The organism is Proteus alimentorum (assembly GCF_002607735.1).
Lineage (GTDB): Bacteria > Pseudomonadota > Gammaproteobacteria > Enterobacterales > Enterobacteriaceae > Proteus > Proteus alimentorum.
This window is the reverse complement of record NZ_NBVR01000026.1, coordinates 230,687-281,654: the sequence shown is the minus strand read 5'-3', so window position 1 is coordinate 281,654 and position 50,968 is coordinate 230,687. Positions and strand designations below refer to the sequence as shown.

Genomic DNA, 50,968 nt, shown 5'->3' with positions numbered 1-50,968 from the left:
TACATTGGTCTATCAAATAAACGACTGACACGATTACATCTTAACGCCAAAACATTTGACTATTATGATGGTAATACAGATTAATATATTAGTGTAAAGACATTAAATACCCAAACAGCCTCAAGGATTGAAAATCCAAGATCAATAGAAAATACATTAAATACATATATTTCAAAAATAGATAGTTATAATGGTGAAAGAAAAGGAAGTATGAGAATTATGCCTGAACAAATAAAACAGAAAACAATAGAATTGGGTATACCAGAAAATACAAATAAAGAATAATGGGATATAATAAATAATTCTATTAAAAATGCATCATCAAAGAATATTAGGATTAATATTACTATAATTGAGGATTGATTAGTGATTAAATCTAAATATTATAATTTATATGCAGATATTTACTTTAATAATGATTATTATATTATAGTAACTATTTCTGGATGTTATATCCATTTTATGGATTTTAAAAATGGATATAATATTTTATCTAATGATATCACTAATACTAAGTTAGGTTATTATGCAAAAATTTCTTTAATTAATAGCAGAAAAATAGAAAGTAACTCACAAGAATTTCATGAGATGTATAATGATAAAAAATCCTATCCAGAATGGATAAAAAAAATTATTAAAGAGTATGGCTATAAAAATAAAACAGCTCTATTTGAAAATATGAATTTATGTGGTTTAAGTATTGTAGATAATGAAATTATTATTAGACCCCAAAATCATTTACGTATGGATCATTGGGTAGGTGAGGGAATACCTGATAGTGCAATTATTACATTAAAAACCAATTGTAGTGACGAGGATTTAGGTGCTTCAATAAAAGAAGCATTTACGCGTTGNCATTTACGTATGGATCATTGGGTAGGTGAGGGAATACCTGATAGTGCAATTATTACATTAAAAACCAATTGTAGTGACGAGGATTTAGGTGCTTCAATAAAAGAAGCATTTACGCGTTGTATTAGTCGTAAAATTTAAATGGATACTAAATAAAAATAATCATGCTAATAATTAACAAAGAATAGCAATAATTACCTGAACTTTATATTAGCGGAAAGCTTACCATTGATACCCCAAAAGGCATATCTGCGGATATTAAAGCCCAAAAAGAACAATCACTAGAACAGGCATTAACGGTTTTGCCTCTTTAGTATCGCAAGCTGCGGTGTCTTTACCCTCAACAGGTAAGTTATTGCTTACTGATAACGCAACATGGAATCAAGTTGCCCAGCGTGTTGCCTCGCATTCAATCGTCAGTTCAACCCTCGGTACTGCCATTCAAGGCGGCAGTTTTATTGATAATTTTAAAATCGCGCTATTAAGCAATATTGGCAGTCAATTCTATGCAGAAGGTGCCAACCTAATTGGTGATAACGGTACGGTATTAGGACATGCAGGAAAGGTTTTAAGTCATGCAATATTATCCGGTTTATCTGCACAAATTAGTGGAGGAAATGTTAAAGGTGCAATTATAGGTGGTTTGGCTGCTGAAATTGCGGCTATTTCGTTGGGCGATAATACTATTAAGGCTGAGGAGTGGCATAAAAAATCAGAATCACAAGCTCAATTTGTTAGATTATTTGGTGGCATTGCAGGCGGTATTTTTACTGGTGAGCCAGGTGGTGTATATAGTGGCGCTAGAGGGGCTGAAAATAGTTTCCGTTACAATTATCTCTCTCATCATCAGCAAAAATTAATGGAGAAAGAATTATCTGCTGAAACTAATTATTTTAAAAAGACAGCAATTTATCTTAAATGGCTATCAGCAGATATAGGACAAGATACAGGGTTTAATGCAGGTCTTTTAGCAGGTATACCAACAGGATTGTATGAAACGATAGAAGGGCTCGCTTCTCTTGCTATAAATCCGTTAGAAACATACCAAGCTATCAAAGCGGTGATTCAAAGTGATAATGCTTTCGATACATTAACCCAAGCTGTTAAACAATCGTATATCGATCGTATTGAAAAGCTAGAGGAAGAATATCAAAAAGCAGGTGTATCTGGTTCATTTAATGCTGGTGTTGAAAGTGGAAAACTCATTTTTGATCTTGTAGGTTTATTTGCTGGTGGCGTTGGAGTTGCGAAAGGAAGTTCTCAGCTTATAGCTAAGACATCAGCTAAAATTACTACAAGAAATAAATTGATTTCTTCTATAAAAAGTGGACAAGTAGGATTAAGTGATCCTGATGCAGTTGATTTAATAAAAGCTGATATGCTTAAAAACTTTTATAGCTATAAAACTCCATCAGGTATTATTGCTGGTTATATAGACAAAAAGGGTGTTTATTATGTAACGGAAGGCAACCATAGGATGGTTGCTGCAGTGGAAATATATAATGAAATAGGAGAAATAAAATATATTAATCAATTGTTAGATAATGGAAGCTGGACTAAAATAGACAATCCTATAGTTGATTCAAAACCATTACCTGTAAGAAAAATAAAGTGAGAATATATGACTAAAAATGAAATATACATAGATATGATGTATTGGATTTTGCCTCAATTAAGAAATATTCAGTCTAGAGGAATGATAGCAAAAGCAAAGGATAAATCTTGTTATTATGAATTACAGTTAATTCATAATTTACCAAAAAAAATACTTAATCAAGATTTTGATGAAAGTGATATTTCATTTTTAAATTTTCAAGCTAAAACATATACTGAAAAATGTAGTTCAAAAATAAGTATATTATATGATGGTAATATCAAGTATATTAAAATGTTATTTAACTTGGTCCCTAATGAATTACGTCATCAATTACGATGGGATGGGCCTATCAATTAAAATGAGGATATATGGTTTTACCTCTAAGCCCAGAATGGGTACCAGGTTCATCTTATACGTATGCATGGGTTGCCATGGATAATCAAGGGTATCTAGCAAAAATGTATAATAACAATAGTGGGTGGTTACCTAAAGTACTATTATCGATACCTGATATTAAATTATATTTGGATGACTTATCTGAATATATTGATGGTGAATCAGAAAAATACAACAATAAAATAAATAAGAAGTCTAACTATATTATTGATTTATATTCAAGTTATACTTATAGAAAATATGATAAATCAAAAATAATAAAATAATAAAATAATAAAATAATAAAATAATAAAATAATAAAAGAATTTGATTTTGAATTAAAAAAATGGGATGGGAATCATTCTGATGCGGGAATAGGGGCTAAAATGGGGATGTTTCTTTTTGAAGCCCTTAATGAATTATATGAAGATCACCCCGTAGGGTATGAAGGAAAAACCAAAATGGGTGACTATTTTCGTTTTATTGTTCCAACTATTTATGCAACGATAGAAGATATTCCAGAAGAGTTAAGAAAATATATCGTAGTCTCTGATAGTCTTGATTTTACCAAAGATAGATTGCTCGATAACAATAAAATTAGCGATTATTTTACTCGCATGTATTCAGAATAAATAATTTTAATTGTTTATTCTTTAATAAAAATATTCTTCTAAAATAAAAACCATCACTTAATATTATTTATTTAAATAATTAGCAAGTGATGGTTTTATTTTTTATTTAAAAGCAACCATACTAATAATTAACACAGTGTGGCGACAATCACCTGATCGGCATTAAATAAAGCCCTTACGCTGTCATTAATATGCAATTTTTGCTCTTTAACATGCTGATTAGAACAGGTGGCACACACTTCTTGCCCACCTTCTAATGTCACCACTAATTCGCTGTTTTCACTACCCGTCTCAATTTGAGTGAGTGTGCCTGAAAGGGCATTGTCATATTGTTGTGCTAAAGAAGTCCCTTTTTCAATATTAACCCATGGCGCTTTAATTAAGATCAGTACTTCTTTGCCTTTTTTCAGGCCTAAGCGATCTGCACTTTTTTCTGTTAACGCAGCACGAATAGTCGTTTTTCTATCTGCAAGTTGCACATTAACATGCTGTTGAACTTGAAGATTATCACGCTCAATAATCGTACCAAAAAACTGGTTTCTGGCACTCGTTTGTAATGAAAAGCGAGAAATCGCCGCTAAAAGGCTATCAAGAGGGAGTGAATCATCTTTTAATACATCAAAGGCTTTTTGCTGAATTTGACCTAGCAGATCGTAAAGTTGAAGTAAGCGCTCGCAATAATGAGTAAGGGTTGCACCACCGCCACCTTTACCGCCAGTCGCTCTATCAACAAGAAGTTCGTCTGCGAGTTGATTCATTTCATTAATGGCATCCCAAGCACTTTTATAGCTAATGCCTGCCATTTTTGCCCCTTGACTAATTGAACCCGTCGCTTTGATCTGTTTTAACAGCGCAACACGACGAGGATCGGCAAAGAGCTTATCTTGAAGTTTTAGTGTTAATAATATTTCTGCTTGCATAATGATAGGCTTCTTCTTTTTTGTGTGTTTATCGCATTTTTTGTACCGACACAAAGCGATAATTCTCTAGAATATATACAACTATAGCGTTATTATTCGTCATTCGTGAAGAAATGCCAACTCTGGCTTTCCGAATATACCATGATAAAGAGGTTATCATGCTTGAATTATTGAAAAGTTTAGGGTTTGCTCTCTTGATGGTACCCGTTGTAATGGTACTCATTATGGGCATCATTTATGGTTTAGGTGAAGTGTTTAACCTGATTTCACCAAGTCAGCCAAAAGCAGATAAAAAATCATAAAATCTCCCTCCCTGATTTAGAACAGCCCTTTAGCTTAGAGGGCTGTTTTTTTATTCGCCATATTCGTCATACTTCAAGCCGTAGCGTTGTTGACTGCGTTCATTCGCACTAGTCACATACTTATGTATGTGACTAGTGACTCATTCATTTGTCGCCTAGCTGTACCTTGAATTATTTAGAATATATATACTCGTCATACTTCAAGCCACAGCGTTGTTGACTGCGTTCATTCACACTAGTCACATACTTATGTATGCTCCTAGTGACTCATTCACTTGTCGCCTAGCTGCAACTTGAATTATTTAGAGTATGTAAATTTTTCTATCTCTATTTCTATCTCCATTTTCTGTTTCTTTTTAATGGTTATATTTATTGATATATAACCAGTTTCTAACATCTAATCCTTTCATTTTACGCTGTATCTTGGTATATACAGCGTGGTCATCCTTTAATTTAAGTGGAATTAGAACATGAAAAAATTATCAGGCAAGTTACTTGCTGGCGCAGTTATCTCTTTTGCTTTAGTAAGCCAAAGTTTTGCATCGGAAAAAGTAACGGTATTTGCTGCTGCTTCTCTTACCAATGCTCTTAATGAAATTTCGGCACAATATAAGCAAGATAAACAAGGTGAAGTGGTTGCATCTTATGCATCTTCTTCAACGCTGGCTCGTCAAATTGAACAAGGCGCACCTGCAAATCTGTTTATTTCGGCAGACCAGCAGTGGATGGACTATGCAATCGATAAAAATTTAATGGTTGCAGATTCACGTCATACACTATTAGGTAATGATTTAGTACTCATTGCCCCTAAAGATAGTCAATTAAATGACGTTGTTATTAATAAGGAAACCAAATGGAAATCCTTACTTAATGGCGGAAAACTAGCTGTTGGCGATCCGGATCATGTGCCTGTTGGTATCTATGCAAAAGAATCATTAGAATATTTAGGTGCATGGGATACAGTAAGCCCAGAAATGGCTCGTACTAATAACGTACGTAGCGGTATGGCATTGGTTGAGCGTGATGAAGCACCATTAGGTATCGTATACGGTTCTGATGCGGTTGCGAGTGATAAAGTGAAAGTGGTCGGCGTATTCCCAGCTGATAGCCACAAACCTGTTGAGTATCCAATGGCAGTTGTAAAAGGTCAGGACAATAAAGCAGTTCGTGATTTTTATGACTATCTGAAAACACCTCAAGCCGCAGAAATCTTTAAGAAATACGGCTTTAGCCCACTGTAGGAATTATACTTTTGGAGATGTTAAGTGAATACGAATGGCAAGCCATCATATTAAGCCTTAAGGTATCGACTGTCGCAGTTATTATCAGTCTACCTTTTGGTATTTTTATGGCTTGGCTTTTAGTTAGGGTACGTTTTCCCGGTAAATCATTGCTTGATAGTATTATCCATTTACCTTTAGTTCTACCTCCTGTTGTGGTCGGTTATCTTTTACTGATCAGTATGGGGAGACGTGGATTTATTGGTGAATGGTTGTATGACTGGTTTGGTTTTAGCTTTACCTTTAGTTGGCGAGGCGCAGCACTTGCATCTGCAGTAGTTGCATTTCCATTGATGGTAAGAGCTATCCGATTAGCATTAGAAGCTGTCGATCAACGGATGGAACAAGCGGCGAGAACCTTAGGGGCATCACCGATAAGAGTCTTTTTTACCATAACGTTACCTTTGTCTATGCCAGGGATCATCGCAGGGATTGTGTTGGCATTTGCGCGCTCATTGGGAGAATTTGGCGCAACAATCACTTTCGTCTCCAATATTCCGGGGGAAACAAGAACCATTCCTCTGGCAATGTATACCTTGATTGAAACACCCGGTGCGGAAATGGATGCCGCCCGTTTATGTGTGATTGCAATTATTTTGGCGCTCGTCTCTTTAATGGCTTCAGAGTGGCTAACTCGTTGGGGTCGTAAAAGATTGGGGGGCGTATGCTAGAGATGAATTTTAAACAGACGCTAGGATCACTGCGTCTGGAAGTCAATACTGAACTGCCAACAGAAAGTATTACCGCAGTCTTTGGTTTATCTGGGGCGGGTAAAACTTCACTGATTAATGTGATTGGCGGTTTAACCAAACCCGATTCAGGTCGGATTGTATTAAATAATCACACACTGGTTGATACTGAAAAGAAAATTTATCTGCCACCTGAAAAACGTAAAGTGGGTTATGTATTTCAAGATGCCCGACTGTTTCCTCATTACACAGTAAGAGGAAATCTGCTTTACGGTATGTCACCGACAATGAAAGTGCAGTTTGATCGCATTATTCATTTATTAGGTATTGAACATTTACTCTCACGTTTCCCTATCACCTTATCAGGGGGGGAAAAACAGCGTGTTGCCATAGGGCGAGCCTTGTTGACAGCGCCTGATATTATGCTAATGGATGAGCCTTTAGCATCGCTTGATTTACCGCGTAAACGTGAATTACTGCCGTATTTAGAAAAGCTCTCACAAGATGTACAAATTCCTATTTTATATGTGAGTCATAGCCTTGATGAAATTATTCGACTTGCAGATAACGTCATCGTGATGGATGCAGGAAAAATTAAGGCGACAGGTAAATTGGAAGATGTATGGGCAAGTAGTGCATTACGTCCTTGGTTACAAAAAGAGACATTAAGCAGTATCGCCAATGTGATGGTAGTAGAGCATCATAACCATTACGATATGACGGCAACGGCTTTTGGTAATCAAGTGCTGTGGTTGCCTCAAATAGAGGCGAAAATCGGTCGTGACGTGCGTGTGCGTATTGATGCTTCTGATGTATCACTAACTACCACTCGTCCTTCAAATAGCAGTATTCGTAATATTTTGCATATGAAAGTGGTTGAAACCATAACGAATGATGGCCAAGTCGATGTAAAACTTGTCAATGATGGTAATTATTTATGGGCAAGGATCACGCCTTGGGCAAAAGATGAATTGAATATCCAAGAAGGGCAATGGCTTTATGCGCAAATTAAGAGTATTTCGCTAAGTCGTCATCTTTGATACGTTTGTTTTATCATTAAGTTAAAACATCAGTATTTTTAAATAGATAACCTTATTAAGGCCTGATTTAAAATTTAATTTAAATTAGGCCTGTTAAAGGAATATGTTAATCAGTAGTAGTTTTTGTTGTCCAAGGCTTTACTTCACCAAATATTTGTTTAATTCCATTTTCTATTTCAGATATATCATCTAAATATAATATTCTAAGATTTTTTATTGCGCGAGAGCAAGCTACATACAGTAGATTTTTTGTATTTATATGTTTCGTTTTAAAATCAGGACAATCGAGTAACTTTTTTCTTTCATCATCATTTTTTTGTATGAAAGAGAAATATTTTTTAAATTTATCTTTATTCCTTTTCCCAAAGCTATGTTCAAGAATGATTGCGACATTAGTATATTCTTCACCCTTAGTACCATGATAGGTATGATAGATTATATCTTCAGTTTCTACACCATCAATAAAATTAACCCATTTTATTAAAGATGAAATAGGCAAGGAGAGAAAGCTTTCAATTTTTTCTTTAGTTTTGTCTTCATTTTCATTGTTTTTATTTATCAGTATGTTTATATCATCTAATAATGTTGATTCAAATATATCGGAAGAGTTTACTTTATCTACTTGATAATGAATGTAATTTATTAATACTAGCTTTAATATATCTTTAATATGATGATTATTAAGTTCTTTAATTATAAAGTCTAACCACTCTTTTAAAGAGATAATTTTTATATTCCTTAATTTACGAATAAGCAAACTTGCTTTAGCGAAGGTTACATTCTCACTTGACACACCAAAAATATCATAATACGAAGCTATGCCATTTTGTATATCTTGATAAAGTTTAACAAAATAATAAATATGTAATACTGTGGGATGTAACTTTTCTAGTTGTTGAGATAATACCTGAGTATTTAAGTTTTCAAAATAGATAGCTGACTCTTTATATTCTTTATAAACATCACCAAATCCATTGAATTTTGCCATAAGTTCATTTGTTAATACTAAGCAGTGTAATTTAGGTACTTCTTCGCTATTTGTATTTATTAAATCATTTTTATACTCAGCTAAGAATTCTTTAGCTATAAGAAGCTTATCTTCAAAATCGCCATGAAAAAAAATAACACTACCTTTATCTCTTGTTTCAAGAAAAGGCTTTTGAATTATTTCATCATCACGAATATTATTTGCTATATTTATTATCTGAGTGTGTGAACGTCTGTTTAAATCTTTATTAATATTTTCAAGCTTATTATGAATTTCAATGATATTCTCTCCCACGCCGTCATCATAAATACATTGTGCGACATCTCCAAAATATCCTACCATCCAATTTCTTTTATTTTCAATAGCATAATTATTAATGACATTAATAAACTTAATTACATTAGGGTTTGTGTCTTGATATTCATCTATAAAGAAATAAGGATAGCTATCAATAATTATACGACAAAGGGTAGGATAGGTTTCTATAAGCTTTAGTCCGTATTCAAGTAAGGTATCATGGCTAAATTTCATTCTATGTAATATGTCAGAGTTTATTTCACTATCATAATTAACGTATTTTTCTTCACCTTTTTCTATTTTTTCCAAACAAATTTCTAACTTTTGATTGTTTAATATTAAATTAGAAACATATTTAAAATCTCGAATGTTACTTAATGCTTCATCTAAAAAAATGGGCCTATTTTCACCTATATAAGTTTGATAAGATTCTCTGAATTTTTTTGCATCATAATCTTTATTTTTATAATAAAGTTCCTTTTCTTCTTCAATGAAATTAATAAATTCTTGTTGTTTTTCTTTTAATCTAACAAAAAAATTGTCTTTATTTGGTTTGAATAAATTAATCTTATTTTTTTCTATGGTCTCTTTTATTTTCTCTTGATGACAAATCAAAAGCTGAGGTTGAGCTCTTTTAATAATTTCCCATAGGCGTTCATGAATAGTAGAAATATATATAGTGTCTGAATTTCCTAATCTATTTTTTATTTCATTTACTGCAACATTAGTATAAGTGATACAAACGACTTTTTGTGAGTTTTCTTTATTAGCCATTTTATTAATAGCAACATATCTTAATGCTTCTATTAATGAATAAGTTTTTCCAGCGCCAGCCCCCGCATTGAAACGAAAGCTTTTAAAATTATCTATATGTTTAATGATATTCTTCTGAATATCTAGTTCTAGAATTTCATTCTCGGTCATCAGATTTGACCTCTACACTTTTAATGGTTGAATCGTTAACTTCTTCTCTATAAACGGGTACTACGGTATCATTTAATGAAGAAGATTCATTACTCTGTAATTTAGTAACAAGCCAATTTAAACCATCGTTTATATAGTTAGGTAGGTTAGGTATACCATCATTTATTTCAGCTGATATAAGGCTAAAAAGTAATGTATTGGAAAATTCACTCTTACTATCAGAAAGTTTTTTCTGTAATTTATATGAATTATCAATTAAGCCTTTTCTAGAGGAATTACTATTATTTAAAATATCATTATATATTTTAGGCTTACATTCTTTAATTGTATTATTAATTATATCATTTTGATAGTTTGTTAAAATTAGAGCTTCTTCTAGACTTGTAGCGTATTGTCCTTCTATAGGATCTTTTTGAAAAATAATAAAAAAATCATCATCCTCAAAAAATTCTATATCATCAAGTTTATCTGCATCATCCTCTTTTATATTTCGAAGTTGTAGATTGAATTCTTTGAGTGTTGAATTAGTTGTTCTTCGCCCTTCGAGTTTACGGATCTGAGCGAATGTTGGATCTGAACCAGATATAAATTCTGTATGCTCTTTTTTTGCTTGTTGCCCACAGATGTTACAACTTTCATTTTTTGTATGTATTTCATTTTTTTCGCACTTTTCGCGCTTGATATCTAAATCAGTGATAATTAAGCAAGGAATACTAAGTTTTTTAGCTAATGGTAAATATAATTTTCCGTGAGCCCCATTGATGTTAAATATGGAAATATAATAGTTACAGAGAGTTGGATGATTTTCTAGATAGTAAGCTAATAAAGTTTCTTCTGTTATACCTTCAACAAAAATAATTGCATCAGAGAAAAACAATTCTGATACTTTGTACTTTATATGTTTTTTTAAAAAATTAAGTTTTTCTTTTGCATCTTCTTCGTTCTTAGAAACGAGTATATCATCGGTTAGATTTATTGCTTTAGTGCATTTATTTTTTATTGTTAAATAGTTAAAATTATTGAAAGTATGACTGCTATGGATTTTACTGTTGACGATATGAGAAGAGTGAGTGGTAATTACAATTTGGCATTGTAATATTTTGGTGTGTTCTGAGGTTTTATTTGCTAATTCTAATGCTTTTTTTACCGCATTATCAATGCGTTTAATAAAGAGTTCTTGCATCTGAGGATGCATAAAAACTTCAGGTTCTTCAATAAATAATAGATTGATACAACTAAATTGGCTTTTTTCTTCATAGCTATCTACAAAATGGATTATCTCGCCAATAATATTAATTAAATTTATATAACCTAATCCAAACTGATCTTCAGGAATATAATCTTCATTATCCATAAAACTATATTTTATGAGTCCTTTTAAGATTGCATCATAAGTAACATTACCTGATAATTCAAGATTAACTTTATTTCTATTTTCTATTTGCTCCAATATTTCTGAGATATTATTATTTTTAGTAACTACATTACTAGATATGTTCTTATTTATTTTTTTTATACTTTCTTCTAAGCTTGAATATGCTTGACGATCATTTGTGAACTGAAAACCAATTATCTTATTAAAAATTTCGCTCAGTACACCATCCTTAAGATGTCTGTTAGCTTTAATTTCTTTAATATTAATTAAATTGTTAAGAGAAAATGTATCGATTATATTCCCTAAAAAATCTTGAAATAGAAACTTATAAAGATTATTTTTTGTTTTTTCAAAGCCATTATTTTTTGAAAGTAATGAATAAAATTTTTCAAATTGTTCTTTTTCTTTTTCTTTTTCTTTTTCTTCTTCATTTGTTATATTTTTAAATATTTTTTTTACATTCTCTTTGAATATTGGGGTTTCAGATAAAATCACTTTTATTACAATTGGGATCTTAATGGGATCTTTATTTTCACTAATAGGAATAAAAGGTGATAAATTGGATATTAAATCTTCATCTTTAAAGCTTATGTTAATATTTAAGGTAAATTTTAAATATGGTGTCTCTAATTTATCAAATGTTGTCGATGGATTCTTTTTAAATTCTTTCTTGTACTCTTCAAATAATTTATTTAAGTAATATAAATTAAAGTCTGATGCTATAGGTTGTTCTTTAAATCTTAACATTCTTAGTGCATTAACAATTGTTGTTTTTCCTGTATTATTTTTACCTATGATTAGTGTTGTTGAAGGAGCAATTCCTATAGTTGATTTTTTTTCATTATTTACAATAATTGGTTCTGGTTTAACGAAGCAAATTTTGTTTTCTTCATTATAAAATTTACGGTAGTTTTCTATTGTTAGACTTTCTAAATACATAGGATTACCTCTTTTTTAATCCATATTACTTAGTTAATATCTAATCAAATATCATTGATGCCTGATTTTTTTTCAAGGTTTTCATATCTAATATATGATCGAAATCTAAAAAAATTAAATTAAATTAAAATAGTTTTCCTTTGTGATTATATTTAATTAGAATATTATTTATAAAATAAACATATGTAAAAGACCTCCTATTGGTAAGGCCTTTGAAAAATTTATTATTATTTTCTATTCTTATAGAATAGGAAAAATAGAACTAGGTTATAAAGAGAAAATATCATTTAGCCAGTTGTCTTTTTCTATGCTTGATCCAATTTTATATGGCCCGTGAATACTAGCAAAACATCCTTTACTTTCAATGGTTTTATTTTTGTTGACTACTAGCCAATTAACTACACAGATTACTAAATTGCCATAATCAACAACTCCTTCAACAATACCTATATGTAGTATCTTTATTTCAGGAGAACCTTTTCCCATCATTCGTTTTATTGCTATTCGGTCATTCTTTTTAATTTTCTGAGCTTTTTGATATTGTTGTTTACTTTCATTTTCTTGATAGCCTAAAACCCAAATTTTATTTTCTATAAATTCTTTATCTTGATGGTCTGAACCATCCCAACTTGCTCCGACTAACCAGTAATTTATCTCATTGTTCATTTATTTTTTCCATTTCTAGTCAAGTATTAGATAAAATCTACAATTTATCTTATACTTTAGTTCACTACATTAATATATGGAGTTTGATATGGCTGGAAGTATTGAATTAGAACATAGATGTCCACAATGTGGTGCTACTGCTAAAAATTCTCAAGAATTATTAGCTATTTTTGGTCTTAGAACTATGCCATCAGGTGCGACAAATCAAAGCTGGTGTAAAAAGTGTAGAAGTAAAAAATAGCTTATTTTTAGTGAATTAGTTATAAACTGAGCCAAATAATTCGAAATATGACTATATATTGTAATAATCATAAAGCTTGGCTCAGTTTATGTTTACTAACGTTTAAAGTATCAAGACAGAATATATTTATAAATAGTCTCAGCAATACCTGGCTGTGAATTCACTTTAGTAACCATTTTTGCACGCGCTTTTACTTCATCTGAAGCATTACCCATTGCAACACCTAAACCAACATGTTCTAACATACTAAGATCATTAAAGTTATCACCAAAAGCAATAACATCACTCATATTCATACCATTCGCTTCAACCCAACGTTGTAAACGGCGGCCTTTGCTGTTGCCTTTTTTAGCGATATCAACTTGATCAACCCAAGACCATTCACACTCTAAACCGACTTGTTGCTCAATTTTCTCAACTAAAGCACGTAATTCATCGTGATCAGGCGTTGTTGTCGCAATTTTCCAAATGGCATTAACATCATGCATCGCTTTATAGAAATCATCAACTTTGACAAGATTCGGGCGTTGCGTTACTGGTAATGTATCAGACCAATTGAGTGTACGTTGTACTGCTGCGGTGAGTTGGTCATACATCATTGCATCGTCAGCATAAACTAAATGGTGTACATCTGTTTGTTTAACGAGATCTAATACTGCTCTGGTTTCTTGTGTGGTTAATGGATCAGATTCCAGTACTTTTTTACCAATATAGTCATAAAGGTAAGTCCCATTACAGCAGATCGCAGGGGTATCGAGATCGAGAGCTTGATAGAATGGATGAATAGCAACATGATGACGACCTGTTACAATTAAAACTTTAACACCTGCTTTTTTTGCAAGATTGAGTGCTTCTAAAGATTCTGGCAGGATACGTTTTTGGTCATCAAGCAGTGTGCCATCAAGATCCAATGCAATAACGCGATATGACATAAATAAGCCCCTTGATAGTATTAAGATGCAATGCTGTTGATGTTACACGTTAACCAATAAAAGATAAACTAGCTTAATCGTGACAGTTTATCGTTGGTTGTTCTGTTATTCTTTATAAATCAATGGGTAATCGGTTTTAAGGAGAAGGGATGAAACAAGTAGTCTACGTAGCAAGTCCAGAGAGTCAACAAATCCATGTTTATGCATTAAACACCGAAGGTGAAATGGATTTATTGCAGGTTGTTGAGGTTGCAGGGCAAGTACAGCCGATGATTGCAAGTGCAGATGGAAAATACCTTTATGTCGGTATTCGACCTCATTTTAGTGTGGTGACATTTGCGATTGCTGTCGATGGTCAGTTAGAACAAAAGGCTATCACTTCCATTCCAAGTACTCCGGTTCATTTATGCTTAGATAAAACAGGGCGTTTCTTATTTGTACCTTCTTACCACCAAGGCAATTTAGCCGTTTTTCCTATTAATGCGAAGGGGATCCCTCAATCGCCAATTCAAATTATTGAAGGGTTAAATAAGCCTCATTCATCTAATATCGATTGGAATAATAAACAACTGATTGTGCCTTGCTTAGGTGAAGATCATATACGTTTATTTGATTTATCAGAAAAGGGGCATTTAACAGAAGCGGGTACCGAAGAGCTGACAACCGCACAAAACGCAGGGCCTCGTCATATGGCATTCCATCCTAATGGTGATGTATTTTATTGCCTAAATGAATTAGATGCGACAATCAATATATATCGTCGTATGGGGGATTTATATCGTTTAATGCAAACGGTCGATATCGTCCCTGAAACATTTAACAGTACCCGTTGGGCGTCAGATATTCATATTACACCTGATGGACGTTTTCTTTATGCGAGTGAACGCTCTGAAAGTTTTATTTGTGCGATGGCAATTTCAGAGACGGGCGACTATTTGCAACCTGTGGGTTATTACCCAACAGAAACACAGCCTCGTGGTTTTAATATTGATAACACTGGAAATTACCTGATTTCTTGTGGTCAAAAATCAGATTTTGCTTCTGTTTCTCGTATTGATAAACATACTGGCGAATTAACTGAATTAGCATGTTACCCAGTAGGTAAAGGTGCTATGTGGGTTACGATTGTAACGAAATAAAGGGGATCCTTTAACCTCTAGCGAAAATAGTCTGTCGCTAGAGGTTATCGCATTATTTCACTTTAAAGACTAACCACTTTTTCAATAGCTTGAGTGAGTTTAGTGAGGTTTTCTGGTGGCATAATAAAGGGTGGCATAATATAAATCAGCTTGCCAAAAGGTCTGATCCAAACCCCTTCATCAACAAAGATTTTTTGTAATCTTGCCATATTGACGGGCTCGTTCATTTCAACCACACCAATCGCGCCTAACACGCGCACATCTTTGACACTTTTTGCTTGTTTTAATGGCAGTAGCTCTTTTTTAAGTTGAGCTTCAAGTTGTGCAACTTGATTTATCCAATCGCCTTTTTCTAATAGAGATAAACTGGCGTCAGCAACAGCGCAAGCTAATGGATTCCCCATATAAGTAGGGCCGTGCATAAAACAACCGGCATCACCTTGGCTGATGGTTTCGGCAATATGGCGAGTGGTTAAGGTTGCTGATAAGGTCATGTAACCCCCCGTTAATGCTTTGCCTACACACATTATATCTGGCGATATTTCTGCATGTTCACAGGCAAAAAGTTTGCCTGTTCTGCCAAATCCTGTGGCAATTTCATCAGCAATTAATAAGACATCAAACTCATCACATAACGCTCTAGCCTGTTTTAAATATTCAGGATGATAAATTCGCATTCCCCCCGCACCTTGAACAATGGGTTCAAGCATCACGGCAGCAATTTCTTGATGATGTTGCTCTAGTGTTGAGCGTAATGAGTGGATATCAGTCGGATCCCACTCTTCATAAAAACCTGTTTTGGGTGCATCCACAAAGAGGTGATTAGGCAGATAACCTTTGTAAAGACTGTGCATGGAGTTATCTGGATCACACACTGACATGGCACCAAATGTATCACCATGATAGCCTTGTTTTAACGCCACAATACGTTGGCGTCTTTCACCTTTAGCCTGCCAATATTGCAATGCCATTTTCAGCGCAACTTCAACAGCAACCGAGCCAGAATCGGCTAGAAATATGCATTCAAGTGGCTCTGGTGTTATCGCTAATAATTTTCGACAAAGTGATACTGCGGGTGGATGAGTAATGCCCCCAAACATCACATGAGACATATTGCTTAGCTGTGTTGTAACGGCATTATTGAGTTCTGGGTGATTATAGCCATGAATTGCAGCCCACCATGAAGACATTCCATCAATCAGTTTTCTACCATCAGCCAAGACTAATTCAACGCCTTTTGCACTGACGATAGGGTAAGCAGGTAACGGATTACTCATCGAAGTGTATGGATGCCAAATGTGACGTAAATCGAAAGCGATATCTTCAGGTGTCATTCTATTTCCACTTAATCATGTAAACCAATGGTGATCAATTTTAGTTGACATGATAACCCTATTATTTAAACTGGCAATCACTTTTAAACAGGAGATTGTATTGTGAGCGCACTAAAACGTTGGACACTAAAAGAAGCCAGAGCACTGTTTGATATGCCATTTTTAGATTTGGTTTTTCAAGCACAACAAGTTCATCGTCAACATTTTGACCCTTCACAAATCCAAGTGAGTACTTTGCTTTCGATTAAAACCGGGGCGTGTCCTGAAGATTGTAAATATTGTGCCCAAAGCGCACGGTATAAAACGGGATTAGAAAAAGAGCGCTTAATGGAAGTGCAGCAAGTGATTGAATCTGCAAAAAAAGCAAAAGCGGCAGGTTCAACCCGTTTTTGTATGGGAGCAGCGTGGAAAAATCCACATGAGCGCGATATGCCTTACCTTGAGCAAATGGTAAAAGAAGTGAAAGCGCTTGGTATGGAAACCTGCATGACACTCGGCAAATTAGATGATTCACAAGCAAATCGATTAGCCGATGCTGGGCTGGATTTTTATAACCACAACCTTGATACCTCACCTGAATTTTACGGCAGTATCGTGACAACACGTACCTATCAAGATCGCTTAGATACGCTTGATAAAGTGCGCAATGCGGGTATTAAAGTGTGTTCTGGCGGAATTTTAGGGTTAGGAGAAGAAGTGAAAGATCGCGCTGCAATGTTAGTGCAATTAGCGAATTTGCCACAGCCTCCTGAAAGTGTGCCGATTAATATGCTTGCTAAAATAAAAGGGACACCACTTGCAGATAATGAAGATGTCGATCCTTTTGATTTTATTCGTACTATCGCTGTTGCTCGTATCATGATGCCACGCTCTTATGTGCGTCTTTCTGCTGGGCGTGAACAAATGAGTGAACAAACACAAGCATTCTGCTTTATGGCTGGGGCTAACTCTATTTTCTATGGCTGCAAATTATTAACGACAACCAATCCGACTGAAGATAAAGATCACCAGTTATTCCGTAAGTTAGGTTTAAACCCTGAACGATTAGCAGTATCTATGGGTGACAATCAGCAAGAAGAAGCCTTGATACAAGCTGTTGCCAATAAAGACACTGAACAATTTTATAACGCGGCACTGTAATGAGCTGGAAAACCTATTTAGATGAACAACTTAATGCGCGTAGAAATACGCCATTATGGCGAAAACGCAAAGTGATAAAACAAGCGAATGGACGTTTTTTGATCACAATATCAGGCGAAAAGTACCTTAATTTTTCAGGCAATGATTATTTAGGTATTAGCCAACATGCAGGCGTCATTAACGCATGGCAACAAGGTGCTGATGAATATGGTGTAGGTAGCGGTGGATCAGGGCATATCACCGGATTTACACAAGCTCATGCGCAATTAGAACAACATCTTGCAGATTGGTTAGGTTACGATAACGCATTGTTATTTTCATCCGGTTATAGTGCTAATCAAGGTGTGATTACGGCATTACTTGAAAAAGACGATGCCATTATTGCTGATAAACTTTGCCATGCTTCACTCATGGAAGCCGCAGTATTATCACCCGCTACATTGTGGCGATTTTTGCATAATTCGCCAGACTCTTTATCTCAACGACTGAATAAAACGTCGGCTAATAAAACTCTTGTGGTAACAGAAGGGGTATTTAGCATGGACGGGGATAAAGCACCATTAAGCGAAATAGCAACAATAAGCCAAAAACATCATGCATGGTTAATGGTTGATGATGCGCATGGCATTGGTGTTTTAGGTAAAGAAGGCCGAGGCAGTTGTGATGACGCGGGTATTAAACCTGAAATATTGGTTGTCACTTTTGGTAAAGCTTTTGGTGTCAGTGGGGCGGCTGTGCTTTGTAACAAGCCAACGGCAGCGTTTTTTGAACAATATGCTCGCCATCTTATTTACAGTACCTCAATGCCGCCAGCACAAGCTATCGCTTTAAATTCTGCGCTAAATGTCATTAAGCAAGCAGATAATGAGCGGGACTATCTTCAACAACTCATTGATATTTTTCGCCAAGGTGTTACTTCGCTTCCTATTAAATTATTGCCTTCGCAAACGGCTATTCAGCCATTAATTATTGGCGATGAACACTTGTGCCAAACACTTTCAGATTATCTGCAATCTAAAGGGCTTTGGGTAAAGGCAATCTTTCCACCGACAGTACCTCCTCAAAGTGCGCGTTTACGAATAACGTTAACGACTCGCCATCACCTTTCAGATATTAAGCTGTTAATCGAGACGCTTCATGCTTTCTTCAGTCAAAACAGATAAACAACGTATAGCTCAAACATTTGGTAAAGCAGCTGTTCATTATGATCACCACGCCAATATTCAGCGTTATAGCGGCAATAAATTAATGGATTTAGCACGTCATGACAGTGGCAATATTGTGTTAGATGCAGGATGTGGAACCGGATATTTCAGCCAAAAATGGAAGCAACAAGGCAAATTTGTCATTGCGCTTGATCTATCACATTCCATGTTACAGGTGGCAAAGCAGCAACAGCGGGCTGATAGTTATTTACAAAGTGATATCGAACATTGTGCGATTGCACCACAAAGTGTGGATATTGTATTTAGTAATTTAGCGATGCAATGGTGTGATGATTTATCTGGCGCTATTAAAACATTAATGAATACCGTCAATGTAAAAGGCGCACTTTATTTCTCAACACTGACTACCTTGACATTACAAGAAGTCAGAGATGCTTGGCAATCGCTTGATCGACATCCCCATGTAAATCCTTTTTTATCACTTCACGATATAGAAAAAGCGTGTTGTGGCTTTCATTGCCAATTTTCTACTGAAACTGTCACAGAACAATATGATTCATTACATGCGCTCTTTGCTTCTTTGAAGGGCGTTGGTGCTAATTTTGTGCAAGGTGATCGACAAAAAGGGTTAATGACAAGGCAGAAATTTCGAGCGTTAGAAAAAGTGTGGAAAACAAAGTCAGGTAAATACTTACTCACTTATCAAATTGTTATAGGAAAAATATCACATGGCTAAAACATGGTTTTTAACAGGCACAGATACAGAAGTGGGTAAAACTGTAGTAAGTAGTGCTCTATTACAATGTGCAGCGCATCAAGGGTATCAAACTGCGGGCTATAAGCCTGTTGCATCAGGAAGTGAGTGGCTAAATGAAGGTTTACGTAATTCAGATGCACTGACACTGCAAAAATTTAGTACGGTAAAGTTAGATTATCACCGCGTTAACCCTTATTGTTTTGAAACGCCAACATCGCCACATATTGTCAGCCAAGAAATGAATCAGCCTATTGATTTTGATGTGATGTCAGAAGGCTTGTCTTACTTAAAACAGCAAGCCGATTGGGTGTTAGTCGAAGGCGCTGGTGGTTGGTTTACGCCACTGTCAGAAAACCAATTTTTCTCTGATTGGGCTATCAATGAAAAGCTACCCGTTATTTTGACTGTGGGTGTTAAATTGGGTTGCATTAATCATGCGTTATTAACGCAACAAGCAATTATTCAGTCTGGTTTAACATTGGCAGGTTGGGTTGCAAATGAAGTTGAACCTGCGGGGCGATATCAGAAAGAATATCTGGCAACATTAAAACAGCATATTAAAGCACCACTTTTAGGCAAAATACCCTATTTAAACCAAGTAAAAGAGCATAATTTTACTTCTTACCTCGATCTTTCCTGTTTAAAACCCAGTTGATAGACCATTATTAAGTAAATTATAAAAGTCTATTTTTCATACCAATAAAAAAATAAAAAAAATAAATTTTGTCAATTTTTAGGGATATTTTAAGGTGGAAAAAAAGACGTAACCTACCGAGAGATAACAACTTTGTGTAGTTATCCACTATTCCTGTGGATAACCTTGTGTATTACCATTATAAAAATACTCTGAATAGAGAGAATACAAGGCATTGCTAAAGATTGGTGTTATTCTCAACTTTTATTTTTAATTCTTATATATCAATTAATTAAATAAAATCAATAGAGCGAATGGTGTTGGAGTGTCTCTTTGAATAATTCACAAAAAGGGGGGTTGCTTTTTGAAAAAATCCCAGTTCCAAAACTGGGGATAACTTATGCTAATTATTCAGACAAATTTTATGAGATAGAGATTGAAGCTGGATTTTTATCCAGTATCATAAGGAGTGTCAGCGAGGAGAAGAAAATATGAGCAAAGATTTTAAACTGCATTCTGAATTTAAACCGGGTGGTGATCAACCTGCCGCTATTGCCTCACTCTGTGAAGGATTAGATGATGGTCTTGCTCATCAAACGCTTTTAGGGGTAACAGGCTCTGGTAAAACCTTTACGATTGCCAATGTGATTGCCAATCTAAATCGTCCGACTATGGTGTTGGCGCCAAATAAAACATTGGCAGCACAGCTTTATAGTGAAATGAAAGAGTTCTTCCCTGAAAATGCAGTGGAATACTTTGTTTCTTATTATGATTATTATCAGCCAGAAGCGTATGTTCCAAGCTCTGATACCTTTATTGAAAAAGATGCTTCTGTTAACGAACATATCGAACAAATGCGTCTATCTGCTACTAAAGCTTTGCTAGAACGTAAAGACGTTATTGTCGTGTCATCGGTTTCTGCTATCTACGGTTTAGGTGATCCTGATAGCTATTTAAAAATGATGCTTCATCTGACTAATGGCATGATAATCGACCAACGTGCCATTTTACGTCGCCTTGCTGATTTACAATATACTCGCAATGATCAAGCCTTCCAGCGGGGCACATTTCGTGTACGTGGTGAAGTGATTGATATCTTTCCTGCTGAATCTGATGATTATGCATTACGTGTTGAGCTATTTGATGAAGAAGTCGAACGCCTTTCACTGTTTGATCCTTTAACGGGGCAAATTCACTACAATGTGCCTCGTTTTACTGTTTATCCTAAAACGCACTATGTCACTCCACGTGAACGTATTCTTGAAGCGATGGAAGAAATCAAAAAAGAACTCGCAGATAGACGCAAAGTACTTCTAGCTAACGATAAACTTGTTGAAGAGCAACGAGTGACACAGCGTACTCAATTTGATCTCGAAATGATGAATGAGTTGGGATATTGCTCCGGTATCGAAAACTATTCACGTTATTTATCAGGTAGAGGTCCCGGTGAACCACCACCAACCCTATTTGATTACCTTCCCGCTAACGGTTTATTAGTGATAGATGAGTCACACGTGACTATTCCTCAAATTGGTGGCATGTATAAAGGCGACCGTTCCCGTAAAGAAACCTTAGTTGAATATGGTTTCCGTTTACCTTCTGCGCTTGATAACCGGCCATTACGTTTTGAAGAGTTTGAGGCGTTAGCACCACAAACAATTTATGTTTCAGCAACACCGGGTAAATATGAACTTGAAAAATCGGGTGATGAAATTGTTGAGCAAGTTGTAAGACCAACCGGCTTACTTGATCCGATCGTTGAAGTGCGACCTGTTGCCACACAAGTTGATGATTTACTCTCTGAAATTCGTATTCGTGCAGCAAAAAATGAACGTGTATTGGTTACAACACTGACAAAACGAATGGCTGAAGACTTAACCGAATATCTTGAAGAACATGGTGAACGGGTTCGCTATTTACACTCTGATATTGATACTGTTGAACGTGTCGAAATTATTCGTGATTTGCGCCTAGGTGAGTTTGATGTATTAGTGGGTATCAACTTACTTCGAGAAGGTTTGGATATGCCAGAGGTCTCTTTGGTGGCGATTTTAGATGCTGATAAAGAGGGCTTCTTACGTTCAGAGCGTTCATTGATCCAGACAATTGGTCGTGCAGCTCGTAATCTTGAAGGTAAAGCGATTTTATATGGCGATAAAATTACCGATTCAATGGCGAGAGCAATAAGCGAAACCGAACGCCGTCGTGAGAAACAGCAACAATTTAACTTTGAACATGGCATTGTGCCTAAAGGGTTAAATAAGAAAGTAGGCGATATCCTTAAGATTGGTCAGCCTTCTCAAGGACGTAATAAGAAAGGACACAAAGCAACAGATATTCATGAAAATTATCCGTTGTTATCAACGGCTGAATTGGAAAAAGAGATCCAGCGTTTAGAAGCCGAAATGTATCAATACGCAAAAGATCTTGAATTTGAGAAAGCGGCGAGCACTCGTGATAAGTTGCAAGCATTACGTGCTCAATTTATTGCTAACTCTTAATTAGAGAAATTAAATTCACAAACTGTCAAGGGATATCCGTATTTTTACAGAGATTATCCCTTTTTACCTTCTATCTTCCATTTTTTGCCTTGTTTGATATTCCCTTAATGGCGTTCAACTGTTTAAATACCACAACAAACAAAGCGTCAATTATTTACAAAGATAAAAAAGACATTAAGGACAGTGAATGAGTGGTTATGTTTATGCAGGGTTTCCCAGCTCTGCTGGGGTAATTCTTGGTGTTATTCTTCTTATTTTGCTTTTTAAATGGTTACGAAAATTTACTGTACAAGATAGTGAGTTGCAAAAACCATCAACAGCAGGGCAGGAGCCCATTTTATCTGAAGCAGAAAATACGTCAGGTCAGTTGTTACCCAATGAATGGGGGTTATATGTTGCAGCGCCTTATGCCGCAATGAATGAGTGGGCATATAATGAATATGATCAAGGTAAAGATGATGGTGGGTTATCAGCAGGTTGGGGAATTAACGACCGTTGGGATTTAGTCTATCAACTATTTTGGTTGATTACTCAAGGTCACACTAATGATTTTTATCAGCTACGTGACCAAATTTTGGATGGTAAAGAAGATGATGTTCAGTCATTAAAAAATGATATTTTACTTTCTGAGTTAACTGAACACGATAAAAATGAGCGTTTATGGCAAATCGATATGATGAGCACAAATCGCATGAATATCCAAAATGTGAAATACCTTATTTGGGATCTCTGCCGTTTTAACAAACTCTGTTTAGAAGGTTGCCAGCAAGGTTATATTACTCAACAAGAAGCCCAAACATGGTCATTAATGAGTGCATCAATGTTGCGTCGGATTTATGATGGTTGGGAAGATATGTGGAGAAACTTTATTGCTACTCGTTGGTTTTGGGCAAGTGGCGATCAAGATTGGGTATCTTCTCATCAAGCTTTTACAGATGTTATACAAAATATTCTGAATGCAGAAGATACGCTGGCAACAGAAGATAATTGGATCATGGAGTTACCGCCATTAGATTTAATATCATTTTCTCGTACTGTGGCGGGTCTTGGCCTGATGAAAAATGATGTACCAATGACACTTGATGAAATTGAAGAAACGATTAGCCAACGTATTACCTTAAAGCAACTTAATAGCTAATAACGCGTTGAAAACCAATAGTGATATTGTGTTTTTATCGACAAAAAACCGCACTTGTTATTTATACAGATGCGGTTTTTTTATGAAAGCAGGTAATTAAATACTATTTAACGGCTTGAGATGATGCATTACGTTGCCCTAATTGCTGCAACGTTAACTCAATAGCTTTGCCTAATAGATGACGATCGTGACGATAAGGAATATCTTTGGCTTCCAATTGAGCCTGTACAATTAATCGACCTTTCATCGATTCATATTGTGTTTCAGGGCTAATGATCACGGCATCTATGGTTTGTAAACCAATATAATTCTCCATCATGGCGATTTTATCAGACATCGTCATACTGGCAGCCGCAGGGCTTAGTTCTTTGCCTAAATTACCGATATAAATCGTTGTTGCACTGCTACGGCGCAATGCTTGTGCAAGTTCTGGCAGTAATAATAAAGGCATCAAACTGGTAAAAAAACTACCGGGACCAATTAAGATCAAATCGGCTTGTTCAATCGCTTCAATGGCTTCTCGTGTAGTCGGTACTTTCGGGTAGAGATCAAGCTTTTGGGGGATCTTAGGTAAAATATCAACATTGACTTCACCATAAATCTCATTTCCTTGGTCGTCTATCGCCATAAGGTCAACGGCTTGTTCAGACATAGGAATAAGGTGAGCATTTACTCTTAATAATCCACGGATAAGATTAATGGCTTCTAAAGGTCGAACACTTAAGTTATCAAGTGCTTTAAGCATTAGATTACCTAAATTATGTCCTGCCAGTTCGCCAGTACCCGAAAAACGGTATTCAAACATCGCAGAAGCAACGGAAGGCTCAGTAATTAACTGATTAATACAATTGCGCATATCTCCCCACGCAATGCCTCCTTCTTCTTGGCGAATACGGCCAGTAGAACCGCCATTGTCTGTTGTTGTAACAATACCAGTAAGACGAGAGCCTAAGTAGGAGAGTGCTGAAAGCACACGTCCAAGGCCATGACCACCACCAAGGGCAACAACACGATCTAAATCACTTAGCGTGCGATTTCGCATATTTGTTCTACTCATCTTTAAAAATTTGCCGCTAATTTATCACAATTAAATTTTAAGCCTATGATCACGACGTGATTTCATCACATTCCTAGTTTAATTTCACTTTTTTTAGCTTAATATTTAATCAATAAAAGTGTTTTTACTTATGTTATTGGAGTGACTAAAGTGTCGTAAGTCGTTGTATTATAAATTATATAGCGAAAACATTATTCGCTTTTTGAAAAATTAGCAGGTAGAATTCAGAATAAATATATAGGTATTAGAAACCTGTGAAAAACAGGTAAAGATTAACTCCTAGCCTTAACGTCTAAGTCATGTGTTTACAAGATATGATGTTCTGGCCGTGACGAAACAAGTCACCAGGGTGCAAGGTAGAAATGCCAGCATCTCCCGATTTGGAAAGGTGTTACTATGCAACAACTCGTTGATGCGTTTTCCCGCAAATTTTTCTATTTACGTCTTTCAATTACAGACGTGTGTAATTTCCGTTGTACTTATTGCCTGCCTAATGGTTATAAGCCTAACGGTCATAAATCATTTCTTTCGTTAGATGAAATCAGCAGGCTAACACAATCTTTTGCCGCGTTAGGGACAGAAAAAATCCGCCTAACGGGGGGAGAGCCTACAATGCGTCGAGATTTTACTGATATTATCGCAACCATTAAAGACAACGCGTCTATCAAAAAAATCGCAGTAACAACCAATGGATATCGTTTATCCAGAGATGTTGCACAATGGCGTGCTGCGGGTTTAAGTGCAATAAATGTCAGTGTTGATAGCCTCGATCCTCGACAATTCCATGCTATTACTGGACAAGATAAATTTAGCCAAGTCATGGAAGGTATTGATGCGGCATTTACTGCGGGTTTCGAAAAAGTAAAAGTTAACGTTGTGCTAATGCGCAATGTGAATGATAAAAACCTCCCTGATTTTCTTAATTGGATCAAAGACAGACCCATTCAGCTGCGCTTTATTGAATTAATGGAAACCGGTGACGGTAGTGATATTTTCAACCGCTTTCATTTGTCTGGTGATGTTATTCGCCAACGCTTACTTAATGAAGGTTGGTTACACATTCCTCGCGCTCGTAGTGACGGGCCTGCTCAAGTATTTACCCATCCTGATTATCAAGGTGAAATTGGTCTTATCATGCCTTATGAAAAAGACTTTTGTGTCACTTGTAACCGCTTACGTGTTTCAGCTATTGGTAATCTTCATCTTTGCCTATTTGGTGAAAATGGTATTCCTTTGCGCGACTTACTTGCTGATGATAGTCAACAAGAAGCATTACAACAGCGTATTCAGGGTGGTCTTCTTCATAAACGAGAAACCCATTTCCTTCATCAAGGCGATAGTGGTATTACACCGAATTTATCTGTTATTGGTGGATAGTTTTTCGCTCTGTTATTTCGTTAATTTCAGGAGTTGTGCATGTCTCAACTAACTCATATTAATGCTGCCGGTGAAGCCCACATGGTGGATGTTAGCGCTAAAGCTGAAACAGTGCGAGAAGCGCGTGCTGAAGCTTTTGTTGAAATGTCAGCAGAAACATTAAGCATGATCACCGAAGGTAAACATCATAAAGGTGATGTATTTGCGACCGCAAGAATTGCAGGTATTCAAGCAGCAAAAAGAACATGGGAATTGATCCCATTATGTCATCCGCTGTTATTAACTAAAGTTGAAGTGCGTTTAGAAGCACTCACAGGATCTAACCGTGTGCGCATTGAATCTGTTTGCCGTTTAACGGGTAAAACAGGGGTTGAGATGGAAGCATTAACGGCGGCATCGGTAGCAGCGTTGACGATTTATGATATGTGTAAAGCCGTTCAAAAAGATATGGTGATAGGGCCTGTACGTTTATTAGAAAAAACAGGTGGTAAATCAGGTCACTTTAAGGTGGAAGCATGATTAAAGTTCTCTTCTTTGCTCAAGTTCGTGAATTAGTGGGGGTTGATTCTCTTGAATTAGATTGTGAATACCACACAGTAGACGATTTACGTAAAGTATTAATCACTAAAGGTGAACGTTGGTCACTCGCATTAGAAGATGGCAAGTTACTCTCTGCGGTAAACCAATCCTTTGTTCAAGGTTCTCACGTTATTAATGATGGTGATGAAATCGCCTTTTTCCCACCTGTTACAGGAGGATAAGATGAGCACATCAACTCGTATTTCAGTACAAACCCAAAATTTTAGCGTTGGTGATGAATACCAATGGCTTTCAGAGTGCGACAGCGATGGGGCTGTTGTTACATTTACGGGTAAAGTTCGTAATCATAATCTCGGCGATGAAGTGAGTACACTCACCCTTGAGCATTATCCTGGAATGACCGAAAAAGCGCTTAATGATATCGTGAGTGAAGCGCGTTCGCGTTGGCCTTTACAGCGTGTAAGTGTTATTCACCGCGTTGGAACTTTGCAAATTGGTGAAGAGATAGTGTTTGTTGGTGTCACCAGTTCTCATCGCAATAGTGCGTTTGAATCCGCTGAATTTATTATGGATTTTTTAAAAACACGTGCACCGTTTTGGAAAAAAGAAGGACTGTCTGAAAATAAAAACAGATGGGTTGATGCGCGCCAAAGTGATTATGATTCAGCCGAGCGTTGGGAATAAATCACTACACTCAATTAAACACTACATTACTTTACCCAAATTTATTTTATGGTGACATTTCATACAGTTTATTTCATGGAAATGTAAAATCAGTGTGATAAAATTAAATTCTAATGAGTCCATAATGGACTCTTTACTGAAATAAACGTTATTATTAAATCTAACGTTATCACTATGATTAAAGGGTAATCATCATGGATCGATTTTCACGTTCAAATGATTCAATCGTACAGCGTACTGGTTCTGGCCTACAAACCTTTATGGCTCAGGTTTATGGTTGGATGACGGTAGGTCTGTTATTAACTGCGTTTGTTGCATACTACGTTGCATCAAGCTATGCATTACAAGACATGATTTTTTCTAGCAAGGTCGTCTTCTTTGGTCTGATCATTGCTCAATTAGGATTAGTTTTCGTGTTATCAGGTATGGTTCATAAAATGAGTGGTGCAATGGCAACCTCATTATTTATGCTCTATTCTGTGCTAACCGGTGTCACTCTCTCAAGCGTATTACTGGTTTATACCGCATCTTCGATTGCCAGCACTTTCTTTATCTGTGCGGCTATGTTTGGTGCATTAAGTATTTATGGTTACACGACTAAGCGTAGTTTAACGGGTATGGGTAGCTTCCTGTTTATGGGGCTTATCGGTATCATTATTGCTTCTATCGTGAATATTTTTATGCAAAGCTCGATGATGAGCATGGTTATCTCTTACGCAGGTGTGTTAATTTTTGCAGGCTTAACGGCTTACGACACCCAGAAATTAAAAGATATGGGTAATGAAATTAACCAAGAAGATAAAGAAAATATGCGTCGTTACTCAATTATGGGTGCATTAACGCTTTATTTAGATTTCATCAATCTGTTCTTAATGTTACTGCGTATTTTAGGCGACCGTCGTTAATTTTAACGGTATCTACGGATAAACGTAGTTTAAAAACAGCATAAAAAATAAATCCCATAACTTTTATAAGTTGTGGGATTTTTTTGTGCATTTATTAAGAGAATTTTTCTGTCGCACATAATTGAAATAGAATGAAGTTTAATTATCTCGTAACCAAGGCGTAATAGTTAAGCCTACTAAAGCCCCTTCAGGGCTTAATAACCGTGTGACAGTTTGTCCCCAAGGTTCAATTCGATTATCAACAAGCAGTTGATAGCCTTTTTGTTTTAAAGTTTGAGTGGCGGTATTAATATCTTCAACTTCAAATTCAACCCAATATTGTGGTATCGGTAGATCATTTGGCCAAACATCATTACCAAAGCAAGACATAGCGGCTTGCTCTAAAGGCCACAGTGCAAAATGTTTAACACCTTTTAATTCACCTTCTGATGTTGATAAATAATCACTATTACCTTCCATTGGTTTTAAAGGCAAATTAAGCGCATCTTTATAAAAAAGCTGGCTTTGTGCATTATTGCGAGTAATAGGACCAAAACCGGCAACAAAGAGAATGTTTATACCAGAAATAGCAGGAGTCATAATATTACCCTTACTGTTAAGTTAACCACTGTTTCAATATATTAATAATAATAGGTGAAAAGCTTTCTAGTTTTCCATCATCATTAGGTTTTGCTAGCTCTAGGATTAAATCATTAAGTAAATCATCATCTTCTAGTCCTTCACTAGGATCAATTCCATTAATAAATAGAATTTGTTCAATAGCGTTTTTTCTTTTACTGATTAATAAGTTATTGGGAAGAGTGCTAGAGCCTAAATTCAATATTTCAATTGCCTTTTCAGCACGGGACGTTACACCATTAACTCTACCACTAATTGAAAACTGTAATTCAGTCTCACACTCATCCATAAGTGGAGTGAGGGGAAGTGCGTGATGTTGATGACAATCGCCGCATTGTTTCTTGGCATTACAACTAGCGATAAGATTAGAGAACTCAAGTGTTTTATTTTGTGCTAATTGTTGAGGTTCGATATGTTCATTGTGGCAGTCATGAATTGATTTTATTTGCTGACAACAATGACCACATAAATAGAACTGCTCTTCTAGCAATGTTTCTCTTATTTCTGTTCGAATTTCTGGGGGTAAATCAGCGTATTTTTTATGTTTATTTTGCCTTTTCCATTGAGTTAAACCTGCGGGTTCATAATCATTTCTTTTGCTGATTCTTCTCAAGTTGAACTTCCTTTTTCTTTAGCAATAATCGTGCTTTAACTAGCTCAATATTATTTGTTGAAACATCTTGTTCTAATTTAGCTAATAAATCTTTTGCTGTTGCAATATCGGCATTTTGAATAGCATCAAGAATATCGCCGATTTGGCTTTGCACTTTTTGATTGATAAAGTCAGTATCCATAATTTCTGACAGTACGCTATTGATATCTTGTCCATAAAGCGAAGAGACTTTTTCAACCTGGCCTTTTTCAATGCTGTAAACAAGAATATTCTTGTGCTCACTGATTAATAATGGTGAGTGTGTTGTTAACACAAATTGGCAGTTAGGAAAGGTTTTATCCAATAAGGATATTAATCGCCGTTGCCATTGAGGGTGCAAGTGGACGTCAGGCTCATCAATTAAAATAATGCCTTTGCCTTCTAAAGGATTATCCAAAGTTATATTTAAAAGCGTTAAACGGCGTGCAATATCACCAATCATGGCAAGTAGTGATTTTTCACCATAAGAGAGCTGTTCAATTGAATAGTGAGTACTGTCTTTAACTACTTTCATGGAAAGATCAGGTGTGCGCTCAATATAGATATTTTCAATTGTTGAACTATCATCAGATAAGAAAATCTTAATGGCTTCACGTACAGCACTGAGTGCTTTATCTTGCAATTTCTTTTGCTCGGCTAACATACTTTGGTAAATCTCACTGTTTACATCAGTATGTTTTTCTAACAATTTCATAATGCTTGTGTGAGGAGCCGTTTCATTTTCGATATCTTCACGGTAACGAAACCAAGCAAAGAAATCGGCATAATCTGTTTTAGCTTCTAAACTCCCGTTATAACCCGCTAACATATCAAATGGATGACTATTAATAGGCTGAATTGCAGTATTAATTGTTGAGTCATAAGTGTGGCGAGTTGCACCATAGTAGGCAACAATAGGATAATTTCTATGATACTTTGTTTGTCTTGAGGAAATTCTATAACGGCTATATACGTACTGAGCTAGATCAGAATCTATTGCATATGAACCTAAAGCATATTTTTTTGAGTTTTTAAGTGCTGTAATTAATTCTAGTGAGAGATCATCATGATATTTATAAAATGAAAGATTGGTTTCTTGTTCGATATCTCTTTTGAGAAAGGAAATTAGGCAATAATCAGACGACACATTAATTTGGGATTTATTTGCAAATTTACCCTGAGCATCTTTATCTTCAAATTTCGCTACAAACCAACTTAAACCTGTTGCAATCGCATCTAAAATACTGGTTTTACCTGAACCATTATTACCAATAAATACAGTAATATTTGAGCCATTTTCGTTGTCATCTTTTGTGGCTAACGTGATGTCAGCATCAGTAAAAACACCATAATTTTCAAGTCGTAGTTTGCTGATTTGCATATTGCACGCCTATTGATTTTTTCTTTGGTATCAGTCTATTAGAGTTAGTTATCAAAGTACAGATTTTAAGCTATCTTCCTTTGGAAAAGGTAATAGGCAATGCTACCCGTTCCTACTGCAATCACCAATAAAGGCCATAAACTGTGCCATATAACAGTGATGTCGGCATTTTTAAGGTAGATCTGTTTGGTGATATCGGTGAAATGGCGAATTGGGTTTATCCATGTGGCATGTTGTAGCCAAACGGGCATGTTTTCTACGGGGGAAATATAGCCAGATAATAAAACAGCAGGCATCATAAACACGAAAACACCAATAAAAGCTTGTTGTTGTGTTGAACTCAATGCCGATATTAATAAGCCAAAACCGACTAGCGATAAGCCATAAATCAACATGGTAAAGTAGAATAGGAGTAGAGAGCCTGAAAAAGGAATTTGATAACCAAATATCCCAATAATTAATACGATGGTGCCTTGAACGGCAGCGACTACCATGGCCGGAACCGCTTTACCGATAAAAATTTGCCATGTTGATAGGGGCGAAACTAACAGTTGGTCTAATGTGCCTTGTTCACGCTCTCTGGCAACAGAAAGTGAAGTGACTATCATAACGCCAATGGTAATAATCAATGCCACTAAAGAGGGGACAATAAACCATTTATAGTTTAAATTCGGGTTATACCAATTGCGAACAACAAGTTCTGTTTTATTTAGCAAAGACGGTGTATTGCCTGCTAATTCAGTTTGATAGTTTTGTACGATTTGCTGTACATAATTAGCGGCAATTTGTGCACTATTAGAATTTCGGCCATCTAGGATTATTTGCAATTTAACAGGAACGCGACTTTCTAAATCAGCACTAAAATTCTGTGGAAAACGAACTAATAAAAGCGCTTTGCGATTATCAATCGTCTCTTTTATTTCATGTTCATTTTTAAGCAAAAGAGTTTGAGAGAACGCACTTGCTTTGGCGATACGCTGGGTTAATTCAATAGATTGTTTGCCATTATCTTCATCAAAAATAGCAATCGAGGCATTGGTAACATCTAATGTTGCGGCAAAAGGGAATAAGATCATCTGAAAGATAACCGGCATTATTAAAATAATACGCGTTTGAGGCTCTTGTAATAATGATTGTAACTCTTTCATTATCAAGGTGAGAAGGCGATAAAACATAAAGCTCTCCCTTTAATCTAATCGACGACGTGTTGCTAACGCCGTTAATCCAATAAAAAATATCGCCGATACGATTAATAGCCACATATCTAGCATTAATATCAACGGAATATCGCCAGCTAAAAATAGCGTTTGCAAACTACTTACAAAATAACGAGCTGGAATAAAGTAAGTCACGATTTGAATAAAAAACGGCATGCTGTCAATTTCAAAAACAAAGCCTGATAACATAATTGCAGGCAAAAATGCTGCATTTAATGAAATCATCGCGGCATTAAATTGATTACGTGTTAGCGTGGAAATAAGCAACCCCATACCTAAAGCAGTCGCTAAAAAGAGCGAGGTGATCCCGCCTAAAATCCACAACGATCCTCGATAAGGCACGCCAAGCACAAATACAGTGACTACCATACATAACACCATGACAAAACTACCTAACACTTGGTAAGGAATAAGCTTTGAAAGTAAGAGTTCTGTGCGTGTGATCTGAGTAGAAAGTAGGGCTTCCATCGTGCCTCTTTCCCATTCGCGAGCAATCACTAACGAGGTAAGAATAGCGCCAACTACCGTAATAATAATCGTGACAGCACCCGGAATAATATAGTGCTGACTCATTGCTGCAGGATTAAACCAATAACGAGGCTCTATTTCAATTAATGGCGTAGTATCAATCCCCTTACTGATGGCTTGTTGCTGCAACCAAATTTGCCAAACCCCCTTACTATAAGCTTGTACAAAGTTTGCGGTATTGGGCTCACTGCCATCGGTGATCACTTGAATGGGGGCTATAGTATCTTGGCGAACCAGTAATTCAGCAAAATTAACAGGAATAACCACAATGCCACGAATTTGCCCCGCCTGCATTTTATCGATTAATAATTGTCGATTATCGCTAATAGTTGCATTGATATAGGGTGAATTCGTGAAGGTGTAAACAAGCTCTTGCGCGGGTTGGCTTTGTTGATTAGTTAAAATACCAATATTCAATTTGCTTGAGTCTAAATTAATGCCATACCCAAAAATAAACAGCAAAGTAAGTGGGATAACAATAGCAATGAGGGCACTACTGGGATCACGCGTAATTTGTTTGGTTTCTTTTAAACACAGTGCGTATAAACGTCGCCAAGAAAAGCGAGCATGAGATGATTGAGCTGAATTAGGCATGTTTTTCGCTCCCTTTATCATTTTCACTTTCAAGTTTTTTATCGTAATCCAGCACTAAACCAATAAAGGCATCTTCCATTGAAGGGGTTGGATTATCGTCACTGGCAACCATTTTTTTAAGCGAATCAGGCTCTCCAGCTGCAATGATTTTTCCTCGATAAACCAAACCAATGCGATCACAATATTCAGCCTCATCCATAAAGTGAGTGGTAACCATCACGGTCACTCCTTTATCAACCATGCCATTAATATGTAGCCAAAATTCTCTTCGCGTTAAAGGATCAACCCCTGATGTGGGTTCATCTAAAAAGAGAATATCAGGCTCGTGCATTAATGAACACGCAAGGGCAAGGCGCTGTTTATAACCTAAAGGTAAGGTTTCAGTGATTTGATTAACCATTGGCTGTAAACCAAAGGCTGTGATCATATCGTTGATTTTATCGCGCTGTTGTTTGCCGTGTAAGCCATAAACACCAGAGAAGAATTTTAAGTTTTGCCCCACTTTAAGGTTGCCATAAAGTGAGAACTTTTGTGCCATATAACCCAAATGTTGGCGTGCTTTACCAGAGCTTTCTTTCAAGTCCATACCTAGCACAAGGGCTTTACCGCTGGTGGGAACTAATAAACCACACATCATTTTAAAGGTTGTTGATTTACCTGCACCATTAGGCCCCAATAACCCAAAAATTTCACCTCGTTTAACTTGAAAATTAACGTGATCAGTTGCCGCAAATTGACCAAACATTTTGGTTAGTTGCTGTGCTTCAATCACGGTTTCATTAGGTGCGGGAGGAATTTGAGGCATAATTTCAGCTAATTCAGATTTATGAGAAGGGCCGCCGCCTAATAAATCTATAAAAGCATCTTCAAAGCGAGGTGTAGCAGGAATAAGCTTTGCATCAGGTTTACCTAAAGCATTCAGTAATTCAGTTTGATTACTCTGTTTTTTCAGGATCAAACGAACGGATTGCCCTTGAATAACGCCATCAGTGACCTGAGGCTGAATAATTGCCTGTTGCAATACTTTTCTGCGCTGATGACCTTCAACATTAAGTAGAAAAGAGCGGCCTGTCATTTTTGCAGTTAAATCTTGAGGAATGCCACTATAAAGTAGCTCACCTTTGTTAAGTAACAGAATGTTTTTACATTGTTCTGCTTCATCAAGATAAGAGGTGCTCCACAGTATCAACATGCCATCGCTGGCTAAAGTATGCACCATTTGCCAAAGCTCACGGCGTGCAATGGGATCGACACCCACACCTGGCTCGTCAAGAAGCAGAACTTTAGGACGACCTAATAAAGTACAAGCCAGCCCAAGCTTTTGTTTCATGCCCCCAGACAGATTACCTGCAAGGCGAGATGTAAAGCGAGTGAGATCAGTAAATGTCAGCAGTTGTTGATAAATTCTTTTACGCTCTTCACCCACGACATTTTTTAAATCAGCATAAAGATTGAGGTTTTCTAATACCGTTAAATCTTCATAGAGCCCAAATTTTTGTGGCATATAGCCAAGAATAGCTCTGACATCGACACTCTGTTGTTGCGGATCCATGCCTAAAATACGAATATCACCGGCGTCAGGTTTTAATAAACCTGCAAGCATCCGAATTAAGGTTGTTTTGCCTGCACCATCAGGGCCAACTAACCCTGTTACAGAGCCACCGGTGATGGTGGCTGTTAATGACGAAACCGCGGGGCTTTCCAGCCCTGTAAAGCGTTTCTCAACACCTTGAAGTTCGATAGTGTAATCAGTGTGTTCCATTTTGCCCCCACACTTAATGAGAGGAGGCAAATTTTAAGGTGACAGGCATACCTTGGCGCAATGCATCATCGGCATCCGTCACAACCACTCTGAGGCGATAAACTAAATCCGTTCTTAACTCCGGTGTTTCAACACTTTTTGGGGTAAATTCAGCTGTTGGTGAAACAAAACCAATTGTACCGTGATAAGGCTTATCTTTACGTCCATCGGTGTATAGATAAACTTCTCGATTAGGAACCGCTTCGCTTAAGTGAGTTTCACTGATATAAGCTCTGACCCAAACGGGGTTAGTTAATGACACCGTAAATACAGGGCTTCCAGCAGATAACATCGTACCGGGTTCCACTGCTCGAGTTAGCACAGTACCTTGTGATGGAGAGATTAATTGCGTGTCCTGGAGGTTTAATTCAGCTTGTGCAACGGCAGCTTTAGCTTGCATAACTTGTCCTTTCGCCGCATCAATGTCTTCTTTTCGATAACCATTTTGATACTGATTTAGCTTATCTTGCGCTGCTTTTAAGGCTGCTGCCGCTTGATTGCGATTATTTCTTGCGCTATCTAAATCATTGGCTGAAATGACTTTTCGGTTAGCAAGATCTTGCTGGCGTTTATAAAAGTTATCCGCGTATTGCCAAGCGGCTTGCTTTAATGACACATCAGATTGAGCTTGCGCGATTTCTTCAGTGCGATATCCCGCTTCCATTAAAGCTAGCGAAGCAATTGCACTATCACGCTCACCATACGCTTTATTTAGCGCATTGCGATAGGGTGCATCATCAAGCTTGCCTAGTAGTTGCCCTTTTTGGACAGGAGCACCTTCATCCACTTGTAATGACTCTAATCTTCCTGCAACACGAAAACTAAGGTTGACTGTACGTATATCGACATTGCCATAGAGTACTAATTCAGACTCTTTGTTTTCTTCATAATAATAGATACCTGCAATAATACCGATAATAATCATTAAGATAATAAACAAACTGACTTTTTTAGTTTTCATAATAACTCTATCTATGCGTGATGGGTGTTAGTGTAAATCTCTCTTAATCCGTTGAGTAATAAATCAATATGCGTTTTTAAGGTGTTGGAGATAATCTGATACTCATTTTTACCAATTCTATCCCATCCAGTTTGTCTTAGGATAGTTTCCCTAACTAAACGAAATGATAACACTTCCCCTAATATAGCGTGAGTATGTAACATGGTTGTAGGCAGTGCGGCATCTAAACCAATATAGATAGCTAATAGCTTGTTTACACGCATTAAAAGAGGCGATAACGCTTGCTGGTGGATCAAAGAATATGCTTCGGTTGGGACAAGCTGTTCTCTTGCCATAATGCGACTAAGATGAATATTTTCTTTATCAAGCACAAGGCGAGCATATTGTAAAAAGCTGTCTGTAATAAGCGTTTGCAGTAATGGGAGATGTTCTGCAGGATTAGGCCGTTCAAGAAATTCGTCAATAATGACCACTGTCGGTTCAAAATCAAGGCGAATAAGATCTGCAATATGTTGTGCAACGGCGAGATATAACCCTTCTTTCGAACCAAAATAATAAGCGATAGCGGCAATATTTTGTTGAGCAGCTTGTGCAATTTGGCGTGTTGTGGCGGCATCTGGCCCATTTTTACCAAAGATCTCACATGCCGCTTTCAATAATTGTCGTTTTGCTAGTTCACCGCGCGTCGTCTTCTGTTGGATGTCGGACATAATAGAAGATACCTCACTTAAGTAAAATGTAACAAAACCAATGATATTAAAAACAGCGATAACAAGGCGTATTATATTAGATGATATTGAACAATAGGAAAAATTTGTGATAAATAATCGAATAAAGGTGATGTGTAATAAAAAAGCACAATCTATTATCGAAAATTATTTTTGTATTCTGAATATAGCAAAAACTGTTAGAATAGGGGTTATTAGGTTAACCTAACAAGGTTCATTCTCTTTCATCACTGTCTATATCGAGAAATGATAGTATCTATAGCGTAATAATACCTATAGATTGACAGTATGAAAGCCCGTCATTTTTAATTTCAATCACCGTGTTATACGTTCTGGTTGTAGGAGACTACTGTTTTGACCGATTTTACATCGCTTGGTTTAAGTGAGGCGCTTCTCCGCGCTATTGATGAACAAGGGTATAAAACCCCAACCCCTATTCAACAGCAGGCGATTGAGCCGATTTTGGCGGGTAAAGATGTATTAGCAAGTGCGCAAACAGGCACAGGCAAAACAGCTGCTTTTACATTACCAATATTGGAAAAGTTATCTCAATCAGCAGCAAAAATAAAAGGCCGTCAACCCGTTAAAGCGTTGATTTTGACGCCAACGCGCGAGCTTGCGGCTCAAATTGCTGAAAACGTAAAAGCGTATAGTCGTTATATTCCTATTCGTTCGTTAGTCGTTTTTGGTGGTGTGAGTATTAATCCACAAATGATGAAGTTACGTGGTGGTGTTGATGTACTGATTGCAACACCGGGACGTTTACTCGATCTTGAACACCAAAATGCGGTTGATCTTTCTCGTGTTGAAGTTTTAGTGCTTGATGAAGCTGACCGTATGTTAGATATGGGCTTTATCCACGATATTCGCCGAGTGATTAGTAAATTACCGAAAAAACGTCAAAACTTACTGTTTTCAGCGACGTTCTCTAAAGAGATCACCGGTCTTGCCAATTCGCTGTTAAATGATCCGGTAAGTATTTCCGTTGCACCCAAAAACTCAGCTGCTGAATCTGTTGATCAATATGTACATTTAGTGGATAAAAAGCGTAAAACTGAACTGTTATCACATTTAATTGGTTTAGAAAATTGGCCACAAGTGTTGATTTTTACGCGTACTAAACATGGTGCAAATAAACTTGCTGAACATTTAAATGCAGATGGGATTAAATCAGCCGCTATTCACGGTAATAAAAGCCAAGGTGCAAGAACGCGAGCTTTAGCTGACTTTAAAGATGGCAAATTAAAAGCGTTAGTCGCAACAGATATTGCCGCTCGTGGTCTTGATATCGACCAACTGCCTTATGTGGTCAATTTTGAATTACCACAAGTGGCAGAAGATTATGTTCACCGTATTGGTAGAACGGGTCGTGCTGCTGCAACGGGTAAGGCTATTTCGCTTGTTTGTGTTGATGAACATGGTTTATTAGCTGATATTGAACGTTTATTAAAACGCGAAATTCCACGTTTAGCATTAGAAGGTTACGATCCTGATCCTTCAATTAAAGCGGCTCCTTTACATAAAAAACCGAAGAATAATGCACCACGTAGAAGTGGTGGTCGTGCAGATATTCGCGGTAAAGATAATCGCAATAATAGTCGTAAAGACGGCGATAGCGACGGTAAAGAATCTGGACGTAATAAAAACAAAGAAAATTACCGTAATAAAGAGGGTTCTCGTACCGGAAAATTAGGGCCTCGCCGTTCACGTAAAAGTGATGAAGGTAGTGATAATCAAAGCCCTTGGTCAAAAGCTAGAAAAGAGTTTTGAGGTTAAAAAGTGCGAGTTCTATTAGCGCCAATGGAGGGGGTTTTAGACCCCCTTGTGAGAGAATTACTTACTTCGATTAACGATTACGATCTCTGTATTACAGAATTTGTACGAGTTGTAGATGCATTACTGCCAACGAAAGCATTTTATCGCTTATGTCCTGAATTGCAGACAGAAAGCCGCACTAAAAGTGGAACACTGGTACGAGTGCAATTATTAGGACAACATCCACAATGGTTGGCTGAGAATGCCTTTAGAGCGGTTTCTTTAGGCTCTTGGGGCGTTGATTTAAACTGTGGTTGCCCTTCAAAAACCGTCAATGGTAGTGGCGGTGGAGCTTCACTTCTAAAACAACCAGAAACGATTTATCAAGCAACAAAAGCAATGCGTGACGCGGTGCCTTTGGCGTTGCCTGTATCTGTTAAAGTGAGACTAGGCTGGGATTCTTCTGCGTATAGCCATGAAATTGCAGATGCTGTGGTGCAAGGTGGCGCTACAGAAATCACCATACATGGCAGAACAAAAGAAGATGGCTATAATGCCGAAAAAATTAATTGGCAGGCGATTGGTGATATTCGTCAAAGGCTTTCAATCCCTGTGATTGCTAATGGTGAAATTTGGAACCGTGAAGATGCCTTAGCCTGCTTAGCCACAACAGGTTGCGATGCGATAATGATTGGTCGTGGTGCAATGAATACCCCTAACTTAAGCCGTGTTGTAAAAGGCATAGAAACGAGAATGCCTTGGCAAGAAGTTATTGAATTATTAAAGCGCTATGTTCGTTTAGAAAAGCGCGGCGATACAACGATTTATCATGCATCACGTATTAAGCAGTGGTTTAGCTATTTACGCAAAGAGTACCCAGAGGCAGATGAATTATTTAGGCAAATCAGAACATTAAAAACGTCGCCAGAAATTGCAGTTGCAATAGAGGCGCTGTAGTCTTAAACATAATCTTATTCGATAAAAATAGCGCTAATTAATCAGTGCTATTTTTTTTGTTTATTAAGTAACAATCTCTCTATTTATCTTAAATATAATGTCAATTATCGCCAATAATTGGAAAAAATAACTATTTCGACTTACACGCAATAAGTGACATTTTTAGGTATATTGTTTATATCATGACTATTTTAGGAGGATATATGGGAATTCTGGCTTGGATCATCTTTGGTTTGATCGCCGGTATTTTGGCAAAATTCTTAATGCCAGGCTCTTATGATATTGGTCTGATATGGACTTGTATTTTGGGGATTGTGGGTGCGGTTGTTGGTGGTGCAATTAGTAGCTTTTTTGGTAAAGGCAAAGTGGATGGCTTTAACTTTGGTAGCTTTGTTGTTGCCGTCATCGGTGCCATTGTGGTGCTCTATCTTGCAAAGGTATTTGCCAGTTAATACCTACACACCGAATAAAGATTGATAATAAACCCGCATAATGCGGGTTTACTTTTCTTAGGTAAAACAGGTCAAACTAGCATTCACAAGGAAGGGCACTTTCAGCACCCCATTGCGCCCAAGAGCCGTCATAAAGTGCAATAGATTGGCAACCCAAGACGGTTAGCGCTAAAAATAAAATTGCTGCTGTCATACCCGAGCCGCAAGTGACAATAATCGGTTGTGATAAATCAATACCCGCGTGTTCAAAAATTTGCTTTAGCTCAGCGTTGCTTTTCAGTTGCCCATTAGTCACGAGTTCATTCCACGGAACGTTTTTACTGTCGGGAATATGTCCACTGCGTAAGCCTGGGCGAGGCTCAGGTGCTCTGCCATAAAAACGATCAGCGGAGCGAGCATCAATCATCTGTTTTTGTTTAGTCTCTAAATTATCAATAAGTTGCTGTTTATTGGCGTAACGTTGAGCATGACGTTCAACAATAAAAGGCGTTTGTGTTGGTACTTTTATTGCCTCACCTTGTTCCGTCTCAAACCCAGCTTCAACCCATGCGTGTAAACCACCCGCAAGAATACGCACATTACGACAACCGAGTGTTGTTAATGTCCACCAACCTCTTGGTGCCGAGAATAAATTACCTTGATCGTAAAGAATGACTGTCGTGGTATTAGAGATACCCAATTGTGTCAGTGTTTCTGAAAATAGTGCATCAGAAGGCAGCATATGGGGTAATGAGGTGGTTTTATCTGCGACTTCATCAAGATCAAAAAAGTGGGCATGTGGAATATGACGTTCAAAATAAAGCGATTGATAATCAATGTGTTGAGTTGGCATTGGTGCACTTACATCAAGGATCACAAGATCAGCGTTATTTTGATGTTCAAATAACCATTGGGGAGTAACAAAGTAATCGTATTCCACGGTGCGACCTCATTTATTTAGCAGAAGGTGAGCTGTCTGGGATAGCTGGAAATTGCTGTGTAGGTGATGTTTCAGGTTGAGTTTGCTCTGTTTCTATTGGTGTTGTGGAGCGTGTATAGATATTTAAGCCCGCAAGGAAAACACCACCGATAGAACCAAAGGCAAGTAGCGCGATAATAACAATAATTATTTTTTTCATAATGTTCATTTGCAGATGAATGTTACGCAAAAGTATATCGAGATATGAAGTTGAAACAAGTGCTAAGTCGGTTTAATCGGCAAATGATCGTGGTTAAAACGCCTGTTTTTTTAGGCAAAAAAAGAGGCGGAGAGATAAATAAACAGGCTATTTATTTTTTGTAAATAGCCTGAGTTGCATTAAGGTTGACGTTAATTATTTCAATCAAAGCTTACAGTCAATGATAAGAAAAAATCCCTTAAACTCAGGAGTAAACGAGTTTAAGGGAAAGGGGTAACGCAACTTCATTAGGAATATAAAAACCAGAACGTCATGGCTAGGTTCACAATGGCCGCGACAGCCATAGGAATAGCGGTACGTTTAACTATTTGGAAAGGTGAGACATTCGCAATACCTGCAATGGCGACAATAGCGGCAGTAATGGGTGAAACAGTACGGCCAAAGCTGGTCATTATTTGCATTGGTAAAATTAAGGTGATCACATCTACTTTTAAGAATGCTGCAATTTTGGGTGTTAAGGCTGCAAATGAGAAGAATGCTGCATTACCTGATCCCATTAAAAAGGCCGCTAATGCAAGAATGGCACTCATAACAATGATCATGGCTGCAATACCAAAACCGGCATCTTGAGCAGAGCTAATTAGCGTATCGACGGCACCACTTTTAAGTAAGCCATTCGCAAAGAACTCACCTGATACAATTAACGACACCACTAAGACAAATTGCTTACCCATCCCTTCAAAGAACAGCATAAAGCTATTCATTACCGCTTTTGCATCGCGTAAGCGAACATATTCAAAAAGAAGAGCAATCACAGTACTAATAATCATCGCTGTGGTGACTTCTAATTTAATATAAGGGTGTAATAAAGGGCTGAAGCCGATAATCAGAATTAAAGGGATCACAGGTAATAAGGCGTAAGATAATGGGATTTTATTACCTTCTTCTTTTACGGCATCAATTGTTGTTGGGTCAAAAACAAATCCTTCACGTTTATCCCACCAGCGTTGAATAAAGAAGTGAGTGATAGCAACAGCAATAATAATAGGAATAGTGATGGGTAATTGGTGCTGAACAAAATAGACGGCAGGTTCAATATCCGCTGTTTTTGCCGCCATAATCACGTTACCAGAGCCGGGACCATGGTCGATAAACTGGCAGCATCCAATAACGGCTAAAGCAGAGAGTGGGCTAATACCCGAACGGATTAATATCGGATACATGGTGACCATTAACAGCATACCTAAACCTGCATGACTAGGAATAAAAATAACCAAGATTTGGGTAACTAGAAATGAAATCACTAATAATAAGTAAGGCGATTTTATCGCTTTTAATGGTTTTTCAAAAATAGCGAATAAAGCACGGCTTGCGCCAACGTGTTCCATATAACGAGAGAAACCCGCAATGGCCATTAATGTTAAACCAAGACCCGCTAGGCGAGAACTCATAATATCCGTAAAGATTTGGAAAATATCAAAATACTTAAATTGCGTTGATTTATTTTCTGGTAATAACGGATTAAGGTCGAGAGATGCCGTTAAGAGCAATAGCAATAACCCGCCGAGTAATAATACTGGCTGAGGTTTATAACCTCGCGCCAGTAAATAAACCACCAACGCTGTGACCAGCGCGGCAATGATTAAACCTGTCATAGTGAATTCCCCGGTAATGGTGCAATATTTTTTGTTATTGGTTTAATGCTGAAAAAGCGTGTGTAATATCTGCAATAAGATCATCTGTTGCTTCAAGGCCAATATGTAAACGAACAAAAGGGCCATGGCCTTCACGCCAATCAGAAGCTGTTCTTGCACCGACAACATTGGCAGGTAAAGCTAGGCTTTCAAATCCACCCCAAGAAGCACCGATACCAAAAAGCTCCAGCGCATCAATAAATTGTTCTGATTGTTTGGCGGTATATTCTTTTTTAAATTCAATAGTTAATAGACCGTTACTGCCTTTGCAATCACGTTTCCATAAATCATGACGAGGGTGATTAGGTAATTCAGGGAACCACACTTTTTCAACTTCAGGGCGTGTTTCTAGCCATTGCGCAATAGCAAGAGCAGATTTTCCATGAGCTGCAATACGTTGCCCCAATGTTCTCATACCACGAAGTACTAATGCTGCATCATCAGGACTACTGGCTTGACCTAATGCTTCAGGTAAAGCACCCATTTTTTTCCATGCTTTTTCATTTGCAATCATAATGCCCATCATCACATCAGAGTGACCGCATAAATATTTAGTCGCTGCGATAACAGAGACATCAGCGCCTAATTCCAATGGGTTATAAAGCCATGCAGAGCCCCAAGTATTATCAACACCGACAGGAATATCTCTCTCATGAGCAATACGGCAAATCTCAGGTAAGTCGAGCATTTCATAAAGTAATGAGCCCGGTGATTCGACAAAAATAAGTTGTGTATTGTCTTTAATTTTTTGTTCAAAATCAGAACCATCGGTTTTAAAGAAACTATAAGCAATGTTATTAGGTTCAAGAAATGCCGATGCAATTTTACGCACAGGTTCATAAACAGAATCAGCAAATAAAACATGTCCACCACTGCGCGCATATCCCATAATAGTGACAGCGATAGCCGCCAATCCGGTAGGGAATAACTGAGCGCGATAGCCACCTTCTAATTCAGTCACTAAAGCTTCAAGGGCGAACGCGGTTTCGGTACCCCGCGCGCCATAGCTTAAAACACGCTCTGTTGCACGACGATCACGCACTTCACGCCAGCTTTTAATCGAATTAAAAACGATAGTGCTGGCTCTCATTACTGGTGGATTAATTGGGCCTGAAGTTTTGATTGCTTGGCGTCCACTGTGTATCAGTTTTGTTTGTTTATTTTGTTTCATTATTAATATCTCCAAATATAGAAATAGAGTTCCCCGGTAATTAAATAAAAGAATTAATTACTGTTTGTGCTTATTTTGTTTCTATTATTTATAACAAACTTATTTATTTTTAAAATAGCTATTTTATAAAAATGATGATCTTCCTCTAACTTTTTAGCATTAATTATTCTAATTAAATCTTAAATAACATTTAAGATTCAAAAGTTATAAGTAATAAATAAAGATTTATTTATAACCATTTGAATTAGTGTTATTTTTTAATTGATTAGAAATATTTTAAATTAGATTAAAATTATCAAAGTGTTTTTATTGAGATTATGTTGCATAAATAAAATAACAATCTAACAAGTCGTTTTATTAAAAAAACGATTTTTTTATTATTCTTTTAACAGGGGAAATAATTATGGGAACCAGCGTTTTTGATTCGGTTTTATTAAAGAATTTATGGTCAACAGAAGAAATGAGAACTATTTTTTCTGATAAAACCAGAATGCAAAATTGGCTTGATTACGAAGCTGCATTAGCGATTGAGCAAGCTGAATTAGGGTTAATCCCAAAAGATGCTGCAAAAGTGATTGCAGACACCGCGAAACTTGAAAAACTTGATATGGATTATGTATTAGAACAAGTGCGCCTTACTCGCCATCCATTAGTGCCAACAATTCGTGGTTTAGAACATGCTTGCCCAGAACATTATGGGGAATATGTTCACTTTGGCCCAACAACACAAGATGTTATTGATACTGGCCTTGTGCTGCAACTAAAAGATGCTCATCATACTTTCTTGCGTGATATCAAAGTATTAGGTCGAGCATTGCTTTCATTAAGTGAACAACATCGCAACACTCCAATGGTTGGGCGTACATTAGCATTACAAGCTCTGCCAATTACGTTTGGTCATAAAACTGCGATTTGGTTATCTGAGTTAGCGCGTCATTATCAACGCCTTAAAGAGATCGAACCTCGCTTATTTGTTGGCAGTGTTGTCGGAGCAGTGGGTACAAAAGCCTCTTTAAGCGATAAGGCTGATGAATTAGAAGCTCGCGTATTAAAACGCTTAGGCTTAGGTGTACCTGAAATTTCATGGCAACCTGCGCGTGATAGATTCAGCGAATATGGTATGTTGATTGGCTTAATCAGCGGTACATTAGGTAAAATAGCCAATGAAATTTTGATTTTAGCACATAACGAAATTGATGAATTATCAGAGCCTTTCAGCAAAGGGCAAGTCGGTTCTTCAACGATGCCTCATAAACGCAATCCGGCTATTGTTGAAAATGCCGCTTGTGTTAGCAATACCTTAAAAGCAAACCTTTCTGTTTTAACCGATATGATGAAACATCAACATGAGCGTGATGGTGCAATCTGGAAAATGGAATGGAAGATCATGCCTGAAATGTGCCTGATGCTGTCTGTTATCTTCGACAATATGAAAACAGTAATAGGTGGGCTGAATGTGCATGTTGAGAAAATGCGCAAAAATATGGATATTTTGGGCGGTTTTATGCTGGCAGAGCGTGTGATGTTTGCATTATCTGATAAAGCAGGTAAACAAACTGCACATGAAATTGTGTATGAAGCATCAATGTCTGGGCAAGAAGAAGGCATCACCTTCGTTGAAGCGATTAATCGCGATACTCGTATTCGTGATCATATTACGCAAGAAGAGCTTGATGCACTTTTAGATCCAACGACATATGTTGGTAATGCGCCAGCTCAAGTTGATCGTGTTGTCGCACAAACCAAAGCCTCTGGCTGGTTAAATGACTAAGTGACTTAATTACATCCAACCTTCTTATTATCTAAAAGCCGGTGATATTGCTGGCTTTTTCTTATCTATTTCGAGGTGTTTATGACATTGAGTCAGCAGTTAGCCCAATTTATTACCACGACCACATTTTCTGATTTACCTGCTCAAGTTGTTAGCCGAGCCAAAATTCATTTATTAGATACATTAGGTGTCGCCCTTGCTGGAAGTGTGCAACCAAGTGCTATCCAAAGTCGCCAAGGTGTGACTTTTTTGCCTGATAGTCAAGGTAATGTGCCCATTTGGGGAAGTTCACTAACAGCAAGCGCCACTGTGGCAGCACTTACAAATGGTATTGCATCACATGCATTAGATTTTGATGATACCCACACTGATTCTATTGCACATGGTAGTGCGGTATTAACACCGATTGCTTTTGCATTGGGTGAATCTATCGGTGCATCATCACAAGATATTTTAACGGCGTGGGTGATTGGCTGGGAAGTCGCAGCAAGAGTAGGTTTAGCAAGCCATAGTGGATTTCATCAGCGTGGTTTTCATGCCACCGCAATTGCGGGTATTTTTGGCGCAACGGCTTGTGCCGCGTCATTATTAAAATTGACGTCTGAACAAACTGTGAATGCATTAGGGTTAACAGGAAGCCAAGCAGGAGGAGTGGCGGAATATCTTACTAATAGTTCATCTTCTAAATGCTTTCATGCCGGATGGGCTGCGCAATCAGGCATTATCGCAGCATCATTAGCAAAAGGAGGCATGACAGGCCCTGAAACAATATTTGAAGGCCGTTATAGCCTTTATCAAACACATGGTATTCGAGAGCAAGCGCAACCAGAACAAGTGGCATTGGGATTAGGTGAAGTATGGGAATTTTTAAATGTTTCTATTAAGCCTTATCCGGTGTGCCATTTTGCTCATGCAACTGTTGATTGCGGGCGTCATTTACTGAAAAAAGAGATCACGGCTGATGATATCGAGAGTGTCGAGTGCGTTGTCGATCCGGTAGCTGCTGCCTTGATTTGTGAGCCACCTGAAACAAAATGGGCGCCTCAAACCGCTTATGGCGCTAAATTTAGTCTGCCATGGTTATTTGCTGCGGGCTTTTTAGATAATGCTTTAACGCTATCTTCATTATTACCAGAAAACCTACAACGGGAAGATATTCAATCGTTAGCGAAGCGTGTAAGTTATCGTTATCCCGAAAAAGGAGAAATACCATTTCCTACTTATTTTCCCGGATTAATTTTTGTGTCATTAAAAAATGGCGAGAAGATCACGGAGAGATTAGATATTCAATATGGTAATCCGAAAAATCCAATGACAGATAACGATGTGATCAGTAAGTTTTACGATAATGCATCTTTGGTGATAGATGCTGAACAATCGGCACAATTAGTTGAAAAAATACTGCATTTTGACAATGTCACTATTTCAGAAATAACACAGTTATTACGTATTAACGAAATAGATGGTTAAGCCGAAATAATACAAACAAGATGATTGTGTGAAGGATTGGTGTTATCTACCAATCCTTTAATCTATTGCCTTGCACACATAAATTCAGATGTACAAACTGTCTTTTCTCCAATTTTCACTGAACCTGAAAAGCTAACAATAGTGCGTCGTTGCCGGCGAAATTGGATCTCAATAAGTAACTGATCGCCTGCTTTTATCACATCATAAAACCGTGCATTTTTTATACTGGCAAAATAACATTGCTGGTCTTCTTCCATGGGAGAAAGATAGTAATGTGCAAGAACTCCAGCGGCTTGAGCCATGCTTTCAAGGAGCAGTAAGGGAGGGTAAAATTCGCCAAAAACAACGATGTCATTGGTTGTGATATTTTTAATGGCTGTTAATTTGCCATTGGCAAGTTCAGTTGGCTTAGAAATAACGCGATCAATTAATAAAAATGGATAACGATGAGGCAATATTTCCATTATTTCACTGACGGAAATGGGCATACATTTTCTCCTCGTTATGGTGATAGGACAGACTTGGTTTTACAACGACGGTGATTATTATTTCATTCTTATTCAATATCGTACAGTGTTGGTCTGTGTTTGGGATGCAAAATTTACGTTAAATAGATAACAAAGGCCAGAATAGGAAAAATCCAGCCTTTGTTTCTTCTCATTTTCTGATGAGTGATTGCAATGATTTTATCTATTTGGGTTATTCTTGTTGCAGCGTTATATCAGCATGGTTAATCACTTCATTTTGTTCATTTTTTAATGAATCAAACAGTATTTGGGCAGCTTTTCCTGGGCTATTGGCATTGAGATACAGATTATAACGAATGGCGGGTAAAGCAGGTAAGCCTTCTTTTTCGCCTAGAATACGCAAATCATCACCTGAAAGTTCAATTGAACGCGCCATAATACCTAAACCTGCACGTACTGCGGCTCTGGCTCCTGAAAGTGTGGTAGCAACATAAGCGATCCGCCAACGAATACCTTGTTGATCAAGGTGGTTTATCATCATATCGCGATAAGTGCTTGGCTCATCTAGTACCACGAGAGGTAACGGTTCATCAAGATCAAATCGGAAATGCTTTCCGCAATACCATAAGGAAGGGGAAACACGTAGGATAATTTTGGGATACCCCACATGTTCTTCGGTGGAAATGGCTAAATCAAGCTCGTTATTTTCTAACATCGACATTAAAAACGGACTACGTTTAACAATAATCTCCATGATCAAGCGAGGATAGGCGCCAGAAAAACGCGCGAGAAGATCAGGTAAAATTGTGTTTGCCGTATCATCTGGAGAGCCAATTTTTAAGATCCCATCAATCTCTTCATGCATTAATGAAAGACACGCTTCATCATTCAAACGCAAAATACGGCGAGCGTAATTAAGCAGTTGTGTACCCGCTTCTGTCAGTGTTTTATTGCGGCCTTGACGAGCAAAAAGCTCTTTTCCAAGTAGAGACTCAAGTCGTTGCATCTGTTGGCTAACGGCAGATTGTGTTCGACAAACGGATTCTGCTGCCGCAGCAAAAGTATTACCATCGACAACGGCGACAAAGGTTCGGAGTAAATCAAGTTCTAAGTTAAAAATAGGGCGTTTTGCGGAAGTCATTATAGATATCTCTTAACTGGTGTTGTTGTGCTGACTAAAACAAAAGAAAAATATTTTTTATAAGACTATTTTAGATATTACATAACCAATACTCATACTATGAAGAGTTGAATGAATAATCCATAACAAAGCGCAATAATTTCGAGAAGTTATCCATTCTTTGATGAAAAAGGAGAGCAAACGAAGGTAACTACTGATTTTTATACAGTGTTATGAGATAATGGCACCTTTCTTAAAATCAGTTACAGAGTGGTTATGTCCCTTTCTCAATCCGTTAAAAATCAAATAAGTCAGTGGTATAAAGCCCTACCAGAGTATATCGAAGGGTTTATTCCGCGTGCGCCACAGCGTGAAATGATCGCTGAGGTGGCTAAGACTTTTTCTGATGAAATGGGACGTCATTTGGTGATAGAAGCCCCAACAGGCGTGGGTAAAACACTCTCTTATCTTATTCCGGGTATTGCAATTAGCCGTGATGAGAAAAAACCACTGATAATCAGTACCGCCAATGTGGCACTGCAAGATCAAATTTATAGCAAAGATCTGCCATTACTTAAAAAAATCATTCCTGATCTGACATTTACTGGTGCTTTTGGTCGTGGACGTTACTTATGCCCTCGCAATTTAGATGCGATTTGTGCAACAGAAGGCGAGCAAATTGACTTAATGTTTTTGCTTGAAGATAAAGTGGACGTGGCAACCAGCGCAGAAAGAGAAATTTGCCAAAAGCTCAAAAATGATTTCACTAGCTTTGGTTGGGATGGTTTACGTGATCACCATAAACGTGCACTAACAGACAATTTATGGCGCAAAATCAGCACGGATAAAATGAATTGCTTAGGGCGTAATTGCCAATACTATCATCGCTGTCCTTTCTTTATTGCACGTCGTGAAATTGACGAAGTCGATGTGGTCATTACCAATCACGCTTTAGTGATGGCGGCAATGGAAAGTGAATCCGTGTTACCTGATGCTAAAAATCTGCTTTTGGTACTTGATGAAGGGCATCATATTCCTGATGTTGCGCGCGATGCACTTGAAGTCGAAGGGGAAATAACCTTAGTTTCCCTTAATAATCAGCTTGATAATATCACTCGTCATGTTAGTCAGTATTTAGCGCAATTTATTCCTGTAAGACCGCCTAAGTTGGCGGATCCTATTCGTTTTGATGCGCATATTGCTAAGTTACGTGAAGCTTATCAAGAGGTTGATACATTCACACGCGCACTATTACCAGAGCGCAGTGAACAAGATGAATATCTCTTCCCGTTAGGTGAATTGCCTGAACAACTTCTGTTAAGTTGCCAGACATTATTTAAGCTAACGGATGGTTTAAAAATGCTGGGAGAAGCTATTTTAAACGATTTAACGGAACGGACAGCGAAAGAAGATGTTGTGCGTTTACATCGAGCCATTTTAACGACCAGTAGAATGGTCGGTTATTTAGAGAATATGGCGAAACTTTGGCGCTTAGCCACGTTAGAGCAAACCTCAAAAGCACCTGTATCCAAATGGCTAACTCGCCGTTACGATAAAAAACAGTCTCATCTCTATTTTCATTGTGCGGGTATCCGTGTCAGCGAACAACTGACGCAACTATTATGGAAAAATATCCCGCATGTGGTTATTACCTCTGCAACCTTGCGTTCGTTAAATAGCTATTCTCGTATTCAAGAATTAACGGGGCTAAGTGAACATTTTGATGATCGCTTTATTACGTTGTCTTCACCTTTTGACCATAAAGAGCAGGGTAGATTAGTTATCCCTAAGATGCGTAATGAACCCACAATGAGCCATGAACGTGAACATTTAAAAGAGATGGCGCGATATTTTCGATACAGCATGGAAGAGAACAACCACAGAGGTCAGTTAGTTTTATTTAGTAGCCAACGGGCAATGGAAGGCTTTTTAGAAGAAGTGAAAGATTTGCGCTTATGCTTATTAGTACAAGGCGATCAGCCACGCTATCGATTAGTTGAAACACATTGTAAACGCATTGATGCGGGTGATAATAGTGTATTGATAGGCTTGCAGTCTTTTGCCGAAGGACTCGATTTAAAAGGTGATTATTTAACGCAGGTGCATATTCAT

The 50,968-nt window shown here is 37.2% G+C and carries 50 protein-coding genes and 1 riboswitch (1 of these 51 only partly in view); of the genes, 29 read left to right on the top strand and 21 right to left on the bottom strand.

Annotated elements, in window-relative coordinates; all coding sequences use genetic code 11:
* Positions 1 to 87 precede the first annotated feature (87 nt).
* The 6 genes from B6258_RS18500 to B6258_RS09805 all read left to right on the top strand — a co-directional run bounded on the left by B6258_RS18500 (position 88) and on the right by B6258_RS09805 (position 3,457).
* A complete protein-coding gene (locus B6258_RS18500; RefSeq protein ID WP_338064488.1) occupies positions 88 to 285 on the top strand; it encodes an endonuclease toxin domain-containing protein in 198 nt (65 codons plus the stop codon).
* 81 nt (positions 286 to 366) lie between these two features.
* The gene (locus tag B6258_RS09825; protein ID WP_099075109.1) at positions 367 to 993 is read left to right on the top strand and encodes a contact-dependent growth inhibition system immunity protein; all 627 of its coding nucleotides are present in this window, start codon (positions 367 to 369) and stop codon (positions 991 to 993) included.
* A gap of 187 nt (positions 994 to 1,180) precedes the next feature.
* A complete protein-coding gene (locus tag B6258_RS09820) occupies positions 1,181 to 2,467 on the top strand; it encodes a DUF637 domain-containing protein (protein WP_338064485.1) in 1,287 nt (428 codons plus the stop codon).
* 6 nt (positions 2,468 to 2,473) lie between these two features.
* The gene (locus B6258_RS09815) at positions 2,474 to 2,806 is read left to right on the top strand and encodes a zinc ABC transporter substrate-binding protein (protein WP_099075108.1); all 333 of its coding nucleotides are present in this window, start codon (positions 2,474 to 2,476) and stop codon (positions 2,804 to 2,806) included.
* A gap of 11 nt (positions 2,807 to 2,817) precedes the next feature.
* Positions 2,818 to 3,111: a hypothetical protein gene (locus tag B6258_RS09810; protein WP_099075107.1), complete on the top strand. Its 294-nt coding sequence runs from the start codon at positions 2,818 to 2,820 to the stop codon at positions 3,109 to 3,111.
* Between the two features lie 100 nt (positions 3,112 to 3,211).
* Complete coding sequence (locus B6258_RS09805) at positions 3,212 to 3,457, top strand: hypothetical protein (RefSeq protein WP_099075106.1); 246 nt, start codon at positions 3,212 to 3,214, stop codon at positions 3,455 to 3,457.
* Positions 3,458 to 3,585: 128 nt separating this feature from the next.
* On the opposite strand, the gene modE is transcribed toward B6258_RS09805, so the two are convergent.
* A complete protein-coding gene (modE, locus tag B6258_RS09800) occupies positions 3,586 to 4,377 on the bottom strand; it encodes a molybdenum-dependent transcriptional regulator (RefSeq protein WP_099075105.1) in 792 nt (263 codons plus the stop codon).
* A 158-nt stretch (positions 4,378 to 4,535) separates the two neighbouring features.
* Between modE and B6258_RS09795 the strand changes: the two genes are divergently transcribed.
* From B6258_RS09795 to modC, 4 genes are all read left to right on the top strand, one after another.
* Positions 4,536 to 4,679 carry an AcrZ family multidrug efflux pump-associated protein gene (locus B6258_RS09795; RefSeq protein ID WP_071788544.1) on the top strand — a complete coding sequence of 48 codons (144 nt, stop codon included), beginning with the start codon at positions 4,536 to 4,538 and terminating at the stop codon, positions 4,677 to 4,679.
* Between the two features lie 470 nt (positions 4,680 to 5,149).
* Positions 5,150 to 5,920 (top strand): molybdate ABC transporter substrate-binding protein, encoded by a 771-nt coding sequence (modA, locus tag B6258_RS09790; protein WP_099075104.1) that lies wholly within the window; start codon positions 5,150 to 5,152, stop codon positions 5,918 to 5,920.
* Between the two features lie 17 nt (positions 5,921 to 5,937).
* Complete coding sequence (gene modB / locus B6258_RS09785) at positions 5,938 to 6,630, top strand: molybdate ABC transporter permease subunit (protein ID WP_036938363.1); 693 nt, start codon at positions 5,938 to 5,940, stop codon at positions 6,628 to 6,630.
* Positions 6,624 to 7,688, top strand: coding sequence for a molybdenum ABC transporter ATP-binding protein ModC (gene modC, locus B6258_RS09780; protein ID WP_099075103.1), 1,065 nt, complete (start codon positions 6,624 to 6,626; stop codon positions 7,686 to 7,688). The genes modB and modC overlap by 7 nt, the downstream gene beginning before the upstream one ends.
* A gap of 106 nt (positions 7,689 to 7,794) precedes the next feature.
* Here the strand turns inward: modC and B6258_RS09775 are convergent, their stop codons facing one another.
* The 3 genes from B6258_RS09775 to B6258_RS09765 all read right to left on the bottom strand — a co-directional run bounded on the left by B6258_RS09775 (position 7,795) and on the right by B6258_RS09765 (position 12,877).
* Positions 7,795 to 9,897, bottom strand: a complete 2,103-nt coding sequence (locus B6258_RS09775; protein WP_099075102.1) for a UvrD-helicase domain-containing protein — start codon at positions 9,895 to 9,897, stop codon at positions 7,795 to 7,797.
* A complete protein-coding gene (locus B6258_RS09770) occupies positions 9,884 to 12,211 on the bottom strand; it encodes an AAA family ATPase (RefSeq protein WP_099075101.1) in 2,328 nt (775 codons plus the stop codon). Before B6258_RS09770 ends, B6258_RS09775 begins: the two co-directional genes overlap by 14 nt.
* A 267-nt stretch (positions 12,212 to 12,478) precedes the next feature.
* Positions 12,479 to 12,877 (bottom strand): hypothetical protein, encoded by a 399-nt coding sequence (locus tag B6258_RS09765; RefSeq protein WP_206073617.1) that lies wholly within the window; start codon positions 12,875 to 12,877, stop codon positions 12,479 to 12,481.
* An 88-nt stretch (positions 12,878 to 12,965) separates the two neighbouring features.
* Between B6258_RS09765 and B6258_RS18065 the strand changes: the two genes are divergently transcribed.
* The gene (locus tag B6258_RS18065; RefSeq protein ID WP_164996156.1) at positions 12,966 to 13,118 is read left to right on the top strand and encodes a hypothetical protein; all 153 of its coding nucleotides are present in this window, start codon (positions 12,966 to 12,968) and stop codon (positions 13,116 to 13,118) included.
* A gap of 110 nt (positions 13,119 to 13,228) precedes the next feature.
* On the opposite strand, the gene B6258_RS09760 is transcribed toward B6258_RS18065, so the two are convergent.
* Positions 13,229 to 14,050 carry a pyridoxal phosphatase gene (locus B6258_RS09760; RefSeq protein ID WP_099075100.1) on the bottom strand — a complete coding sequence of 274 codons (822 nt, stop codon included), beginning with the start codon at positions 14,048 to 14,050 and terminating at the stop codon, positions 13,229 to 13,231.
* A 149-nt stretch (positions 14,051 to 14,199) separates the two neighbouring features.
* Here B6258_RS09760 and pgl point away from each other — a divergent pair, with 149 nt between their 5' ends.
* A complete protein-coding gene (pgl, locus tag B6258_RS09755; RefSeq protein WP_099075099.1) occupies positions 14,200 to 15,189 on the top strand; it encodes a 6-phosphogluconolactonase in 990 nt (329 codons plus the stop codon).
* Positions 15,190 to 15,251: 62 nt separating this feature from the next.
* On the opposite strand, the gene bioA is transcribed toward pgl, so the two are convergent.
* A complete protein-coding gene (gene bioA / locus B6258_RS09750; protein WP_099075098.1) occupies positions 15,252 to 16,523 on the bottom strand; it encodes an adenosylmethionine--8-amino-7-oxononanoate transaminase in 1,272 nt (423 codons plus the stop codon).
* A gap of 102 nt (positions 16,524 to 16,625) precedes the next feature.
* On the opposite strand from bioA, the gene bioB reads away from it, so the two are divergent.
* The 6 genes from bioB (at position 16,626) to B6258_RS09720 (ending at position 23,859) form a co-directional block, all read left to right on the top strand.
* Positions 16,626 to 17,663 carry a biotin synthase BioB gene (bioB, locus tag B6258_RS09745; protein ID WP_098943836.1) on the top strand — a complete coding sequence of 346 codons (1,038 nt, stop codon included), beginning with the start codon at positions 16,626 to 16,628 and terminating at the stop codon, positions 17,661 to 17,663.
* Positions 17,663 to 18,826, top strand: a complete 1,164-nt coding sequence (gene bioF, locus B6258_RS09740) for an 8-amino-7-oxononanoate synthase (protein WP_099075097.1) — start codon at positions 17,663 to 17,665, stop codon at positions 18,824 to 18,826. The genes bioB and bioF overlap by 1 nt, the downstream gene beginning before the upstream one ends.
* Complete coding sequence (bioC, locus tag B6258_RS09735; protein WP_099075096.1) at positions 18,801 to 19,565, top strand: malonyl-ACP O-methyltransferase BioC; 765 nt, start codon at positions 18,801 to 18,803, stop codon at positions 19,563 to 19,565. Before bioF ends, bioC begins: the two co-directional genes overlap by 26 nt.
* Entirely contained in the window at positions 19,558 to 20,241 is a 684-nt protein-coding gene (gene bioD, locus B6258_RS09730) for a dethiobiotin synthase (protein ID WP_099075095.1), read from the top strand. Before bioC ends, bioD begins: the two co-directional genes overlap by 8 nt.
* Positions 20,242 to 20,711: 470 nt before the next feature.
* Positions 20,712 to 22,721, top strand: a complete 2,010-nt coding sequence (uvrB, locus tag B6258_RS09725) for an excinuclease ABC subunit UvrB (RefSeq protein WP_099075094.1) — start codon at positions 20,712 to 20,714, stop codon at positions 22,719 to 22,721.
* A gap of 187 nt (positions 22,722 to 22,908) precedes the next feature.
* The gene (locus tag B6258_RS09720; protein ID WP_099075093.1) at positions 22,909 to 23,859 is read left to right on the top strand and encodes a DUF1266 domain-containing protein; all 951 of its coding nucleotides are present in this window, start codon (positions 22,909 to 22,911) and stop codon (positions 23,857 to 23,859) included.
* Between the two features lie 103 nt (positions 23,860 to 23,962).
* Here the strand turns inward: B6258_RS09720 and yvcK are convergent, their stop codons facing one another.
* Complete coding sequence (yvcK, locus tag B6258_RS09715; protein WP_099075092.1) at positions 23,963 to 24,901, bottom strand: uridine diphosphate-N-acetylglucosamine-binding protein YvcK; 939 nt, start codon at positions 24,899 to 24,901, stop codon at positions 23,963 to 23,965.
* Between the two features lie 279 nt (positions 24,902 to 25,180).
* A riboswitch (molybdenum cofactor riboswitch) is annotated at positions 25,181 to 25,323 on the top strand.
* Between yvcK and moaA the strand changes: the two genes are divergently transcribed.
* The 5 genes from moaA (at position 25,313) to B6258_RS09690 (ending at position 28,422) form a co-directional block, all read left to right on the top strand.
* Positions 25,313 to 26,293 (top strand): GTP 3',8-cyclase MoaA, encoded by a 981-nt coding sequence (gene moaA, locus B6258_RS09710; protein ID WP_099075091.1) that lies wholly within the window; start codon positions 25,313 to 25,315, stop codon positions 26,291 to 26,293. Its footprint overlaps the riboswitch before it by 11 nt.
* A gap of 39 nt (positions 26,294 to 26,332) precedes the next feature.
* Positions 26,333 to 26,812, top strand: coding sequence for a cyclic pyranopterin monophosphate synthase MoaC (gene moaC / locus B6258_RS09705; RefSeq protein WP_023581221.1), 480 nt, complete (start codon positions 26,333 to 26,335; stop codon positions 26,810 to 26,812).
* On the top strand, positions 26,809 to 27,054 hold the full coding sequence (gene moaD, locus B6258_RS09700; protein WP_069367512.1) for a molybdopterin synthase sulfur carrier subunit: 246 nt from the start codon (positions 26,809 to 26,811) through the stop codon (positions 27,052 to 27,054). The genes moaC and moaD overlap by 4 nt, the downstream gene beginning before the upstream one ends.
* Before the next feature lies 1 nt (position 27,055).
* Complete coding sequence (moaE, locus tag B6258_RS09695; RefSeq protein WP_099075090.1) at positions 27,056 to 27,517, top strand: molybdopterin synthase catalytic subunit MoaE; 462 nt, start codon at positions 27,056 to 27,058, stop codon at positions 27,515 to 27,517.
* A 194-nt stretch (positions 27,518 to 27,711) separates the two neighbouring features.
* The gene (locus tag B6258_RS09690) at positions 27,712 to 28,422 is read left to right on the top strand and encodes a Bax inhibitor-1/YccA family protein (RefSeq protein ID WP_099075089.1); all 711 of its coding nucleotides are present in this window, start codon (positions 27,712 to 27,714) and stop codon (positions 28,420 to 28,422) included.
* 138 nt (positions 28,423 to 28,560) lie between these two features.
* On the opposite strand, the gene B6258_RS09685 is transcribed toward B6258_RS09690, so the two are convergent.
* The 8 genes from B6258_RS09685 to B6258_RS09650 all read right to left on the bottom strand — a co-directional run bounded on the left by B6258_RS09685 (position 28,561) and on the right by B6258_RS09650 (position 36,863).
* The gene (locus tag B6258_RS09685) at positions 28,561 to 29,001 is read right to left on the bottom strand and encodes a VOC family protein (protein ID WP_099075088.1); all 441 of its coding nucleotides are present in this window, start codon (positions 28,999 to 29,001) and stop codon (positions 28,561 to 28,563) included.
* A 16-nt stretch (positions 29,002 to 29,017) separates the two neighbouring features.
* Positions 29,018 to 29,653, bottom strand: coding sequence for a retron system putative HNH endonuclease (locus B6258_RS09680; RefSeq protein ID WP_099075087.1), 636 nt, complete (start codon positions 29,651 to 29,653; stop codon positions 29,018 to 29,020).
* On the bottom strand, positions 29,628 to 31,052 hold the full coding sequence (locus B6258_RS09675) for an AAA family ATPase (protein ID WP_099075086.1): 1,425 nt from the start codon (positions 31,050 to 31,052) through the stop codon (positions 29,628 to 29,630). The genes B6258_RS09680 and B6258_RS09675 overlap by 26 nt, the downstream gene beginning before the upstream one ends.
* Positions 31,053 to 31,117: 65 nt before the next feature.
* The gene (locus tag B6258_RS09670; RefSeq protein WP_099075085.1) at positions 31,118 to 32,227 is read right to left on the bottom strand and encodes an ABC transporter permease; all 1,110 of its coding nucleotides are present in this window, start codon (positions 32,225 to 32,227) and stop codon (positions 31,118 to 31,120) included.
* A gap of 12 nt (positions 32,228 to 32,239) precedes the next feature.
* Complete coding sequence (locus tag B6258_RS09665) at positions 32,240 to 33,391, bottom strand: ABC transporter permease (protein WP_099075084.1); 1,152 nt, start codon at positions 33,389 to 33,391, stop codon at positions 32,240 to 32,242.
* Positions 33,384 to 35,153: an ATP-binding cassette domain-containing protein gene (locus B6258_RS09660; RefSeq protein WP_099075083.1), complete on the bottom strand. Its 1,770-nt coding sequence runs from the start codon at positions 35,151 to 35,153 to the stop codon at positions 33,384 to 33,386. Before B6258_RS09660 ends, B6258_RS09665 begins: the two co-directional genes overlap by 8 nt.
* A gap of 13 nt (positions 35,154 to 35,166) precedes the next feature.
* Positions 35,167 to 36,153, bottom strand: coding sequence for a secretion protein HlyD (gene hlyD, locus B6258_RS09655; protein ID WP_099075082.1), 987 nt, complete (start codon positions 36,151 to 36,153; stop codon positions 35,167 to 35,169).
* Between the two features lie 11 nt (positions 36,154 to 36,164).
* Positions 36,165 to 36,863: a CerR family C-terminal domain-containing protein gene (locus tag B6258_RS09650; protein ID WP_099075081.1), complete on the bottom strand. Its 699-nt coding sequence runs from the start codon at positions 36,861 to 36,863 to the stop codon at positions 36,165 to 36,167.
* A 372-nt stretch (positions 36,864 to 37,235) separates the two neighbouring features.
* On the opposite strand from B6258_RS09650, the gene rhlE reads away from it, so the two are divergent.
* From rhlE to B6258_RS09635, 3 genes are all read left to right on the top strand, one after another.
* The gene (gene rhlE / locus B6258_RS09645) at positions 37,236 to 38,651 is read left to right on the top strand and encodes an ATP-dependent RNA helicase RhlE (RefSeq protein ID WP_099075080.1); all 1,416 of its coding nucleotides are present in this window, start codon (positions 37,236 to 37,238) and stop codon (positions 38,649 to 38,651) included.
* Positions 38,652 to 38,660: 9 nt separating this feature from the next.
* The gene (gene dusC, locus B6258_RS09640; RefSeq protein WP_099075079.1) at positions 38,661 to 39,593 is read left to right on the top strand and encodes a tRNA dihydrouridine(16) synthase DusC; all 933 of its coding nucleotides are present in this window, start codon (positions 38,661 to 38,663) and stop codon (positions 39,591 to 39,593) included.
* A 203-nt stretch (positions 39,594 to 39,796) separates the two neighbouring features.
* Positions 39,797 to 40,045: a GlsB/YeaQ/YmgE family stress response membrane protein gene (locus B6258_RS09635; RefSeq protein WP_069367521.1), complete on the top strand. Its 249-nt coding sequence runs from the start codon at positions 39,797 to 39,799 to the stop codon at positions 40,043 to 40,045.
* A gap of 76 nt (positions 40,046 to 40,121) precedes the next feature.
* Here the strand turns inward: B6258_RS09635 and sseA are convergent, their stop codons facing one another.
* The 4 genes from sseA to metC all read right to left on the bottom strand — a co-directional run bounded on the left by sseA (position 40,122) and on the right by metC (position 44,028).
* Entirely contained in the window at positions 40,122 to 40,964 is an 843-nt protein-coding gene (gene sseA / locus B6258_RS09630) for a 3-mercaptopyruvate sulfurtransferase (protein WP_099075078.1), read from the bottom strand.
* Positions 40,965 to 40,977: 13 nt separating this feature from the next.
* Entirely contained in the window at positions 40,978 to 41,163 is a 186-nt protein-coding gene (locus B6258_RS09625; protein WP_036912140.1) for a hypothetical protein, read from the bottom strand.
* 287 nt (positions 41,164 to 41,450) lie between these two features.
* Positions 41,451 to 42,818: a C4-dicarboxylate transporter DcuC gene (gene dcuC / locus B6258_RS09620; protein ID WP_099075077.1), complete on the bottom strand. Its 1,368-nt coding sequence runs from the start codon at positions 42,816 to 42,818 to the stop codon at positions 41,451 to 41,453.
* A gap of 34 nt (positions 42,819 to 42,852) precedes the next feature.
* Positions 42,853 to 44,028 carry a cystathionine beta-lyase gene (gene metC / locus B6258_RS09615; protein WP_099075076.1) on the bottom strand — a complete coding sequence of 392 codons (1,176 nt, stop codon included), beginning with the start codon at positions 44,026 to 44,028 and terminating at the stop codon, positions 42,853 to 42,855.
* A 403-nt stretch (positions 44,029 to 44,431) separates the two neighbouring features.
* Between metC and purB the strand changes: the two genes are divergently transcribed.
* Together purB and B6258_RS09605 are read left to right on the top strand one after the other, a co-directional pair.
* A complete protein-coding gene (gene purB / locus B6258_RS09610) occupies positions 44,432 to 45,799 on the top strand; it encodes an adenylosuccinate lyase (protein ID WP_099075075.1) in 1,368 nt (455 codons plus the stop codon).
* A gap of 81 nt (positions 45,800 to 45,880) precedes the next feature.
* Entirely contained in the window at positions 45,881 to 47,269 is a 1,389-nt protein-coding gene (locus B6258_RS09605; protein WP_099075074.1) for an MmgE/PrpD family protein, read from the top strand.
* A gap of 62 nt (positions 47,270 to 47,331) precedes the next feature.
* Here the strand turns inward: B6258_RS09605 and fabZ are convergent, their stop codons facing one another.
* On the bottom strand, positions 47,332 to 47,757 hold the full coding sequence (gene fabZ / locus B6258_RS09600; RefSeq protein WP_099075073.1) for a 3-hydroxyacyl-ACP dehydratase FabZ: 426 nt from the start codon (positions 47,755 to 47,757) through the stop codon (positions 47,332 to 47,334).
* A gap of 211 nt (positions 47,758 to 47,968) precedes the next feature.
* Positions 47,969 to 48,877, bottom strand: a complete 909-nt coding sequence (locus B6258_RS09595; protein WP_099075072.1) for a LysR family transcriptional regulator — start codon at positions 48,875 to 48,877, stop codon at positions 47,969 to 47,971.
* A 255-nt stretch (positions 48,878 to 49,132) separates the two neighbouring features.
* On the opposite strand from B6258_RS09595, the gene dinG reads away from it, so the two are divergent.
* Positions 49,133 to 50,968, top strand: partial view of an ATP-dependent DNA helicase DinG gene (gene dinG, locus B6258_RS09590; RefSeq protein WP_099075071.1) — the 5' portion only. The gene runs 273 nt beyond the window's last position; the window shows 1,836 of its 2,109 coding nt (coding positions 1-1,836); it begins with the start codon at positions 49,133 to 49,135; its stop codon lies off the right edge, out of view.

Coding starts and splice junctions, on each gene's coding strand:
- B6258_RS09815 (WP_099075108.1), top strand. CDS start 2,474: ATGACTAAAAATGAAATATACATAGATATGATGTATTGGATTTTGCCT.
- B6258_RS09810 (WP_099075107.1), top strand. CDS start 2,818: ATGGTTTTACCTCTAAGCCCAGAATGGGTACCAGGTTCATCTTATACG.
- B6258_RS09805 (WP_099075106.1), top strand. CDS start 3,212: ATGGGGATGTTTCTTTTTGAAGCCCTTAATGAATTATATGAAGATCAC.
- modE (WP_099075105.1), bottom strand. CDS start 4,377: ATGCAAGCAGAAATATTATTAACACTAAAACTTCAAGATAAGCTCTTT.
- B6258_RS09795 (WP_071788544.1), top strand. CDS start 4,536: ATGCTTGAATTATTGAAAAGTTTAGGGTTTGCTCTCTTGATGGTACCC.
- modA (WP_099075104.1), top strand. CDS start 5,150: ATGAAAAAATTATCAGGCAAGTTACTTGCTGGCGCAGTTATCTCTTTT.
- modB (WP_036938363.1), top strand. CDS start 5,938: ATGTTAAGTGAATACGAATGGCAAGCCATCATATTAAGCCTTAAGGTA.
- modC (WP_099075103.1), top strand. CDS start 6,624: ATGCTAGAGATGAATTTTAAACAGACGCTAGGATCACTGCGTCTGGAA.
- B6258_RS09775 (WP_099075102.1), bottom strand. CDS start 9,897: ATGACCGAGAATGAAATTCTAGAACTAGATATTCAGAAGAATATCATT.
- B6258_RS09770 (WP_099075101.1), bottom strand. CDS start 12,211: ATGTATTTAGAAAGTCTAACAATAGAAAACTACCGTAAATTTTATAAT.
- B6258_RS09765 (WP_206073617.1), bottom strand. CDS start 12,877: ATGAACAATGAGATAAATTACTGGTTAGTCGGAGCAAGTTGGGATGGT.
- B6258_RS18065 (WP_164996156.1), top strand. CDS start 12,966: ATGGCTGGAAGTATTGAATTAGAACATAGATGTCCACAATGTGGTGCT.
- B6258_RS09760 (WP_099075100.1), bottom strand. CDS start 14,050: ATGTCATATCGCGTTATTGCATTGGATCTTGATGGCACACTGCTTGAT.
- pgl (WP_099075099.1), top strand. CDS start 14,200: ATGAAACAAGTAGTCTACGTAGCAAGTCCAGAGAGTCAACAAATCCAT.
- bioA (WP_099075098.1), bottom strand. CDS start 16,523: ATGACACCTGAAGATATCGCTTTCGATTTACGTCACATTTGGCATCCA.
- bioF (WP_099075097.1), top strand. CDS start 17,663: ATGAGCTGGAAAACCTATTTAGATGAACAACTTAATGCGCGTAGAAAT.
- bioC (WP_099075096.1), top strand. CDS start 18,801: ATGCTTTCTTCAGTCAAAACAGATAAACAACGTATAGCTCAAACATTT.
- bioD (WP_099075095.1), top strand. CDS start 19,558: ATGGCTAAAACATGGTTTTTAACAGGCACAGATACAGAAGTGGGTAAA.
- uvrB (WP_099075094.1), top strand. CDS start 20,712: ATGAGCAAAGATTTTAAACTGCATTCTGAATTTAAACCGGGTGGTGAT.
- B6258_RS09720 (WP_099075093.1), top strand. CDS start 22,909: ATGAGTGGTTATGTTTATGCAGGGTTTCCCAGCTCTGCTGGGGTAATT.
- yvcK (WP_099075092.1), bottom strand. CDS start 24,901: ATGCGAAATCGCACGCTAAGTGATTTAGATCGTGTTGTTGCCCTTGGT.
- moaA (WP_099075091.1), top strand. CDS start 25,313: ATGCAACAACTCGTTGATGCGTTTTCCCGCAAATTTTTCTATTTACGT.
- moaC (WP_023581221.1), top strand. CDS start 26,333: ATGTCTCAACTAACTCATATTAATGCTGCCGGTGAAGCCCACATGGTG.
- moaD (WP_069367512.1), top strand. CDS start 26,809: ATGATTAAAGTTCTCTTCTTTGCTCAAGTTCGTGAATTAGTGGGGGTT.
- moaE (WP_099075090.1), top strand. CDS start 27,056: ATGAGCACATCAACTCGTATTTCAGTACAAACCCAAAATTTTAGCGTT.
- B6258_RS09690 (WP_099075089.1), top strand. CDS start 27,712: ATGGATCGATTTTCACGTTCAAATGATTCAATCGTACAGCGTACTGGT.
- B6258_RS09685 (WP_099075088.1), bottom strand. CDS start 29,001: ATGACTCCTGCTATTTCTGGTATAAACATTCTCTTTGTTGCCGGTTTT.
- B6258_RS09675 (WP_099075086.1), bottom strand. CDS start 31,052: ATGCAAATCAGCAAACTACGACTTGAAAATTATGGTGTTTTTACTGAT.
- B6258_RS09670 (WP_099075085.1), bottom strand. CDS start 32,227: ATGTTTTATCGCCTTCTCACCTTGATAATGAAAGAGTTACAATCATTA.
- B6258_RS09665 (WP_099075084.1), bottom strand. CDS start 33,391: ATGCCTAATTCAGCTCAATCATCTCATGCTCGCTTTTCTTGGCGACGT.
- B6258_RS09660 (WP_099075083.1), bottom strand. CDS start 35,153: ATGGAACACACTGATTACACTATCGAACTTCAAGGTGTTGAGAAACGC.
- hlyD (WP_099075082.1), bottom strand. CDS start 36,153: ATGAAAACTAAAAAAGTCAGTTTGTTTATTATCTTAATGATTATTATC.
- B6258_RS09650 (WP_099075081.1), bottom strand. CDS start 36,863: ATGTCCGACATCCAACAGAAGACGACGCGCGGTGAACTAGCAAAACGA.
- B6258_RS09635 (WP_069367521.1), top strand. CDS start 39,797: ATGGGAATTCTGGCTTGGATCATCTTTGGTTTGATCGCCGGTATTTTG.
- B6258_RS09625 (WP_036912140.1), bottom strand. CDS start 41,163: ATGAAAAAAATAATTATTGTTATTATCGCGCTACTTGCCTTTGGTTCT.
- dcuC (WP_099075077.1), bottom strand. CDS start 42,818: ATGACAGGTTTAATCATTGCCGCGCTGGTCACAGCGTTGGTGGTTTAT.
- metC (WP_099075076.1), bottom strand. CDS start 44,028: ATGAAACAAAATAAACAAACAAAACTGATACACAGTGGACGCCAAGCA.
- purB (WP_099075075.1), top strand. CDS start 44,432: ATGGGAACCAGCGTTTTTGATTCGGTTTTATTAAAGAATTTATGGTCA.
- B6258_RS09605 (WP_099075074.1), top strand. CDS start 45,881: ATGACATTGAGTCAGCAGTTAGCCCAATTTATTACCACGACCACATTT.
- fabZ (WP_099075073.1), bottom strand. CDS start 47,757: ATGCCCATTTCCGTCAGTGAAATAATGGAAATATTGCCTCATCGTTAT.
- B6258_RS09595 (WP_099075072.1), bottom strand. CDS start 48,877: ATGACTTCCGCAAAACGCCCTATTTTTAACTTAGAACTTGATTTACTC.